53 protein-coding genes, 1 tRNA gene and 1 riboswitch (1 of these 55 only partly in view) are annotated in these 57552 nt (G+C 58.9%); of the genes, 24 read left to right on the top strand and 30 right to left on the bottom strand.

Features of this window, described 5'->3' with window-relative positions:
• Window positions 1–627 carry the 5' portion of a Xaa-Pro dipeptidase gene (gene pepQ / locus BN1125_RS09940; protein ID WP_042012123.1) on the bottom strand. 696 nt of this gene lie to the left of the window's left edge, so 627 of the gene's 1323 nt are visible here — the first part of the coding sequence; its start codon is at window positions 625–627; its stop codon lies beyond the left edge, outside the window.
• 190 nt (window positions 628–817) lie between these two features.
• Here pepQ and BN1125_RS09935 point away from each other — a divergent pair, with 190 nt between their 5' ends.
• The 6 genes from BN1125_RS09935 to BN1125_RS09910 all read left to right on the top strand — a co-directional run bounded on the left by BN1125_RS09935 (window position 818) and on the right by BN1125_RS09910 (window position 10036).
• Window positions 818–2755 (top strand): acetoacetate--CoA ligase, encoded by a 1938-nt coding sequence (locus BN1125_RS09935; RefSeq protein ID WP_042012122.1) that lies wholly within the window; start codon window positions 818–820, stop codon window positions 2753–2755.
• Between the two features lie 204 nt (window positions 2756–2959).
• Window positions 2960–5107 (top strand): fatty acid oxidation complex subunit alpha FadB, encoded by a 2148-nt coding sequence (gene fadB / locus BN1125_RS09930; RefSeq protein ID WP_042012121.1) that lies wholly within the window; start codon window positions 2960–2962, stop codon window positions 5105–5107.
• A 21-nt stretch (window positions 5108–5128) separates the two neighbouring features.
• Window positions 5129–6292 carry an acetyl-CoA C-acyltransferase FadA gene (gene fadA, locus BN1125_RS09925; protein WP_042012120.1) on the top strand — a complete coding sequence of 388 codons (1164 nt, stop codon included), beginning with the start codon at window positions 5129–5131 and terminating at the stop codon, window positions 6290–6292.
• A gap of 277 nt (window positions 6293–6569) precedes the next feature.
• Window positions 6570–7292, top strand: coding sequence for a response regulator (locus tag BN1125_RS09920; protein WP_042012119.1), 723 nt, complete (start codon window positions 6570–6572; stop codon window positions 7290–7292).
• A gap of 55 nt (window positions 7293–7347) precedes the next feature.
• Window positions 7348–8790 (top strand): ATP-binding protein, encoded by a 1443-nt coding sequence (locus tag BN1125_RS09915; protein ID WP_042012118.1) that lies wholly within the window; start codon window positions 7348–7350, stop codon window positions 8788–8790.
• Between the two features lie 7 nt (window positions 8791–8797).
• Window positions 8798–10036: an ABC transporter substrate-binding protein gene (locus tag BN1125_RS09910; protein ID WP_042012117.1), complete on the top strand. Its 1239-nt coding sequence runs from the start codon at window positions 8798–8800 to the stop codon at window positions 10034–10036.
• Between the two features lie 76 nt (window positions 10037–10112).
• Here the strand turns inward: BN1125_RS09910 and BN1125_RS09905 are convergent, their stop codons facing one another.
• On the bottom strand, window positions 10113–10304 hold the full coding sequence (locus BN1125_RS09905; RefSeq protein WP_005339471.1) for a hypothetical protein: 192 nt from the start codon (window positions 10302–10304) through the stop codon (window positions 10113–10115).
• Window positions 10305–10583: 279 nt separating this feature from the next.
• Here BN1125_RS09905 and tusA point away from each other — a divergent pair, with 279 nt between their 5' ends.
• Entirely contained in the window at window positions 10584–10829 is a 246-nt protein-coding gene (gene tusA, locus BN1125_RS09900; protein WP_042012116.1) for a sulfurtransferase TusA, read from the top strand.
• 21 nt (window positions 10830–10850) lie between these two features.
• Complete coding sequence (locus BN1125_RS09895) at window positions 10851–11198, top strand: RidA family protein (RefSeq protein ID WP_042012114.1); 348 nt, start codon at window positions 10851–10853, stop codon at window positions 11196–11198.
• An 87-nt stretch (window positions 11199–11285) separates the two neighbouring features.
• On the opposite strand, the gene BN1125_RS09890 is transcribed toward BN1125_RS09895, so the two are convergent.
• Both BN1125_RS09890 and BN1125_RS09885 read right to left on the bottom strand, forming a co-directional pair.
• Window positions 11286–11942: an OmpA family lipoprotein gene (locus BN1125_RS09890; RefSeq protein WP_042012113.1), complete on the bottom strand. Its 657-nt coding sequence runs from the start codon at window positions 11940–11942 to the stop codon at window positions 11286–11288.
• Between the two features lie 129 nt (window positions 11943–12071).
• The gene (locus BN1125_RS09885; protein WP_042012112.1) at window positions 12072–12644 is read right to left on the bottom strand and encodes a DNA-3-methyladenine glycosylase I; all 573 of its coding nucleotides are present in this window, start codon (window positions 12642–12644) and stop codon (window positions 12072–12074) included.
• A 222-nt stretch (window positions 12645–12866) separates the two neighbouring features.
• On the opposite strand from BN1125_RS09885, the gene glyQ reads away from it, so the two are divergent.
• From glyQ to BN1125_RS09870, 3 genes are all read left to right on the top strand, one after another.
• On the top strand, window positions 12867–13817 hold the full coding sequence (glyQ, locus tag BN1125_RS09880) for a glycine--tRNA ligase subunit alpha (RefSeq protein WP_042012111.1): 951 nt from the start codon (window positions 12867–12869) through the stop codon (window positions 13815–13817).
• Between the two features lie 9 nt (window positions 13818–13826).
• Entirely contained in the window at window positions 13827–15896 is a 2070-nt protein-coding gene (gene glyS, locus BN1125_RS09875; protein WP_042012110.1) for a glycine--tRNA ligase subunit beta, read from the top strand.
• A gap of 188 nt (window positions 15897–16084) precedes the next feature.
• Window positions 16085–17578: an ATP-binding cassette domain-containing protein gene (locus BN1125_RS09870; RefSeq protein ID WP_042012109.1), complete on the top strand. Its 1494-nt coding sequence runs from the start codon at window positions 16085–16087 to the stop codon at window positions 17576–17578.
• Between the two features lie 381 nt (window positions 17579–17959).
• Here BN1125_RS09870 and BN1125_RS09865 read toward each other — a convergent pair whose 3' ends face one another.
• The 4 genes from BN1125_RS09865 to BN1125_RS09850 all read right to left on the bottom strand — a co-directional run bounded on the left by BN1125_RS09865 (window position 17960) and on the right by BN1125_RS09850 (window position 21010).
• Complete coding sequence (locus BN1125_RS09865; RefSeq protein WP_042012108.1) at window positions 17960–18295, bottom strand: copper-binding protein; 336 nt, start codon at window positions 18293–18295, stop codon at window positions 17960–17962.
• Between the two features lie 79 nt (window positions 18296–18374).
• Complete coding sequence (locus BN1125_RS19040; RefSeq protein ID WP_156993254.1) at window positions 18375–18530, bottom strand: cupredoxin domain-containing protein; 156 nt, start codon at window positions 18528–18530, stop codon at window positions 18375–18377.
• Window positions 18531–18834: 304 nt separating this feature from the next.
• Window positions 18835–19785 carry a transposase gene (locus tag BN1125_RS09855; protein ID WP_042012107.1) on the bottom strand — a complete coding sequence of 317 codons (951 nt, stop codon included), beginning with the start codon at window positions 19783–19785 and terminating at the stop codon, window positions 18835–18837.
• A 220-nt stretch (window positions 19786–20005) separates the two neighbouring features.
• On the bottom strand, window positions 20006–21010 hold the full coding sequence (locus BN1125_RS09850; RefSeq protein WP_042012106.1) for a substrate-binding domain-containing protein: 1005 nt from the start codon (window positions 21008–21010) through the stop codon (window positions 20006–20008).
• A 434-nt stretch (window positions 21011–21444) separates the two neighbouring features.
• Between BN1125_RS09850 and BN1125_RS09845 the strand changes: the two genes are divergently transcribed.
• From BN1125_RS09845 to ubiK, 8 genes are all read left to right on the top strand, one after another.
• Window positions 21445–22566, top strand: a complete 1122-nt coding sequence (locus BN1125_RS09845) for a branched-chain amino acid ABC transporter substrate-binding protein (RefSeq protein WP_042012105.1) — start codon at window positions 21445–21447, stop codon at window positions 22564–22566.
• Window positions 22567–22632: 66 nt separating this feature from the next.
• A complete protein-coding gene (livH, locus tag BN1125_RS09840) occupies window positions 22633–23559 on the top strand; it encodes a high-affinity branched-chain amino acid ABC transporter permease LivH (RefSeq protein WP_042012104.1) in 927 nt (308 codons plus the stop codon).
• 55 nt (window positions 23560–23614) lie between these two features.
• Complete coding sequence (locus tag BN1125_RS09835) at window positions 23615–24883, top strand: high-affinity branched-chain amino acid ABC transporter permease LivM (protein ID WP_042012102.1); 1269 nt, start codon at window positions 23615–23617, stop codon at window positions 24881–24883.
• Window positions 24880–25653 carry a high-affinity branched-chain amino acid ABC transporter ATP-binding protein LivG gene (gene livG / locus BN1125_RS09830; protein ID WP_042012101.1) on the top strand — a complete coding sequence of 258 codons (774 nt, stop codon included), beginning with the start codon at window positions 24880–24882 and terminating at the stop codon, window positions 25651–25653. Before BN1125_RS09835 ends, livG begins: the two co-directional genes overlap by 4 nt.
• 19 nt (window positions 25654–25672) lie before the next feature.
• Window positions 25673–26374, top strand: a complete 702-nt coding sequence (locus BN1125_RS09825; RefSeq protein ID WP_042012099.1) for an ABC transporter ATP-binding protein — start codon at window positions 25673–25675, stop codon at window positions 26372–26374.
• A gap of 125 nt (window positions 26375–26499) precedes the next feature.
• Entirely contained in the window at window positions 26500–26823 is a 324-nt protein-coding gene (gene glpE / locus BN1125_RS09820) for a thiosulfate sulfurtransferase GlpE (RefSeq protein WP_042012098.1), read from the top strand.
• 29 nt (window positions 26824–26852) lie between these two features.
• Window positions 26853–27686: a rhomboid family intramembrane serine protease GlpG gene (gene glpG / locus BN1125_RS09815; protein WP_042012097.1), complete on the top strand. Its 834-nt coding sequence runs from the start codon at window positions 26853–26855 to the stop codon at window positions 27684–27686.
• Between the two features lie 141 nt (window positions 27687–27827).
• Entirely contained in the window at window positions 27828–28085 is a 258-nt protein-coding gene (ubiK, locus tag BN1125_RS09810) for a ubiquinone biosynthesis accessory factor UbiK (protein WP_042012096.1), read from the top strand.
• A 54-nt stretch (window positions 28086–28139) separates the two neighbouring features.
• Here ubiK and BN1125_RS09805 read toward each other — a convergent pair whose 3' ends face one another.
• From BN1125_RS09805 to trxA, 6 genes are all read right to left on the bottom strand, one after another.
• Window positions 28140–29153 carry a GGDEF domain-containing protein gene (locus BN1125_RS09805; RefSeq protein ID WP_042012095.1) on the bottom strand — a complete coding sequence of 338 codons (1014 nt, stop codon included), beginning with the start codon at window positions 29151–29153 and terminating at the stop codon, window positions 28140–28142.
• A 246-nt stretch (window positions 29154–29399) separates the two neighbouring features.
• Window positions 29400–30098, bottom strand: coding sequence for an NAD(P)H-flavin reductase (fre, locus tag BN1125_RS09800; RefSeq protein ID WP_042012094.1), 699 nt, complete (start codon window positions 30096–30098; stop codon window positions 29400–29402).
• Between the two features lie 155 nt (window positions 30099–30253).
• Complete coding sequence (gene ubiD / locus BN1125_RS09795) at window positions 30254–31723, bottom strand: 4-hydroxy-3-polyprenylbenzoate decarboxylase (protein WP_042012093.1); 1470 nt, start codon at window positions 31721–31723, stop codon at window positions 30254–30256.
• A gap of 33 nt (window positions 31724–31756) precedes the next feature.
• Window positions 31757–32749, bottom strand: coding sequence for a hypothetical protein (locus tag BN1125_RS09790; RefSeq protein WP_042012092.1), 993 nt, complete (start codon window positions 32747–32749; stop codon window positions 31757–31759).
• 108 nt (window positions 32750–32857) lie between these two features.
• The gene (rho, locus tag BN1125_RS09785) at window positions 32858–34123 is read right to left on the bottom strand and encodes a transcription termination factor Rho (protein ID WP_005342418.1); all 1266 of its coding nucleotides are present in this window, start codon (window positions 34121–34123) and stop codon (window positions 32858–32860) included.
• 204 nt (window positions 34124–34327) lie between these two features.
• Window positions 34328–34654: a thioredoxin TrxA gene (gene trxA / locus BN1125_RS09780; RefSeq protein WP_005339416.1), complete on the bottom strand. Its 327-nt coding sequence runs from the start codon at window positions 34652–34654 to the stop codon at window positions 34328–34330.
• 113 nt (window positions 34655–34767) lie between these two features.
• On the opposite strand from trxA, the gene rhlB reads away from it, so the two are divergent.
• From rhlB to BN1125_RS09760, 4 genes are all read left to right on the top strand, one after another.
• Window positions 34768–36054, top strand: coding sequence for an ATP-dependent RNA helicase RhlB (rhlB, locus tag BN1125_RS09775; RefSeq protein WP_042012091.1), 1287 nt, complete (start codon window positions 34768–34770; stop codon window positions 36052–36054).
• 12 nt (window positions 36055–36066) lie between these two features.
• A complete protein-coding gene (gene gppA / locus BN1125_RS09770) occupies window positions 36067–37557 on the top strand; it encodes a guanosine-5'-triphosphate,3'-diphosphate diphosphatase (RefSeq protein WP_042012089.1) in 1491 nt (496 codons plus the stop codon).
• Window positions 37558–37751: 194 nt separating this feature from the next.
• Window positions 37752–38744 (top strand): DUF4382 domain-containing protein, encoded by a 993-nt coding sequence (locus BN1125_RS09765; RefSeq protein ID WP_042012088.1) that lies wholly within the window; start codon window positions 37752–37754, stop codon window positions 38742–38744.
• A gap of 27 nt (window positions 38745–38771) precedes the next feature.
• The gene (locus BN1125_RS09760) at window positions 38772–39026 is read left to right on the top strand and encodes a Rho-binding antiterminator (RefSeq protein WP_042012086.1); all 255 of its coding nucleotides are present in this window, start codon (window positions 38772–38774) and stop codon (window positions 39024–39026) included.
• Window positions 39027–39095: 69 nt separating this feature from the next.
• On the opposite strand, the gene BN1125_RS09755 is transcribed toward BN1125_RS09760, so the two are convergent.
• From BN1125_RS09755 to prlC, 3 genes are all read right to left on the bottom strand, one after another.
• A complete protein-coding gene (locus tag BN1125_RS09755) occupies window positions 39096–39857 on the bottom strand; it encodes a class I SAM-dependent methyltransferase (RefSeq protein ID WP_425283633.1) in 762 nt (253 codons plus the stop codon).
• Between the two features lie 53 nt (window positions 39858–39910).
• Window positions 39911–42460 carry a putative bifunctional diguanylate cyclase/phosphodiesterase gene (locus tag BN1125_RS09750; RefSeq protein ID WP_042012085.1) on the bottom strand — a complete coding sequence of 850 codons (2550 nt, stop codon included), beginning with the start codon at window positions 42458–42460 and terminating at the stop codon, window positions 39911–39913.
• Between the two features lie 204 nt (window positions 42461–42664).
• Window positions 42665–44707 carry an oligopeptidase A gene (prlC, locus tag BN1125_RS09745; protein WP_042012083.1) on the bottom strand — a complete coding sequence of 681 codons (2043 nt, stop codon included), beginning with the start codon at window positions 44705–44707 and terminating at the stop codon, window positions 42665–42667.
• A 433-nt stretch (window positions 44708–45140) separates the two neighbouring features.
• Window positions 45141–45225: riboswitch (cyclic di-GMP riboswitch) on the top strand.
• 47 nt (window positions 45226–45272) lie between these two features.
• Between prlC and BN1125_RS09740 the strand changes: the two genes are divergently transcribed.
• Window positions 45273–47459, top strand: coding sequence for an immunoglobulin-like domain-containing protein (locus tag BN1125_RS09740; RefSeq protein ID WP_052446123.1), 2187 nt, complete (start codon window positions 45273–45275; stop codon window positions 47457–47459).
• A gap of 66 nt (window positions 47460–47525) precedes the next feature.
• On the opposite strand, the gene hemB is transcribed toward BN1125_RS09740, so the two are convergent.
• From hemB to BN1125_RS09675, 13 genes are all read right to left on the bottom strand, one after another.
• Window positions 47526–48542: a porphobilinogen synthase gene (gene hemB, locus BN1125_RS09735; protein ID WP_042012081.1), complete on the bottom strand. Its 1017-nt coding sequence runs from the start codon at window positions 48540–48542 to the stop codon at window positions 47526–47528.
• 3 nt (window positions 48543–48545) lie between these two features.
• Window positions 48546–49331: a TatD family hydrolase gene (locus tag BN1125_RS09730; RefSeq protein WP_042012079.1), complete on the bottom strand. Its 786-nt coding sequence runs from the start codon at window positions 49329–49331 to the stop codon at window positions 48546–48548.
• Window positions 49328–49570 carry a hypothetical protein gene (locus BN1125_RS09725; protein ID WP_042012077.1) on the bottom strand — a complete coding sequence of 81 codons (243 nt, stop codon included), beginning with the start codon at window positions 49568–49570 and terminating at the stop codon, window positions 49328–49330. The genes BN1125_RS09730 and BN1125_RS09725 overlap by 4 nt, the downstream gene beginning before the upstream one ends.
• 29 nt (window positions 49571–49599) lie before the next feature.
• A complete protein-coding gene (gene tatC / locus BN1125_RS09720) occupies window positions 49600–50355 on the bottom strand; it encodes a twin-arginine translocase subunit TatC (RefSeq protein WP_042012075.1) in 756 nt (251 codons plus the stop codon).
• A complete protein-coding gene (gene tatB, locus BN1125_RS09715) occupies window positions 50352–50819 on the bottom strand; it encodes a Sec-independent protein translocase protein TatB (RefSeq protein WP_042012073.1) in 468 nt (155 codons plus the stop codon). Before tatB ends, tatC begins: the two co-directional genes overlap by 4 nt.
• 3 nt (window positions 50820–50822) lie before the next feature.
• The gene (tatA, locus tag BN1125_RS09710; protein WP_042012071.1) at window positions 50823–51074 is read right to left on the bottom strand and encodes a Sec-independent protein translocase subunit TatA; all 252 of its coding nucleotides are present in this window, start codon (window positions 51072–51074) and stop codon (window positions 50823–50825) included.
• A 42-nt stretch (window positions 51075–51116) separates the two neighbouring features.
• The gene (gene ubiB / locus BN1125_RS09705) at window positions 51117–52757 is read right to left on the bottom strand and encodes a ubiquinone biosynthesis regulatory protein kinase UbiB (protein WP_042012070.1); all 1641 of its coding nucleotides are present in this window, start codon (window positions 52755–52757) and stop codon (window positions 51117–51119) included.
• Window positions 52757–53365 (bottom strand): ubiquinone biosynthesis accessory factor UbiJ, encoded by a 609-nt coding sequence (locus BN1125_RS09700; protein WP_042012069.1) that lies wholly within the window; start codon window positions 53363–53365, stop codon window positions 52757–52759. Before BN1125_RS09700 ends, ubiB begins: the two co-directional genes overlap by 1 nt.
• An 8-nt stretch (window positions 53366–53373) precedes the next feature.
• On the bottom strand, window positions 53374–54126 hold the full coding sequence (gene ubiE, locus BN1125_RS09695; protein WP_005342396.1) for a bifunctional demethylmenaquinone methyltransferase/2-methoxy-6-polyprenyl-1,4-benzoquinol methylase UbiE: 753 nt from the start codon (window positions 54124–54126) through the stop codon (window positions 53374–53376).
• Between the two features lie 65 nt (window positions 54127–54191).
• The gene (crcB, locus tag BN1125_RS09690) at window positions 54192–54569 is read right to left on the bottom strand and encodes a fluoride efflux transporter CrcB (protein WP_005339378.1); all 378 of its coding nucleotides are present in this window, start codon (window positions 54567–54569) and stop codon (window positions 54192–54194) included.
• 95 nt (window positions 54570–54664) lie between these two features.
• Entirely contained in the window at window positions 54665–55930 is a 1266-nt protein-coding gene (locus BN1125_RS09685) for a cytosine deaminase (protein WP_042012067.1), read from the bottom strand.
• Window positions 55924–57168 carry a cytosine permease gene (gene codB, locus BN1125_RS09680; RefSeq protein ID WP_042012065.1) on the bottom strand — a complete coding sequence of 415 codons (1245 nt, stop codon included), beginning with the start codon at window positions 57166–57168 and terminating at the stop codon, window positions 55924–55926. Before codB ends, BN1125_RS09685 begins: the two co-directional genes overlap by 7 nt.
• A gap of 252 nt (window positions 57169–57420) precedes the next feature.
• Window positions 57421–57496, bottom strand: a tRNA-Thr gene (locus tag BN1125_RS09675).
• Window positions 57497–57552: the final 56 nt, after the last annotated feature.

Below are 57552 nucleotides of genomic sequence, written 5' to 3'. Positions count from 1 at the left end.
CTCATTGGTCCCCTGCCCGACCGCCTTTATATAGGCCAGATTGATCTCGAACTCGCTCGCCCCCGCCATAAAGGAGTCCTTGGCGGCGATATGGCCACGCACCCCGATCCGGTTCGCCTCGCGTAGACACTCCAGCTCGTAGGGGGTCTTGTAGGCGCGGTGATAGTGCAGGTAGTTGAGCACCGCCTCGGGATTGGGCTGGGTCAGCCCCAGCAGATCGGCCACCTCCAGATGACCGCCCAGATAGGCCCACTCCTGCTTGTTGGCAGGCAGATGTTCGGCCACCTGCTCCGGTCGGGTCAAGAAACGGATATCGAAGAAGTCGACCCAGAAGGCATGGGGCAGATCTGCCGCCTTGTGCCAGAAATCGACCGGACGGTAGAACAGCAATACCGGTTTGTTCACCCCGTCCACCAGCAGCCAGCAGTGGGGGTTGTCCAGCACCGGCAACCAGGCCTTGAAGTGCGGGTTTACCTTGAACGGGTAATCCTGATCATCAAGGAAGATGCGGTGGGTCTGGCCGGAGTGGATGGCCAGTCCGCTGAGACCCTGTTGTTGCAGAATATCGCGGGTGCGCTGCTGCAAGGTCTCGAGGTGCTGGGCAAAAAGTTGGCTGTAGCTGCTCATAGCGTCCTGCTCCGAGGTGAATGTGATAGCAGCATAACACCAAGCTCGGGGCGGCTCGACCCGTCAAACTGCCGCTTCGTGAGGTAACGCATGCGTTACAACCTGTTTGTTATCAACACAAAACCAATTGTTAACAAACCAAAAACAATTCAATACACTGCCGGTAGATACATGAAGTCAGGGATTACGCATGGACAACCTCTGCCTGTGGCAACCTGATCCGCTCGGGATGCAGCAATCCAACCTCTACCGTTTTATGGAGGAGGTGAACCGTTTCCACGGTTTGCAGTTGCAGAATTATCCGCAGCTTTACCAATGGTCGGTGGAGAAGACCACCCGTTTCTGGCCGCTGGTATGGCAGCACTGCGGCGTCAAGGGCGAGCTCGGCAACATAGTGGCGGAGAACCGTCAGGATATGCAGCGCACCCGCTGGTTCCCCGACAGCCGCCTCAACTTTGCCGAAAACCTGCTGCGCCGCCAGGACGAGAGCCCGGCCATCATCTCCCGCATCGAAGAGGGCCCAAGCCACACCCTGAGCTGGCGTGAGCTGGGGGAGCAAGTGGCCCGGCTGGCCCAGTGGCTGCGCCATGAGGGGATTGGTCGTGGCGATGTGGTTGCCGCCTATCTGCCCAATATTCCGGAAACCGTGGTTGCCATGCTGGCAACCACCAGCCTCGGGGCGATCTGGACCTCCACCAGCCCCGACTTTGGCGAGGCCAGCGTGGTGGAGCGTTTCGGCCAGACCCGGCCGCGAGTGCTGTTTGCCGTAGACGGCTATCGCTACAACGGCAAAGCTATCGACATTCAGCAGAAGGTCGCCAGCGTGGTCAGCCAGTTAGGCAGCATAGAGCAGACGGTGATGATCCCCCTGCTCGGCAACCCGCTGCAACTTGGTCACGACTGGCAGCAACTGCTGGCGAGCCAGCACGGCGCCCAGCTTGTCTTCGAGCCGATGGCCTTCAATGACCCGCTCTATATCCTCTACTCCTCCGGCACCACCGGCAAACCCAAGTGCATCGTGCACGGCATCGGCGGCACCCTGCTGCAACATCTGAAAGAGCACCAGCTGCACTGCGACATCAAACCGGGGGAGCGGATCTTCTACTTCACCACCTGCGGCTGGATGATGTGGAACTGGCTGGTGAGCGCCCTCGCCTCCGGCGCCACCCTGGTGCTCTACGATGGCTCGCCGTTTTACCCGGATGGCAACGTGCTGTGGGATCTGGCCCGCGACGAGCAGGTCAGCTTGTTCGGCACCTCGGCCAAGTATCTCGATGCGTTGCACAAACAGGGTTATGCCCCTATCAAGACCCACGACTTGCCGCACTTGCGGCTGATCTGCAGCACCGGCTCAGTGCTGTCTCCGGAGGGTTTCGACTACGTCTACCAGCTGATAAAGCAGGATGTGCAGCTCAGCTCCATCTCCGGCGGCACCGATATCTGCTCCTGCTTCGTCATCGGCAACCCGCTCAGCCCGGTCTATCGTGGCGAGAGTCAGGGGCGCGGCCTTGGCCTCGCGGTGCAGGTGTTCAACGAAGCGGGCCAGCCGGTGCAGGGGGAGAAGGGCGAACTGGTCTGCACCAAGCCGTTCCCGGCCCAGCCCATCTACTTCTGGGGCGACGAGAACGGCGATAAGTACCACACCGCCTACTTCGAGCGGTTCGACAACATCTGGTGCCACGGCGACTGGATCGAGCTGACTCCGACCGGCGGCATTCTGTTTTACGGCCGCTCCGATGCCACCCTCAACCCGGGCGGCGTGCGGATCGGCACCAGCGAGATCTACCGCTATGTCGAACAACTCGACGAGGTGGAGGAGAGCATCGTCATCGGCCAGCAGTGGCAGCAGGACGAGCGGGTGGTACTGTTCGTCAAGCTCAATGCGGGCTGCAAGCTGGACGAGCCGCTGCGCGAGCGGATCCGCCAGCAGATACGCCAGCACTGCACAGCCCGCCATGTGCCCGCCCGTATCCTGCAGGTAGATGCCATCCCCCGTACCAAGTCAGGCAAGATAGTGGAGCTGGCGGTACGGGAAGTGGTGCACAACCGGCCGGTCAACAATACCCATGCCCTGGCCGATCCCGAGGTGCTGAACCAGTATCGCAACCGGCCGGAACTGGCCAGTTGATAACAAGCTCACAGCCATCCGAGGCGCTGCAAGGCGCCTCTCTTTTGCCCGTTTTGTGATGAAGAGCTTTTACTCGAGATCTGTTAAACAAATGTTTTAAATAGGTGTTGAAAATGTCTCCTTTTGGATCAATAGTGAGCCTCGCCCCCTGCTGGGGATAAAGGAGCAACACCCCCCACCGAGTGGGAACAAGGAGACACTCTCATGATCTACCAAGGCGAAACCCTGTCGGTCAGCTACCTCGAAAACGGCATTGCCGAACTGAGGTTTGATGCCCCGGGTTCAGTCAACAAGCTGGATCGCGCTACCCTGCTCTCCCTGAGCGAAGCGATCGCCGCATTACAGCAACAAGCCGATTTGAAGGGTCTGATCCTCACCTCCGGCAAAGACGCCTTTATCGTCGGTGCCGACATTACCGAATTCCTGGAACTGTTCGATCTGCCGCAAGACGATCTGCTCGGCTGGCTGAAAAAGGCCAACGACATCTTCAACGCCATCGAAGATCTGCCGGTGCCGACCCTCTCTGCCATCAAGGGCCACGCTCTGGGCGGCGGCTGCGAGACCATTCTCTCCACCGATTTCCGTCTGGCTGACACCAGCGCCAAAATCGGCCTGCCCGAGACCAAACTCGGCATCATGCCGGGCTTTGGCGGCACAGTCCGTCTGCCGCGAGTGATCGGTGCCGACAACGCATTGGAGTGGATCACCACCGGCAAGGATTACCGTGCCGATGACGCCCTCAAGGTGGGTGCCATCGATGCCGTAGTCGCCCCCGATGCGCTGCAGAGCGCTGCGGTGCAGATGATGAAAGACGCCATCGCGGGCAAGCTGGACTGGCAGAGCCGTCGCGCCGCCAAAAAAGCGCCGCTGCGCCTCTCCAAACTGGAAGCCATGATGAGCTTCACCACCGCCGCCGGCATGGTTGCCGCCGTGGCGGGCAAACACTATCCGGCGCCGATGACTGCGGTGAAAACCGTCGAAGCCGCCGCTGGCATGGGCCGTGACGAAGCACTGGTCGTTGAGGCACAGGGCTTTATCAAACTGGCCAAGACCGATGTCGCCAAGGCGCTGGTCGGTATCTTCCTCAACGATCAGCACATCAAGGCGCTGGCCAAGAAGGCTGCCAAGCAGGCAGCTAAGGCCACTAGCCACGCCGCCGTACTGGGTGCCGGCATCATGGGGGGCGGCATCGCCTACCAGTCTGCCAGCAAGGGCATTCCGGCGGTGATGAAGGATATCAACGAGAAGGCACTGGCACTTGGCATGGGCGAAGCCACCAAGCTGCTCAACGGCCAGCTCGAAAAGGGTCGCATCGACGGCATCAAGATGGGCCAGGTGCTCTCAGCCATCACCCCGACCCTCAGCTATGACAACGTCAAGCATGTGGATCTGGTGGTCGAAGCCGTGGTCGAGAATCCCAAGGTGAAGGCCGCCGTACTGGGCGAAGTGGAAGGGATCATTGGTGAAGACGCCGTGCTCGCCAGCAACACCTCCACCATTCCCATCTCCCTGCTGGCCAAGGGGCTGAAACGCCCGCAGAACTTCTGCGGCATGCACTTCTTCAACCCGGTGCACCGCATGCCACTGGTGGAGATCATCCGCGGCGAGCAGACCTCCGATGAAACCATCAACCGCGTGGTGGCCTATGCCGCCGCCATGGGCAAGTCCCCGGTCGTGGTCAACGACTGCCCCGGCTTCTTCGTCAACCGCGTGCTGTTCCCCTACTTCTTCGGCTTCAACAAGCTGGTTGCCGATGGTGCCGACTTCGCCGCCGTCGACAAGGTGATGGAGAAGGAGTTCGGCTGGCCCATGGGCCCCGCCTATCTGCTGGACGTGGTCGGCATCGACACAGGTCACCATGCCGGTGATGTGATGGCGCAGGGTTTCCCGGCACGCATGAGCAAGGAAGGTCGCACCGCCATCGACGTGATGTATGAGGTGAGCCGCTTCGGTCAGAAGAATGGCAAGGGTTTCTACTCTTACGAGCAGGACAAGAAGGGCAAGCCGAAGAAGGTGGCCGACGCCGCTGCTTATGAGCTGCTGGCCCCCATCGCCAAGCCGAAACAGGATTTCGACAAAGACGCCATCATCGCTCGCATGATGATCCCGATGATCAACGAGGTGGTGCTCTGTCTGGAAGAGGGCATTGTTGCCACCCCAGCCGAAGCCGACATTGCGCTGGTTTACGGTCTGGGCTTCCCTCCCTTCCGCGGCGGCGTGTTCCGCTATCTGGACACCATTGGTCTGGATCGCTATGTAGCAATGGCCGACCAGTATGCCGACTTGGGCCCGCTCTACCGCGTCAGCAACAAGCTGCGTGAGATGGCCGCCCAGGGCAACACCTTCTACTGATTGCGGAAAGGAGATCCATTCATGAAAGACGTAGTCATTGTCGACTGTATCCGGACCCCCATGGGCCGATCCAAGGGCGGCGCCTTCCGCAACGTGCGTGCAGAAGATCTGTCCGCGCACCTGATGAAATCCATCCTGCTGCGCAACCCCAACCTCGACCCGAACGAGATCGAAGATATCTACTGGGGCTGCGTACAGCAGACCCTGGAGCAGGGCTTCAACATCGCCCGCAACGCCGCGCTGCTGGCCGGCATTCCGAAGCAGGTGGGGGCGGTCACCGTCAACCGCCTGTGCGGCTCCAGCATGCAGGCGCTGCACGACGCGTCCCGCGCCATTCAGGTGGGTGATGGGGATATCTTTATCATCGGCGGCGTCGAGCACATGGGGCACGTGCCCATGAGCCACGGCGTGGACTTCCACCCCGGCATGGCGAAATCCGTGGCCAAAGCCTCCGGCATGATGGGACTGACTGCCGAGATGCTCGGCAAGCTGCACGGCATCAGCCGTCAACAGCAGGACGAGTTTGCCGCCCGCTCCCACCGCCGCTCCCACGCCGCCACCGTGGAAGGGCGCTTCGCCAAGGAGATCGTCGGGCTGGAAGGCCATGACGCCAGCGGCGCCCGCTTCTTCTACGACTACGACGAGGTGATCCGCCCGGAAACCACGGTCGAGACTCTGAGCCAGCTGCGCCCGGTGTTTGACCCGGTCAACGGTACCGTCACCGCCGGCAGCTCCTCGGCGCTGTCCGATGGCGCCGCCGCCATGCTGGTGATGAGTGCGGATCGCGCCAAGGCCCTCGGCCTCACCCCTCGCGCCAAGGTACGTGCCATGGCCATCGCCGGCTGTGACGCCGCCATCATGGGTTACGGCCCGGTGCCGGCCACCCAGAAGGCGCTCAAGCGGGCCGGTCTGACCGTCGGCGACATCGATCTGTTCGAGCTGAACGAGGCGTTTGCCGCCCAATCCCTGCCCTGCGTGAAGGATTTGGGTCTGCAGGATCTGGTGGACGAGAAGGTAAACCTCAACGGTGGCGCCATTGCGCTGGGCCACCCGCTCGGCTGCTCCGGTGCCCGCATCTCCACGACTCTCATCAATCTGATGGAGGAGAAAGATGCCACGCTAGGGGTTGCCACCATGTGTATCGGTCTGGGTCAGGGCATCGCCACCGTATTTGAAAGGGTGTGATAACCAACCGGATCGACGGGATGCACTACTGAGAGTACTCCCTTTTCGGGGCCAGTCTGACTGGCCCCTTTGCAAGCTGTGACGATCGCCACACGGAGTGATCGTCAGTGGTCAGAAGCTGTCTGTTGGCCGTCCCGTTTGGGTCGGCCTTTTTTCGTTTTAAACTCGGCAATGAATGGTTATTGCTCCAAACCTCACATTAGATGGGGGGCTTGCTTGCTTTTTGCTCCCCTGACAGGTTCAATCTGCACAAAAAAATGGGTGGATGCACATACATATGTCAATGAGCAAACAACTGCTGATCGTCGATGACGACCAAGAGATCCGCGAGCTGCTCAACGAATACCTGACCCGGGCGGGCTTTCAGGTATTGACGGCAGCGGAGGGCAACGAGATGCGCCAGCAACTCGCCCGGCACAGCCCGGACCTGATTATTCTGGACATCATGATGCCCGGCGAGGACGGTTTTACCCTCTGCCAGCAGATCCGTCGTGACTCCCAGGTGCCCATCATCATGCTGACCGCCGCCTCCGACGAAGCGGATCGGGTGATCGGCCTGGAACTGGGTGCCGACGACTATATCGCCAAGCCGTTCAGTCCCCGCGAACTGCAGGCCCGCATCAAGGCGCTGCTGCGTCGCGCCGAATTCCGCCAGCCGGAAAAAGAGAAAGAACCGAGCCGCCGGCTGCGTTTTGCTGAGTGGACCCTCGACACCCTGAGCCACCAGCTTACCCACGACGATGGCAGCCTGCTGGATCTCTCCGGTAGCGATGCCCTGCTGCTCGGCATGTTCCTGCAACAACCCGGCGTGGTGCTGGATCGGGATACCATTTCCGATGCCACCCGCGGCCGTGAAAGCCTGCCGATGGAGCGTGGCATCGACGTGCAGATCAGCCGGTTGCGCCAGAAACTGGGGGACAACGGCAAGAGCCCGCGTATCATCAAAACCATTCGCGGCAGCGGTTACATGCTGATCGCCGAGGTTCACGAGCTTCCATAACGAGTAGGTAGTCAGGTAGCAACCGCATGCTGATCGACAAAGAGTACGAACTGCCATGAGCCACAAGTGGTCCTGGGGGGGGCTGGTGCCCCGCTCCCTGCTGTCACGGATGATCCTGCTGCTGTTGCTGGCCATCCTGCTCTCCCAGACCATTCTGACCGGTATCTGGATGCAGCAGATCCAGAAACGGGAGCTGGAGGGGATGATCAGCACCACCCGCAACCTGGCGCTCTCCGCCGCCTCCACCGTCAACTTCTTCAAATCCCTGCCGCTGCAGTATCGCCATATCGCGCTGGACCAGTTGCGCAACATGGGGGGCAGCCGCTTCTTCGTCTCGCTCAACGAAGAGGAGATCCACATCAACGCCATCCCCGAGAGCGAGCGCAAGATGCTGGTGCTGCAGGAGGTGCAGGGGGTGCTGACCCGCAAGCTCTCCGACGCCATGGCAATCAAGGTGGATTTCTCGCGGCCAGAAGATCTCCACGTCTTCAATAACGACACCCTGCTGGCGGATCTGCCCTCCTCCTGGGCCCGCTATACCCTGTCGCTGGAGCCCATCAACCCGCCGGTGCTGGTCACCCAGATCGAGATCGAAAAGGGGGAGTGGCTCTATCTGGCGGCCCTGCTGCCCGCCCCCTACATGACCCTCGACGATACCGTGATGCCGAGCAATCAGGTGCGCTTCATCGCCCTGATGACGGTGTTCCTCTGCTTCTTCACCTTTATGCTGGTGCGCTGGCAGACCCGCCCGCTGCGCCGCCTGGCCAAGGCCGCCGTCAATCTGGGGATGGATATCGACCAGCCTTCCCTCAAGGAGGAGGGCGCGTCGGAAATCGTGGCGGCCACCCGCGCCTTCAACATCATGCAGCACCGCATCCGCCGTTATATTGACGACAGAGAGCGGCTGTTCAGCTCCATCTCCCACGACCTCAAGACCCCCATCACCCGGCTGCGGCTGCGGGTCGAGCTGCTCGACGACGAGGTGCAGATCGGCAAGTTCAACAAGGATCTCGACGAGCTGGAGCTGATGGTGAAGGGGGCGCTGCAGACGGTGAAAGAGACCGACATCCACGAGAACATCGAGCAGATCGACATCAACGCCGTGCTGGAGCAGATGGCGGAGTCGATGAACCTGCACGACGAGCGCCTGACTATCGAAGGCCACTGCAAGTGGCCCTATCGCGGCAAGCTGCTGGCACTGAAGCGCTGCATCGGCAATCTGGTGGATAACGGCATCAAGTACGGCCAGCGCGTGCGCATCATCATCATGGATGACGAGGAGATGCTGATCCTCTTCATCATGGACGAGGGCCCCGGCCTGCCGGACGATCAGTTCGAGCGCATCTTCGAGCCCTACTACCGGCTCAGTACCGATCAGGCCGGAACCGGCCTCGGCCTTGGCATCGCCCGCAACATCGCCCATGCCCACGGCGGCGATCTGGTGCTGGAAAATCGCCCGCAAGGTGGCCTGCAAGCCACGCTCTCCCTACCAAGGTAGTTTTTGTATGAAGTGGTATCCATTGACCCTGCTTGCCCTGCTCTGTGGTTCCGCCTGCGCCTCCCAGGTGGAGGTGCTGCACTGGTGGACCTCCGGCGGCGAGGCCAAGGCGGTGGAAGTGCTCAAGTCCGAATGGATCGACCAGGGCAATGAGTGGAATGACTTTGCGGTGCAGGGCGGCGGCGGCAAGAGTGCCATGACAGTGCTGAAGAGCCGGGCGCTGGCGGCCAATCCACCGGAGGCGGCCCACCTCAAGGGCTATGAACTCAAGGAGTGGGCCGGACTCGGCTTTTTGCGCGATCTCAGCCCGATGGCCGATCACCTCAGCTGGTACAATCAGATGCCCCCCATGGTACGGGCCACCCTCAGCCAGAATGGCGCCCTGATGGCGGTGCCCACCGGCATCCACCGGGTCAACTGGCTATGGCTCAACCGCAAGATTTTCGCCAAGTATCAGCTAACCCCGCCCACCGACTGGGCCCAGTTTGTCACCCTCGCCGACCAGCTAAAAAAACGGGGCATCACGCCGCTCGCCATCGGCAACGAGCCCTGGCAGCTGTCGGTACTGTTTGAGACGGTGGCCCTCGGCGAGGGGGGCAAGGTGTTCTATCGCAAGGCGTTTCTCGAACAGGACAGCGCCACCCTGACCGGCCCAGACATGGTGCGGGTACTGACCCGCTTCCAGCAGCTGCGCGCCTATGTACCGCAAAAATACGCCGGTCTGAAGTGGCATCAGGCCACCAACTTGCTGGAGAGCGGTGGTGCCGCCATGCAGCTGATGGGGGACTGGGTGAAGGGGGAGCTGAGCGCGGGGAACTATCGGCCGGGTGAGGATATCGCCTGCCTGCCTAGCCCGGGCAGTACAGGGTTATTCAGCTACAACCTTGACTCCATCGCCATGTTCAAACAGCGGGCTCCGGCCCAGTTGCAGGCGCAGGGCGATCTGGCCCAACTGCTGATGACGCCGCAATTCCAGCAGGAGTTCAACCGGGTGAAGGGGTCGATCCCGGCGCTGACCAACCCTGATATGAGCAAGTTTGACCGCTGCGCCATCCGCTCCTATCAGGATTTCCTGCTGGCGGAAAAGCAGGACAACCTGCTGCCCAGCATGGCGGAGGGGATGGCGACGCCGACCAATATGCGGCAGGCGATCATGGATGTGCTGAGCAACTTCTTCAACGACCCCAAGGCCAACCCCGAACAAACAGCCCTGCATCTGGAGCGAGCCATGCGCTCGACCCGCTGATCCGGGCACATTGCCAAACGGCAGAAATGACAAAGGCGGAATAGCTCCGCCTTATGTTGTTGAATCGTCATCCGATTCAGGATTGATCGTTTTCGTCCTCATCCTCGTCATAGTAATCGCTGAGCTCGATCCAGAGCCCCAATCCGACCATCACCATGGAGCCGAACCAGGTACCGGTATTCCCGATCGGGCTGCCCATCACTATCATGGCGAAAGACAAGAACCCCATGCCTGCGTAGGCCTGTAATCTGCCGTAGGAAACCTGCATATTCACCTCCTTGTTGAATATGGTGCAATTTTTATATTACTCGTCCGGTGCACACTGGATAGGGTTAAATAACATTTTGGTTACATATGCTGGTTGGCAGGGCGATTATTTGATTATTTTTTAGCCCTGAGTATCATTGGCAGCCGAATAGGTTGAAGGTTGATAATAGATGAGTGATTTATTCTGCGGCGCAACTCATGAATTGGACGCAATCGGGCTTCGTTGCCCGGAACCCGTGACGATAGCTCGCAAGAAAGTGCGGCTGAAGGTTGATTATTAATGAGTAATTTATTCTGCAATGCGACCCATGAGTTGGACGCAATCGGGCTTCGTTGCCCGGAACCCGTAATGATGGTTCGCAAGAAAGTGCGGCTGATGGCGGATGGCGAGACCCTGCTGGTCAGCGCCGACGACCCTTCAACCACCCGCGACATCCCCAGTTTCTGCCGCTTTATGGATCACACCCTGATCGCCAGCGAGACAGAGCAGGCCCCTTACCGCTATCTTATCCGCAAGGGTCAATAAGCCCCAGTACCGGAGCAATCCATGACAACCATTACCCGAATCGGCACCACCCAGCGTTGGTCAGATGTGGTCATCCACAATGGCACCCTCTATGTGGTAGAAGTCCCTGTCAGTGAAGAGGCGGATATCCACCAGCAGACCCGCGAAGTGCTGACCAGCCTGCAGCGCCTGCTGGAAGCCCATGGCTCCGGCGTCGACAAGATCCTGATGGCCAATATCTATCTCAAAGATATTCAGGAGATCGCCGCCTTCAACGAGCAGTGGGATGCCTGGATCCCGGCTGGCACCGCACCCGTGCGCGCCTGCGTACAAGCCCGCCTCGCCCACGAGGGCTACAAGGTCGAAGTACAGCTGACTGCAGCTGTCTAAGCTTTTCCCGGCTTGAGCTTGAGCTTGGGATAGCAAAAGGCCCCGCCATCGCTGGCGGGGCCTTTTCGTTGCCGAAACCTGAACGACTTAGGCGGTCGGGGTCAGGGTAATGGTGACGCGGCGGTTCTGCGCCTTGCCTTCGGCCGTGCTGTTGGTGGCAATCGGCTGATCCGGGCCCACGCCGGTGGTGGAGATGCGGCTACCTGCTACGCCCTGACCAATCAGCTGGGCGGCAACGGCATCGGCGCGATCGCGGGAGAGCTTCATGTTCAGCTCGCGGGAACCTGTGCTGTCGGTGTGACCAACCACGTTCAGGCGAGTCTTGTCGAACTCGGCAACCACCATGGCCACGCCGGAGAGGGTGTTGGCACCGGCCGCTTTCAGCTGGGAGCTGGAGCTGTCGAAAGTGACATTGTTCGGCATGTTAAGGATCAGCTGATCGCCGTTGCGGGTCACGCTGACACCGGTACCCTGCAGCTTCTCGCGCAGCTTGGCTTCCTGCACATCCATGTAGTAGCCGATACCGCCACCCAGCGCCGCGCCGGCCGCAACGCCGGTCAGGATGCCCTTCTTGCGGTCACCCTTGCTGGAGGAGAGCGCACCTACGGCCGCGCCGGCAGCGGCGCCAGCCAGCGCCCCCCAAGCAGCCTTGCCCGTCTGCTGTTCGCCAGTGTAAGGATTGGTAGTACAGCCGCTCAGGGCAACGGTCAGTGCCAGAGCAGGCACCAGGATCTTGGCTCGCATGAAAAAACCTCTGTGAAAACAATCCGGCACCATGCCGGGGGCCGGATTGTAACGCGCTGGCACGCCATTGTCTGACGCAAGTCAGAATCGACGGCGAGAGTGATGTTTTTTTGGGCGATCTGCGGGCTGTCAGCGCGGCAACTGACACTCGGCGTGGCAAGGACAGCTGACCAGATGATCGTTCACCATCCCCACCGCCTGCATAAAGGCGTAACAGATGGTGCTACCAACGAAATTGAAGCCGAGCTTCTTGAGCGCCTTTGCCATGGCATCCGACTCCGGCGACGTTGCCGGAATATCGCCGTTGCCCTGACGCTGGTTGACGATGGGGGCGCCGCCGACAAAGCCCCACAGGTAGTCGGCGAAGTCGATCCCCTGCTCCTGCAACGCCAGATAGGCGCGGGCATTTCTGATGATCGACTGCACCTTGAGCCGGTTGCGGATAATGCCGCTGTCCTGCATCAATCTCTCTACATCCTGCTCGTCGAACTGCACAATGCGGTGCGGATCGAAGTCGGCATAGGCGCGGTAGTAGCTCTCGGTGCGCTTCAGGATGGTGATCCACGACAGCCCCGCCTGCTGGCCGTCGAGGCAGAGCTTGGCAAACAGCTCGCGCGAGTCATAGACCGGCCTGCCCCACTGTTTGTCATGGTATTCAATGTATTCCGGGTCTTTGGTCACCCAGGCGCAGCGCAGTTCCATTTCCTCTCCCTCGTTATTTCAGCGGTTTGCCCGACCCTGCCCACTCGGCTGGCGGCATCGCTCACATCCTGTACCGGACATCCCGCCCGACCAGCCAGGGCGCAGTGCCATCCCGTGAATCCGCTGCAATTTCGCCTATTATCCGACCATGCCAGACGGTATACTCCCTCGGTTCACATTCAGCAAATCTTGCTCTGATTTTCACTTCGCGCGAAAAAAATTATGCAAAAATTCGATGTCAAAACCTTTCAGGGCCTGATCCTGCAGCTGCAGGACTATTGGTCCCGCCAGGGCTGTACCATCATTCAGCCGCTGGATATGGAAGTGGGTGCCGGTACTTCCCACCCCATGACCTGTCTGCGTGCCCTGGGCCCGGAGCCCATCGCCTGCGCCTACGTGCAACCGTCCCGCCGTCCGACCGACGGCCGCTACGGTGAAAACCCGAACCGCCTGCAGCACTACTACCAGTTCCAGGTGATCATCAAGCCCTCCCCCGACAACATTCAGGAACTCTATCTGGGCTCCCTGAGAGAGCTGGGTATGGATCCCGAGATCCACGACATCCGCTTCGTGGAAGACAACTGGGAAAACCCGACGCTGGGTGCCTGGGGTCTGGGTTGGGAAGTGTGGCTCAACGGCATGGAAGTGACCCAGTTCACCTACTTCCAGCAGGTTGGCGGCCTCGAGTGCAAGCCGGTCACCGGTGAGATCACCTACGGTCTTGAGCGTCTGGCCATGTATATTCAGGGCGTGGACAGCGTCTACGATCTGGTCTGGTCTGACGGCCCGCTGGGCAAGACCACCTACGGCGACGTGTTCCACCAGAACGAAGTGGAGCAATCCACCTACAACTTCGAACACGCCGATGTGGAGTTCCTGTTCCACTGCTTCGAGCAGTACGAGAAGGAAGCCCAGAACCTGCTGGCACTGGAAAAACCGCTGCCGCTGCCTGCCTACGAGCGCATCCTCAAAGCCGCTCACTCCTTCAACCTGCTGGATGCCCGCAAGGCCATCTCGGTCACCGAGCGTCAGCGCTACATCCTGCGCATTCGCACCCTGACCAAGGCGGTGGCGGAAGCCTACTACGCCTCCCGCGAAGCGCTGGGCTTCCCCATGTGCCAGCGCAGCGACGAAGAGCGCCAGCGTCGTGGTAGCAACGAGCAGCAAGGTTAAGGAACGGACATGGCACAACATACATTTCTGGTAGAGATCGGTACTGCTGAGCTGCCGCCCAAAGCCCTGCGCTCCCTGGCCGAAGCCTTTGCCGACAACTTCAAAGCCGAACTAACCAAGGCCGATCTGGCCTTTGGCGACGTCGAGTGGTTTGCTTCACCGCGCCGTCTGGCACTCAAGGTGAGCGAGCTGGCTGGCGAACAGCCGAGCAAGAGCGTCGAGAAGCGCGGCCCGGCCGTAGCGCAGGCGTTCGATGCCGAAGGCAAGCCGACCAAGGCTGCCGAAGGCTGGGCCCGTGGTAACGGCATCACCGTTGAGCAGGCCGAGCGTCTGGTCACCGACAAGGGCGAGTGGCTGGTTCACACCGCCAAGGTCGAAGGCCGTCCGGCCAAAGAGTTGCTGGGTGAACTGGTCGCCTCTGCGCTGGCCAAGCTGCCGATCCCGAAAATGATGCGCTGGGGCGACAAGACAATCCAGTTCGTGCGTCCGGTCTTCACCGTGACCCTGCTGCTGGATGGGGATCTGGTGCCTGCTCACATTCTGGGTATCGACTCTGCCCGCACCATTCGCGGCCACCGCTTTATGGGCGAGCCCGAGTTCACCATCGACAACGCCAGCCAGTACCCGCAGATCCTGCAGGAGCGCGGCATGGTGGTTGCCGACTTCATGGCGCGCAAGGCCAAGATCAAGGCTGACGCCGAAGCGGCCGCAGCCGCCTTCGGTGGCGTGGCCGATATGGACGACGCCCTGCTGGAAGAAGTGACCGCACTGGTCGAGTGGCCGGTGGTGCTGACCGCCAACTTCGAAGAGAAGTTCCTGGCCGTTCCGGCCGAAGCGCTGGTTCACACCATGAAGGGTGACCAGAAGTACTTCCCGGTCTACGACAAGAACGGCAAGCTGCTGCCGAAGTTCATCTTCGTCACCAACATCGAGTCCAAAGACCCGAGCCAGATCATCAGCGGCAACGAGAAGGTGGTGCGCCCCCGCCTCTCTGACGCCGAGTTCTTCTTCAAGACCGACCTCAAGCAGACCCTGGCCTCCCGCCTGCCGCGCCTTGAAACCGTGCTGTTCCAGCAACAGCTGGGCACCGTCAAGGCCAAGGTCGAGCGCATCGAGACCGTCGCCGGCTTTATCGCCGAGCGTATCGGCGCCGATGTCACTCAGGCCAAGCGTGCCGGTCTGCTCTCCAAGTGTGACCTGATGACCAACATGGTCGGCGAGTTCACCGACACCCAGGGTGTCATGGGGATGCACTACGCCCGTCACGATGGCGAAGACGAAGCGGTTGCCGTGGCCCTCAACGAGCAGTACATGCCGCGCTTCGCCGGCGATGCCCTGCCGTCCGGTCTGGTTGCCTGCGCCGTCGCGCTGGCCGACAAGTTCGACACCCTGGCCGGTATCTTCGGCATCGGCATGCTGCCGAAGGGTGACAAGGACCCGTTCGCCCTGCGTCGCGCCGCCATCGGTGCCCTGCGCATCATGACCGAGAAGCAGCTGGATCTGGATCTGGTTGAACTGGTTGAAGAAGCGGTACGCGTCTACGGCGACAAGCTGACCAACAACACCGTTGTCACCGACGTGGTCGACTTTATGCTGGGCCGCTTCCGCGCCGCCTATCAGGACGAAGGCATAGGTGCCGATGTGGTGCTGGCCGTACTGGCCCGCCGCCCGACCCGTCCGCTCGACTTCGATCGTCGCGTCAAGGCCGTCAGCCACTTCCGCACGCTGGATGCCGCACTGGCACTGGCTGCCGCCAACAAGCGCGTGAGCAACATTCTGGCCAAGGTTGAAGGCGAGTTGCCGACTGCCGTCAAACCGGAACTGCTGGTCGATGCCGCCGAGAAGGCGCTGGCCACCCAGGTTGCCGAACTGCAAGCCGAACTGGCCCCGCTGTTCGCTGCCGGTGACTATCAGGCTGCCCTCACCCGTCTGGCCGCCCTGCGCGAGCCGGTCGATACCTTCTTCAACGAGGTGATGGTGATGGCCGACGACGAAGCCCTCAAGGCCAACCGTCTGGCGCTGCTGAACAACCTGCGCAACCTGTTCCTGCAAGTCGCGGATATCTCCCTGCTGCAGTGATTCTGGTTGAGTCAGTGATATTAAAAACGGCGCCGTAAGGCGCCGTTTTTTTTCAGCTTTTTCAAATTAATTGAAACTTGTAAAGACACCAAATTTTTATAGCCTTCAAGCTATTTTTCATTGAAAATAATGCCTATCTGCACCATTTTATATAATTTTCCAAAAATTTAACTATACGAGCTAAGTCCATGGCCATAAGCAATCAAAAATTAAAATCAATAAAATTCACCAAGCTAAAAAACTTAATTAGCCTAGATATTGATTTTAATGGTTCTCCAGTCACCGCAATTCTTGGCCCTAATGGTAATGGGAAATCCACAATATTGCATGCCATTGCATGTGTTTATCAGCCAGTAACCAATGGCGAAAATCACAAATTCAGCGAGTTTTTCCTTCCCAACACTGATGCCCTCTGGAATGACTCCAACTTAGAAATAACCCATTCATTTCGAGATGGGAGAGAAGTACATGATAATATAATGACCATTTATGAAAAGATGGCTCGTTGGACACCAATATATGCTCGCAGACCAAAAAGAGAGGTTTATTATATTGGTATAGATAAATGCGTGCCAATGATTGAACTTGAGAAAAAACAAGCAAAAATAAATTATGAAACTAACGCAATGGAAGAGGATGTATTTAATACTATCCTCCAAAAGGCCTCATATATTTTAAACAAACGATATCTAAAATATAATATACATACTGCGTCTGGGAAAGACTTTATGGGCGTTGAGGTTGAAGGACTAAAATACTCCGCTTTAAGTATGAGCGCTGGAGAACAAAAAGTATTTCATATATTAGAGAAAGTATATAACGCTCCAAAATACTCAATGATACTTATCGATGAGTTAGACCTTCTTTTACATGATATTGCAATGCTATCACTGATAAAAACAATTCATTCCAGAGCTATCGATAAGGAATTGCAGATCGTTTTTACAACACATAGAGAATCCGTTATTAATCTATCCCCAACCATTAATATTCGGCATATTTTTTCGACACCAACAAAAACTTTTTGTTTTAATGAAACGAAGCCTGACGCGATAAATAGGCTAACAGGGAATCAACCAAAACCAGTTGAGATTTTTGTCGAAGATGACTTGTCTGCCGCGATCATCCGTAAACTGGCTTCACAATTAAAAGGAATGCGGTTTATTTCAATTCAGCGATTTGGTGCTGCAATAAATAGTTTTACTGCAGTCGCAGGACTACTATTCAGTAACCAAAACATAGACAATGCTTTATTTGTTTTGGATGGTGATATTTACTCATCCCATGAAGAAAAAATGGATAAATTAGATCGGGTTATTACAGGCACAGACGAACTATCCCGTGACTACAAAGCCAGCGCAATGCAAGTAATAAAACAATATAATTTACCAAGAAATGTAAAACCGGAACCATTCCTTCATCAAGCCATATCTAACATTCTCACCCAATTAAATGATGAACAACAGGAAATCGTTGATGCTGCCAAAGACATTGTTGCAGTGGATGAAAGTCATAAATATATTGATGACATCATAAATCGCCTAGGCTTAGAGCGAAGTGTAGGGTTAAGCAAGATAATAGATTTAGTGTCTACTACAGATATATGGGAAGACTATACAAGAGATATAAGGACATGGTTAGAAGAAAAAATAATTCCATTGCTTGAGCAGCCTGCAAATTAACAACAAAATCTGGGACACCCACCTTTTTGACAACGGCATAGCTGGCTACGTGGCTTGATACATCACTGCCGAGGAAGTTGTCATGACCATTGTCCGTTCACACCCGCTCAGTTTCGCCAATACGCCTTACCATCATGAGGCCAAGACGCAGGCGGCGTTTTTCAAGATAGCTGTCAGGCGTAATCGGACATTCACGTAAATAGATATCGTCCCATCACGGCCACCCTCACTCCCCATCTGCGCGCCGCTGCGCCGACTTACACGCACAAAAAACCTCCCCTGTCAGGGGAGGTCTCATTAACTCAGCGCCATGGCAGCGAACTGGCCATGAGCTGAGCTGCGCACCGACCCCTTGTGCTCGGGCTCGGTGTTGGGGCCGCCTCAGCGATTAAGGCTCATGACCACCAGCGCCCCGTCATGCTGCTCGGCAAAAAACTCGATGGCATCCCCGCTCTTGAGCCCCTCCAGCAGCGCCGGATCGACCACCTTGAAGACCATGGTCATGGCTGGCATCCCAAGGTTGGCTATCGCCTCGTGGCGGATCCCCACCTTGCCGGCCTCCTTATCAACTTTGGTGACGACCCCCTTGGTCATCACTTGTGCGCCAAAGGTTGACTCCTCCGGATGGTGGCTCTCGTGACTATCGTGTTCATTGGCCAGGGCCGGCATGGCCAGTCCCAGGGTGCCGGCCAACAACAGGGTCAATGCAGATTTCATTCGCTTCTCCTCATCAGATTGCTCGCGCAGGACATCATTTGCGCGAGCAGTTAAGTCATTCACTACCATCACGATCCTGCTATGGACCCCCTTCTGGCGTTTCCTCCACTACCCGGATCTGACCCACCATGCCCGCTTCCATATGGCCGGTCAGCAGACAGAAAAAATCGTTCTGGCCCGCCTTGGGGAAGTGCCACACCAGCTCACTGCTGGCGCCAAGTACCAAGTTTACCATGCTCGGATCATCATGCTCCATCTCCGGTTATTGCCGCATCATCTCGGCATGCTCGCGCAGACGGGTCACTTTCCCTGCCGATTCAGGGACACCTGCCGATTCCGGACGATTCAGGGACACCCACCTTTCTACACAAGCCATAGCATGTCGCCTGCCTCAGATGTGACTGACTCTTGGTTGGGGCGCCTAAGCAGAAGAGATCAATTGGTGGTGTGCTGGCCTGGACCATCTCTTTTCCAGGCCATGCCGCACCAGGCAGCAGGGCAGCCATTTGTGTTTGATAGCAGAAACGGGGACTAACAACTCACAAAGACGGTCGATGACATCGCTGCTGGCCACAGTGCTGGGCAAACAGTTGGCAATGCTCTCTGTCGCCTACCACTCTGATGCCGGGTCGCCGAAACAGCGTCACCTGTCGCAGCCACTGCTCAGCATCCAGACCGAGCCGTTGCAGAATGGGCGCAAGTTGAGCCGGGATATAGCCTCGCTTGTCGGCTCTGATGGATCTTCCTGTCCAGTCCACCAGCATCAGATAATCAGCAAAAGCATAAGGTAACCCATCGGAATACCCTCGACTGGTGAATGGCAGCAACAATGGTGGTAATGATGCTGTGGATTGGTCATCATCGAGGCGCTGCTTGATGCTGGTGTAGTCACTCTCTTCAGGTCTGTCGGTCAACGCCGCCCTTATCGGGTTGAGGTCAACATATGCCATGCAGGCCAGCAGGGCGGATTCGGTGAGCAGGGCCTGACTTTTGAAACGCCCTTCCCAAAAATGCCCCTTGCAACCATCTTCCTGATTGGCCTGACGAGCCAAATTTTCATTGAGCAAGCGCACAAACCAGCTGATGGAGTACAACCGCTCCCGCCATTGGGCTATCAACTGTTTCACCACTGCCAGTTCAGGTTCAATCAGGGATTCCCCCTGATACCAGCGTCTAACCAGCAGTGGCCACTGGAACAACGCGGCCCAGCGCTCTGCAACCTCCCGATCACTCCAGTCGGCGGCAATGTCAGGCTCAACTTTGAGCACCAAATGATAGTGATTACTCATCACCGCATAGGCACAAACACCGATGGCAAACAGCCGCGACAGCTGGCCAAGCTTGTCGACCACCCACTGCCGCCTGTGCTCGTAATTTTGACCTGAATGGACATCTTCTCCGCACAAGAAGGCCCGCCGCACGCAGCGACTGACCACATGGTAGTAGGGTGTATCTTGCAGACTGATTTGACGGGAACGGGGGATGGTCATGGCAACCTCCTGCGACTTTCTTTCAGTAAAGAACAGAGGTAACGAGCTGTCAAAAAGGTGGGTGTCCCGTGATTTGCCGGTGTCCCGTGATTTGCCATCCCGTGATTTGCCACGAGATTTAAGGCCAACAAAGCCTACTGGCCAAAACTGAAATAAACCGCCCATAAACAAAAACCCCCTCGTGACAGAGGGGGTTTTTCGTTTTGGCAACGGGTGCGGATTAACGCAACGGTTTGACCGAGCGACGGACGATCAGCTCGGGCTGTACCGTCATCGATTCCACTTCCAGCTCCTTGTTGCGGATCCGGCTGACCAGATGCTGCACCGCCAGCTGGCCCAGTTCGGCCTTCGGGTGACGGATGGTGGTGAGCGGCGGGCTGGAGAAGCGCGCCATCTCCACATCGTCATAGCCGATGATGGAGATATCGTCCGGCACCTTGACTCCGGCTTCCCAGGCAGCGCAAATCGCGCCGATCGCCATGGGGTCATCGAAGGCAAAGACCGCAGTCGGACGAGGCTGCAGGGCCAGGATGCGTTGCATGGCATCGAAGCCGCTCTGGCTCTCGTAGTCCCCTTCAAAGACCTGTTCATCTTTGAGGGTCAGACCGTGCTCGCCCAGCGCATCACGTACCCCGTCCAGTCGCTGCTGGGTAGTCGGCTTGGCGAGGTGGCCCGTAATGCAGACGATGTCGCGGTGCCCCAGCTCCAGCAGATGGCGTACGGCCATGCGGGCGCCGATGCGGGCGTTGTCGTTGATCACGTTGGCGAAATCGCACTCCGTGCCCCAATCCAGCACCACCTGCGGCACGTTTTTGTGGATGCGCAGCATGTCGCGCAACGGGGTGTCGATATCGGTCCCCAATACCAGCAGGCCATCCACCCGCTTCTCCATCAGCATTCTCAGGTAATGCTGTTGGCGAGGCGGCTGGTTTTCGGTGTTGCAGAGGATCAGGCTGTAGCCCTGTTCGAAGCAGTACGCTTCAACCCCTTGCACCACTTCTGCGAAGAAGGGGTTTACGCTGGTGGTGACCAGCATACCAATGGTCTTGGTCGAATTTATTTTAAGACTGCGCGCTACCGAGTTGGGCGCGTAGTTGAGTTCGGCCACCGCCTCAAGCACTTTCTGGGTCGCGTCTTCGCTGACCCTCCGAGTGTGGTTGAGCACATGTGAGACGGTGGAGATGGATACGCCTGCGCGCGAGGCGACATCCTTGATAGTGGCCATCTCAGTCTCCTGACTGTCAAAGGCGGAACATTAGCAGATTTCCCGAATAAAGGCTTGGTTTTAACGAGAGCTGCCAGTGAATTGTCAACGCTGGCTAATCTAGGTGGTCATTTCTATTTGCGCAAACGAAATTTGGTCAAAATGAGAGCGGACACAGAATGAAATATCGCCAGCTTTTTACTCTGGCTTTCTGCCAATCAACCCTGTGTTGTTAATATGTTAACCAAACAAAACAGAATTAAACACCAAAATAAAAAATATGGCAGGTTATTTGCTCTAAAAAATAGCCACCCCCCCCATCCGGTTAGTATCTTTAACATCTTGTTATTGCACGGTGAGGAATGATAGAACCTTATCTATCGCCGGGCTGGCGGGACACAGGCTCGGAATGACGTGCATAAAATGAAACATTTCACTGATTAAGGGACGAATCAATGCATAACTTCAGCAAAATGGCAGTCAGGGCAGCGGTTTCTTTGGCTCTGTTTGGATCGGTCTCCATCGCCCACGCGGCAGACACCATCAAGATCGGTATCGCTGGCCCCCTGACCGGCCCGGTCGCCCAGTACGGGGACATGCAGTTCACCGGTGGCAAGATGGCGGTCGAGCAGATCAACAAGGCAGGCGGCATCAATGGCAAGCAGATCGAAGCGGTCGTCTATGACGATGCCTGCGATCCCAAACAGGCGGTGGCCGTTGCCAACAAGGTGGTGAATGACGGCGTCAAGTTCGTGGTCGGCCACCTCTGCTCCGACAATACCCTGCCCGCCTCCGACATCTATGAAGACGAGGGGATCCTGATGATTACCCCCGCCTCCACCAACCCAAAAATCACCGAGCGCGGTTACCAGCTGACCCTGCGCACCATAGGTCTGGATAGCGATCAGGGCCCGACTGCCGCCAAATACATCATCGAGCAGGTCAAACCCCAGCGTGTGGCCGTCATCCACGACAAGAAGCAGTACGGTGAAGGGATCGCCTCCAGCGTCAAAGCTGCGCTCGACAAGGCTGGCGTGAAAGTGGTGGCCTTTGAAGGGATCACCGCCGGTGACAAGGACTTCTCCGCCCTGATCGCCAAGCTGCAGAAAGGGAACGTCGATTTCGTCTACTACGGCGGCTACCACCCGGAGCTGGGTCTGATCCTGCGTCAGGCTGGCGAGAAGGGGCTGAAAGCCAAGTTCATGGGCCCGGAAGGGGTGGGTAACAAGGATATCTCCGCCATCGGTGGCCCGGCGTCTGAAGGCCTGCTGGTGACCCTGCCGAACAAGTATGATCTGGTTCCTGCCAACGCCCCGCTGGTTGAAGCCTTCAAAGCCAAGGGTCAGGACTCCTCCGGCCCGTTCGTGTGGACCACCTATGCCGCGGTGCAGAGCCTGGCAGCGGGTATTGCCAAGGCGGGTGAAGATGACCCGGCCGCCGTTGCCACCGCTATCAAAGCGGCACCGATCGATACTGTAATGGGTCCGCTCACATGGGCACCGAACGGAGATCTTAAAGGCTTCGAGTTCGGCGTGTTCCAGTGGCACGCTGACGGTACTTCCAGCCAAGTCAAGTAATCTGCCGATAGGGGGTGAGGATACTCACCCCTTCCTCTCTTTGCGGGCAAGTACAGGGAACGCAGTATGTCCGAACACCTCCTTTATCTGGTTCAGCAACTGCTGAACGGATTAACCATAGGCAGCACCTATGCGTTGATCGCCATCGGCTACACCATGGTCTATGGCATCATCGGCATGATCAACTTCGCCCACGGCGAGGTTTACATGATCGGCTCCTATGTCGCCTTCATGGTGATGGCGGGGCTCATGATGATGGGCATCGACAGCACCTTTCTACTGCTGGGGGGCGCCTTCCTGGTCAGTATCGTCATCACCGGCACCTATGGCTGGAGTATCGAGCGGGTCGCCTATCGGCCGCTGCGGGGCGGCAACCGGCTGATCCCCCTCATCTCCGCCATCGGCATGTCGATCTTCTTGCAGAATATGATGCGGATGGCTCAGGGCTCGCGGGATATCGCCATGCCCACCCTGATCTCCGGTGGCTGGACCCTGGGAGGTGAGGAGGGTTTTCAGGCCAGCCTCTCCTATATGCAGCTGATCATCTTCGTGGTGACCTTTATCACCATGCTGGCGCTGACCCAGTTCATCAACCGCTCCCGCATGGGCCGCGCCTGCCGTGCCTGTTCGGAGGATATCAAGATGGCCAACCTGCTGGGGATCGACACCCACGTGGTCATCTCCATCACCTTCGTGCTGGGGGCCGCGCTGGCCGCCGTGGCCGGGGTGCTGCTCGGCATGTATTACGGCGTCATCAACCCCTATCTCGGCTTTATGGCCGGGCTGAAGGCCTTCACCGCAGCGGTATTGGGCGGTATCGGCAGCATTCCGGGTGCCGTGTTGGGTGGTCTGCTGCTCGGTGTGGTGGAAGCGCTGACCGCCGGTTATCTCAGCACCGAGTATAAGGATGTGATGGCCTTCGTGCTGCTGATCGGGGTGTTGTTATTTATGCCAACCGGCATTCTGGGTCGCCCGGAGGTCGAGAAAGTATGAAACAGCTATTTTCCCGCCCCCAAGTCATTCACCCGCAAAATTCGGAGGTGAAGGCATGAAAAATCAATTTATCCACGCCTGTATCGCCAGCCTGGTGCTGCTGGTGCTCTCCTTCTGGTTGCTCGGCTTCCAGCTGGAGACCGATGGCTCGCGCCTGCTGGTGGTGAGCCGCCTCGATGTGTCGCTGGCCTGGCTGCTGGGCGGCGCCACCCTGGTGTTCTGGTTCCAGATGCTGCGCGGCCAGATTGCCAAGCTGTTTCAGGCCTCCATCAGCGGCTTCTCGGTCGGCTTCACCAAGCTGGTGCTGCCGAGCCCGGAAGAGGCGCCCAAGCTCTATAACCTCACCGCCGTGCTGGTGCTGCTGTTTGCGGTGAGCTGGCCCTTTATGGCCTCTCGCGGCGCCATCGATCTGGCCACCCTCACCCTGATCTACATCATGCTGGGGTTGGGGCTGAACGTGGTGGTCGGCCTCGCCGGTCTGCTCGATCTCGGCTATGTCGGCTTCTATGCGGTCGGTGCTTACAGCTATGCCCTGCTCAACACCTATTTCGGGCTGAGCTTCTGGGAGTGCCTGCCCATCGCGGGCGGAATGGCCGCCCTGTTTGGCTTCTTGCTCGGTTTTCCGGTGCTGCGGCTGCGGGGGGATTATCTGGCCATCGTCACCCTGGGCTTTGGCGAGATCATCCGCATCCTGCTCAACAACATGACCACCCTGACCGGCGGCCCGAACGGCATCTCCGGCATCCCCAAGCCGACCCTGGCGGGGCTGGAGTTCAACCGCACCGTCAAGGATGGCGGCTTTGATACCTTTCACAACTTCTTTGGCATTACCTACAACGCCAACCACAAGGTGATCTTCCTCTACCTGATGGCACTGGTGCTGGTGGTCGTGACCCTGTTTGTCATCAACCGGCTGCTGCGCATGCCGCTGGGTCGCGCCTGGGAAGCGCTGCGGGAAGACGAGATCGCCTGCAAGTCGCTGGGGCTCAACCCCACCATCATCAAGCTGACCGCCTTCACCATAGGCGCTACCTTCGCGGGCTTTGCCGGCAGCTTCTTTGCCTCGCGCCAGGGCTTTATCAGCCCGGAATCCTTCGTCTTTATCGAGTCGGCCATCGTGCTCGCCATCGTGGTGCTGGGTGGCATGGGTTCCCAGATCGGGGTGGTGCTGGCGGCCATCGTGATGACGGTGCTGCCGGAGCTGGCACGCGAGTTCAACGAGTACCGCATGCTGATGTTCGGCCTCTTGATGGTGTTCATGATGATCTGGCGGCCACAAGGATTGCTGCCGATGACCCGTCCGCATCTGGAGTTGAAGAAATGAGCACTCATCAGAAGTTAATGGAAGTTTCTGATCTGTCGATGCGCTTCGGGGGCCTGCTGGCAGTCAACGGGGTCAAGCTGGATATCGACAAGGGCGAGGTGATCTCCATCATCGGCCCCAACGGCGCCGGCAAGACCACCATCTTCAACTGTCTGACCGGCTTCTACTGTCCGAGCGGCGGCACTATCCGCTACAAGGGCGAGGAGATCCAGGGGCTGCCCGGCCACCTTATCGCCCGCAAGGGCATCGTGCGCACCTTCCAGCATGTGCGGCTGTTCAAGGAGATGACGGTAGTGGAGAACCTGCTGGTTGCCCAGCATCAGCACCTCAACACCAGCTTTATCGCCGGTCTGTTCAAGACCCCGGCCTTTCGCCGCGCCGAGCAGGAGGGGCTGGAGCGGGCCGCCTTCTGGCTGGATAAAGTGGGACTCAAGGATCTCGCCAACCGCAGCGCGGGCAATCTGGCCTATGGCCAGCAGCGCCGTCTCGAAATAGCCCGCTGCATGGCGACCCGCCCCGAGCTGCTGATGCTCGATGAGCCCGCTGCCGGTCTCAACCCGAAAGAGACTGACGAGCTGGACGAGCTCATCAGCAATCTGCGGGACGAGTTTGGCGTCTCGGTGCTGCTGATCGAACACGATATGAAGCTGGTGATGGGCATCTCGGACCGTATCTTCGTGGTCAGTCAGGGCACCCCGCTGGCCCACGGCAAACCGGACGAGATCCGCAACAACCCGGCAGTGATCAAGGCCTATCTGGGCGAATCGTAGGCATGGATTAGGAGTCACGATGTTAGAACTTCGCAACGTATCGACCCACTACGGCAAGATTCAGGCGCTGCACGACGTCAGCGTCGAGGTGAAAGAGGGGGAGATCGTCACCCTGATCGGCGCCAATGGCGCCGGCAAGACCACCTTGTTGATGACCCTGTGCGGCGAACCCAAGCCCAGCAGCGGCAGCATCTGGTTCGAAGGGGAGCAGATAAGCGACCTCACCACCGCCCGCATCATGCGCAAGGATATCGCCGTGGTGCCGGAGGGGCGCCGCATCTTCGCCCGCCTGACGGTGGAGGAGAACCTGCTGATGGGCGCCTTCTTCGTCGACAAGGCCGAGCAGCACGGCCTGCTGGATCAGGTATTTACCCTGTTCCCGCGCCTGCATGAACGGCTGGCGCAGCGAGCAGGCACCATGTCCGGCGGCGAGCAGCAGATGCTGGCCATCGGCCGCGCCCTGATGAGCAAGCCGCGCCTGCTGCTGCTGGATGAACCCTCGCTGGGGCTGGCCCCCATCGTCATCCAGCAGATCTTCGACACCATAGAGCAGCTGCGCCAGAAGGGGATGACCATCTTCCTGGTGGAGCAGAACGCCAACCAGGCGCTCAAGCTGGCCGACCGCGGCTATGTGCTGGAGAACGGCCACGTGGTGCTGCAAGACACGGGGGCCGCCCTGCTGGCCAACCCGGCGGTACGGCAAGCCTATCTCGGTGGCTGACAAGCGCGCCAGCGCTCACCCGTCACCACAAGGGAGCCGCTGGCTCCCTTATCTTTTGTGGGGTTAGTTTGCGCCCCGGCTTGCGGTACACTGGCCGGTAATCAACCTATTCGCAGGACATCCCGATGGACCAGTTTGCCCATATCAATGCCCATGATGCCCACCAGAAACTGAGCGCGGGTGAAGCCCGTCTGGTGGATATTCGCGACCCGCAATCCTTTGAAGCGGCCCACGCGGTCGGCGCCTTCCACCTCACCAATGGCACCCTGGTGCACTTTATGAACGAGGTCGATTTCGATACCCCGGTCATCGTCATCTGCTATCACGGCAACAGCAGTCAGGGGGCGGCCCAATACCTGCTGCAACAGGGCTATGACGAGGTCTACAGCCTGGATGGCGGCTTCGAGGCGTGGCGCAGGGAGTTCCCGATCCAGGCGGGCGAGGCATGACGAGGGCAGACCATTCAACGACAAGCGGTATGATCCAGCTGCTGGTGCTCGATAACGCCCGCATGGCGCAGGCGCTGGTGGACTATCTGGCGACCCTGGGCATCTCCTGCGAGCTGACCCAGTCCGAGCTGGGGGTTACCATCTGGCTGGCTAACGAACAGCGCTTGGCCCAGGCCCAGCTGGAGGTGAAGCGCTTTCTGGCCGAGCCGGGCCACCCCCGCTACATGGAGGCCTCCTGGCAATCAGGCAGCGCCGATGCCCGCATCGACTACAGCAAGGGGATGACGGATCCCATCACCGATTTCCTTCATCAGGCGGGGCCACTGACGCTGGTGGTCATCATCGCCTGTCTCGCCATCTACGGCATCGATGCCATCGGCCTGCCCATCTACGATGAACTGGCATTCCACCCGACGCTGGCCCAGTTCACCGACTGGCAGGCGTGGCGCTATTTCACCCCAGCCCTGATCCACTTCTCGGTGCTCCATCTGGTGTTCAACTTGCTGTGGTGGTGGTATCTCGGGGGCCAGATCGAACAGCGCCTTGGCAGCGGCAAGCTGCTGATCCTGCTGCTGGTGGGCGCTGCCCTGCCCAATATCGCCGAGTTTTTTGCCAGCGGCCCGCTGTTTGGTGGCCTCTCCGGCGTGGTCTATGCCCTGCTCGGCTACTGCTGGCTGCGCAGCAAGCTGCAACCCGCCTGCGGCCTCACTCTGCCACCGGCGCTGATGGGTTTTATGCTGTTCTGGCTGGTGCTCGGCTTCTTCGACATGCTCGGCACCCGCACCGCTAACATCGCCCACCTGACCGGCCTGCTGGTCGGCCTGCTGCAAGGCTGGCTGGATCGCCACCACCAGCCGGCCTGATTTTTCCGCTATCGCAGAAACAACAACGCCGCCCCGAAGGGCGGCGTTTGCTTGCTAGCACAAATGGTAAAAAGCCGCCGCGATCTCGGCAAAGCGAGGGAATTGTCGGTAGAATGTCCGCCAACGCTTAAGGAGGACATCATGATCGACCCGAAGAAACTGGAAGAGATCGCCAAGCAGGTGCATAACTCCCTGCCGCCCGGCATTCGCAGCATGGGTGAAGAGGCCGAGAAGAAGATGCGTCAGGTACTGCAAGCCCAGCTGGGCAAGCTGGATCTGGTCAGCCGCGAAGAGTTCGACGTGCAGACCAAGGTACTGCTGCGTACCCGTGAAAAACTGGCTGCCCTCGAGAGCAAGCTGGCTCAGCTCGAACAGCAGCTCGGCGCCAAAGGCCAATAACGAAAACCCCAGCTGAGCTGGGGTTTTTGCTTTGTATTGAACCTGTAAAAAGCATCACACCTGAAGCAGATGCCAGGCTCGCTTGCCGCGTGCCTTGGCTTTATACATGGCCCTGTCGGCCACCTCCAGCGCCTGCCGGAAGGTCAATGGCTCCTCCTCCCACAGGGCGATGCCGATGCTCAGCCCCACCCGTTGCGGGCAACCGGGTTTGGGCACATAGCCGTTCATCCGGCAGATCAGGGCATCGGCCAATCGTGCCAGAGCAGGGATCGACACATCACGATGCAGATAAACAACAAACTCGTCCCCGCCGTAACGGCCGCACAGGGCTGAGCCCGGCATGATGAGACGCAGCCAGTCCGCCATCTGCTGCAGTACCTGATCACCACAGGCGTGTCCCAACTGGTCATTGATCCCCTTGAAATCATCCAGATCAATAAAGCACAGCGCTCCTGTCTCTTGCGGCGGCTGCAGAGCAAACGCCTTGCCAAATCCCTGCCGGTTGAGCAGGCCGGTGAGCGCATCGCAGTTGGCACGCTCCGCCAGTCGCTGCTCATAGGCTTTGCGCTGGGTGATATCGATATGGGAGCCCATGATCCGCAGCGGCTTGCCATCGCCATCCCGCTCCACGACGCGGCCCCGATCCCACAGCCAGGTGATCTCTCCGGCCGGACTGACGGTGCGATATTCGGCTTCATAGAAGGGGGTTTTCCCCTCAAGGTGGGCAAAGTAGCTGCCCATGGCATGGGCGCGATCGTCGGGATGGAGCTTGGCGCGCCAGAGCTCAAAACTGGGAGCCATATCGCCAACCTGAAAGCTCTGCAGATTGAAGACCCGCAGCTCGCCGGTGGGAATAGTGCCCTGCCAGAGACAGATGCCGGTGCCATCGAGGGCGGCATTGAGCTTCTCCTGCAACAGGCCGTTTTCATGCTGCAAAGCGGCGATCTCTGCCTGCAAACGGGCCATTTCACCGCCATGAGGGGACGGGATCAGCGTTGCGACCCGCTCGACAGAGCCGGTCTCTCCCCTGTAATCCTCCGCAGATGCCCTGCCCTCTTCACTCAACACTGCGCCTCCTTGTGCTTGTGCTTGTGCTTGTGCTTGTGCTTGTGCTTGTGCTTGTGCTTGTGCTTGTGCTGACGCTATAGAATTCCCTACAAAGATGCCACCTGCCAGGTCCGATTAGTAGCCATTCATAGCCAAAAGATCGAAAAATCATGGGATAAAGCCGTGATAATCCGATCATTAGGCGCGATGAACTAAACAAAAGCCCCCGGCAAAACCGGGGGCTGCTTCATCCATACGGAGATCCCGTCAGATAAACTCGTAGGCATCGCCGAAGATGCGCTCCGGTTCGGCGCCGAGGATCTTGAACTCCTCCCGCGCCGCGCCCGCCATCTCGAAGCGACCGGCGACATAGATGTCGTAGTCGTGGAGGCTGACGAAGTCATCCATGATCGCCTTGTGCACCAGTCCGCTCTTGCCGGTCCAGTCAGCCTCCGGCTCCTGCACCACCGGGATGAAGGTGAGCGGCGCATAGTCACGCTCCCACTGCTGCATCTGCTCCTGTTCGTAGAGCCAGTGAGCCTGACGTACGCCCCAGTAGAAGAACACCGGACGCTTGCTGCCCGTGTCGATCAGATACTCCAGAATGGAGCGGGCGTAAGAGAAGCCGGTGCCGCCCGCCATCAGGATCAGCGGCCGGGGGGATTCATCGCGCAGGAAGGCCTTGCCCGCCGCCAGTTCAATCTCGATCTCCCCCTGCTCACGCATCCGAGCCAACACCTGACCGGCGTAGGCGTTCTCCGGGGTGGCGCCGATCTGCAGCTCCAGCACGCCAGGACGGGTCGGCGAGTTGGCGATGGAGAAGGGGCGCTTGTCCGAATCGCTCATCACCACCAGCAGATATTGGCCCGGCTTGAAACTGACCTCTTGCAGCGGCGTCAGGGCCACATGCCAGATGGTGTCGACATATTCGCGCAGTTCCTCTACGCGGCACTTGATACGTTGCATTCTTGTCCTTGTAACGGGCTCGCTCGGCCCGCTTCGCTCATTGTTTCACTATGGAGTGACGACCAGCAGCCCTGGCCCCGTCAGTCGAGAATACTCAAATCAGTGCGGATCGCATCATTTTTTGCGGCAAATACGGCAAAGTAGCCATCTTTGACTCATCCGAGAATATTGAGCTCATCCCAGATGGCATCGACCTTCTGCTTCACCGCCTCGTCCTGCACGATGGGCTGACCCCACTCCCGATTGGTCTCGCCCGGCCACTTGTTGGTGGCATCCAGCCCCATCTTGGAGCCGAGGCCGGAGACTGGTGAGGCGAAGTCCAGATAGTCGATCGGCGTATGCTCGATCAAGGTGGTGTCCCTTGCCGGGTCCATCCGGGTGGTGATGGCCCAGATCACATCCTTCCAGTCGCGGGCGTTGACGTCGTCATCACACACCACCACGAATTTGGTGTACATAAACTGGCGCAGGAAGGACCAGACCCCCAGCATCACCCGCTTGGCGTGGCCCGGGTAGCGCTTCTTGATGGTGACCACCGCCATCCGGTAGGAGCACCCCTCCGGCGGCAGATAGAAGTCCACGATCTCGGGGAACTGCTTCTGCAGCAGCGGCACGAATACCTCGTTCAGTGCCAGACCCAGCACCGCTGGCTCATCGGGCGGACGGCCGGTGTAGGTGCTGTGATAGATGGCATCGCGCCGCTTGGTGATGTGGGTGATGGTGAAGACCGGGAATTCGTCCACCTCGTTGTAGTAACCGGTGTGATCGCCATAGGGCCCTTCGGGGGCCAGTTCGCCCGGCTCCAGATAACCTTCCAGCACGATCTCGGCGCTGGCGGGCACCTCCAGATCGCAACTGATAGCCTTCACCACCTCGGTACGGCTGCCGCGCAGCAGACCGGCAAAGGCATATTCGGAGAGGGTATCCGGCACCGGCGTCACTGCACCGAGGATGGTCGCCGGATCGGCGCCCAACGCCACCGCCACCGGGAAACGCTCGCCCGGATGGGCCTCCTGCCACTCGCGAAAATCGATGGCGCCACCGCGATGATCGAGCCAGCGCATGATCAGCTTGTTCTTGCCGATCTTCTGCTGGCGATAGATACCGAGGTTCTGGCGCTTCTTGTAGGGGCCGCGGGTGATGGTGAGGCCCCAGGTCACCAGCGGCGCCACATCGCCGGGCCAGCAGTGCTGGATCGGGATCTGGTCGAGATCTACCGCATCTCCCTCCTGCACCACCTGCTGGCAGGGGGCGGACGAGAGACGCTTGGTCGGCATGTTGAGTACCTGCTTGAAGATCGGCAGCTTCTCCATCAGCTCCTTGAATCCCTTGGGCGGCTCGGGCTCCTTTAGATAGGAGAGCCAGACCCCGACCTGACGCAGGGCACCCACATCGGGCTGGCCCATGCCCATGGCAACCCGATCAGGGGTGCCGAACAGGTTGGTCAGCACCGGCATGGTGTAGCCTTTGGGATTTTCGAACAGCAGAGCCGGGCCACCCGCACGCAGGGTGCGGTCGCTGATCTCGGTCATCTCCAGATAGGGGTCTATCTCGCGGGTGATCCGCTTGAGTTGCCCGTTTTGTTCCAGCTGCGCGATGAAATCACGCAAATCCTTGTATTTCATGCAAGTTCCCAACCGGGTTCAGGAGGTCAGGCATTATAACCCTGGCTGCCCATCGGGTGTACCCGAATCGGGCTGCAGACTCGGTGCAATGGGGGGCATGTCACGCTGGCCGAGGTGTCGGGCCAGCGCAGAGAGCAGCTGGGGCTCGTCCACCTCCATCAACAGACCGGCCACCAGCGCCCCGTATTGGCGGTTGGAGAGCTCGGCCAGCAGATATTTCTGGGCCTGTGGCGGCAAGGGTGAGAGGGCACTCAGCTGACGCAAGGCAGCCCCTTTCAACCCCTCATTGCCACTGGCGGCAATCAGCAGATCGCTGGCCGTACTGCCGTGATGGAAGCGGTTGATGGTGGAGAGTGCGCGCAGTGCATCCTGATCTGCCGGCCGCCGCCATAACATGCCATAGAGCGCCGGTTCGCCGGTGCGCTGCAACAGATGGAACAACAGGTGATTGTCGGGCAGATAGATATTCTGGCTGGCCAGCGCTTGCGCCTCCCGCATCCAGATCGCTTGTGGCAAGGTATCGAGGGCCAGCAACAGGGCTTGCTGCTGCATGGCAATATCGGGGTTACTGCTGTAATAGAGGGACTTTAGCTGGAAGCTGCCCTGGGCAAGCTGCTGCCGATATCGCTGCTCCAGTGACTGCAGTTGCCACTCCCCCAGCAACTGACGGGCGCGTGCGGAAAAATCGTAGACAGGTTGCTGCACCAGAAAACCGTCTACCTGCTGCTCCATGAGCCACTCGGGGGCCTTATCGGCCTGAGCCTCGACCCACTGTTGCAACGCGGGGGACGCTAGCGCGTTAACCGGAATATCCCGCAGCAACTGCAGCAACAGGAACTCCTGCCGCTCACGGCTCAGGGTCGCCAGCAGAGAGTCGATGGCGGCAAATTGCCCCTGCTGCAGACGGCTCGCCAGATAGTGCCGGTGCGTCTGCAATGTCTCGGCTGTCACCGCGGCCGGTGCGCTCTGCGCATGGACTGGCATTGCACTCAGCAACCCCAGCAATAACCAGAAAAGAGGCTTCATGACGTCTCCATCCATGTGACACCGGGATCTCATACTACTAGGGCGACCGGAAAACAGATAAACAAAAACCGCGACCTGGGCCGCGGTTTCGTCATTCTGTGACCGGACTTACTTCTGCTGGCGCCGCATGGCGTCGAAGAACTCGTCGTTGGTCTTGGTCATCGCCAGCTTGTCGATGAGGAACTCGATGCCGTCGATCTCGCCCATCGGATGGACAATCTTGCGCAGGATCCACATCTTCTGCAGCTCGTCGCCGGTGGTCAGCAACTCTTCCTTGCGGGTGCCGGAGCGGGTGATGTCGATGGCCGGGTAGACACGCTTCTCGGCAATCTTGCGCGAGAGGTGCAGTTCCATGTTGCCGGTACCCTTGAACTCTTCGTAGATAACCTCGTCCATCTTGGAGCCGGTATCGATCAATGCGGTCGCGATGATGGTCAGGCTGCCGCCCTCTTCCACATTACGCGCGGCGCCGAAGAAGCGCTTGGGACGGTGCAGGGCGTTAGCATCCACACCACCGGTCAGTACCTTGCCGGATGACGGGATGACGGTGTTGTAGGCACGTGCCAGACGGGTGATGGAGTCCAGCAGGATCACCACGTCTTTCTTGTGCTCGACCAGGCGCTTGGCCTTCTCGATCACCATCTCGGCGACCTGAACGTGACGGGAAGCAGGCTCGTCGAAGGTGGAAGCGATCACTTCACCCTTCACCATGCGCTGCATCTCGGTCACTTCTTCCGGACGCTCGTCGATCAGCAGAACGATCAGTTCACAGTCCGGGTGGTTGTAGGCGATGCTCTGGGCGATGTTCTGCAGCAGCATGGTCTTACCGGCCTTGGGCGGTGCCACGATCAGGCCACGCTGACCTTTACCGATGGGGGAAGCCAGGTCCAGTACACGGGCGGTGATGTCTTCGGTAGAACCGTTGCCCCGCTCCATACGCAGACGCTCGTTGGCGTGCAAGGGGGTCAGGTTTTCAAACAGGATCTTGTTGCGGGAGTTTTCCGGACGGTCGTAGTTGACCTCATTGACCTTGAGCAGCGCGAAGTAGCGCTCACCCTCTTTCGGTGGCCGGATCTTGCCGGAGATGGTATCGCCGGTACGCAGGTTGAAGCGGCGGATCTGGCTCGGGGAGACATAGATATCGTCAGGGCCTGCCAGATAGGAGCCGTCTGCACTGCGCAGGAAGCCGAAACCGTCGGTCAGGATTTCCAGCACACCGTCGCCAAAGATATCTTCACCACCCTTGGCGTGCGCCTTGAGGATGGCAAAAATGATATCTTTCTTGTGCGCCCGAGCCAGATTTTCCAACCCCATGGATTCGCCAAGCTTGACCAGCTCGGACACAGGAGTGTTCTTTAATTCAGTCAGATTCATAGTGGTGAAAGTCTGTAAGCAAGGATTGAAATGAGGAGACAGTCTGCTGTATTGATGCTGTTCGGATTTGATTGCCAGGCTGTGGTTAGCAAAGAGTCAGGCAAAAAGGTTAGCAAACGAGCGATAAATTAGCACCAATCGGGATGAGCGTCTAGGTGATAAAACAGAAGGAGCGCATTATTGCAATACGCTCCTCTTCGATTATTACAGGTTGCCGTCCAGAAACTCTTTCAGCTGAGTCTTGGACAGAGCACCGACCTTGGTCGCTGCCACTTCGCCATTCTTGAACAGCAAGAGGGTCGGGATACCACGAATGCCGTACTTGGGCGGAGTATCAGAGTTATGGTCGATGTTCAGTTTGGCTACGGTCACGCGACCTTCGTACTCTTGGGCAACTTCTTCCAGGATCGGGGCAATCATCTTGCACGGACCACACCACTCGGCCCAGAAGTCGACCAGAACGGCGCCATCGGCTTTGATTACATCTGCCTCGAAGCTGGCATCGCTCAGCTGAACAATCTTGTCACTCATCTCCAACTCCAGTCAGTAATTAAGGCTTTATTGACATATCAACAAAGGCAATAGTTGCCCTATTTGAAATGATCCTGTTTATTATTGCAAGCCTAACCTGATAACCTACCGCCATGAGCAAAACACACTTAACGACCGAAAAATTCGCCCAAATGGGCCTCGAACCCGAAGTTCTGGCTGGTCTGGAATCAAAGGGATTTCACTATTGCACGCCCATCCAGGCACTCTCTCTGCCACTGCTGGTAGAGGGCCATGACCTCGCTGGACAGGCCCAGACCGGCACCGGCAAGACGATCGCCTTCCTGGCCGCGACATTCAACTATTTGCTGACTCACCCGCTGACCAAGCCCCGTCTGGTTAACCAACCCAGAGCCATTATCATGGCGCCCACTCGGGAACTGGCAGTACAGATCTATAACGATGCCGACAGCATCGCGGCCTCTACCGGTCTGAAACTCGGCCTCGCCTACGGTGGTGAAGGTTACGACAAGCAGCTGGCCGTGCTGGAACAGGGCGTCGACATCCTGATCGGCACCACGGGCCGCATCATCGACTATTTCAAGTCCAAGGTGATCGACCTGAGCAACATTCAGGTCGTGGTATTGGACGAAGCGGATCGCATGTTCGATCTGGGCTTCATCAAGGACATCCGTTTCCTGTTCCGCCGCATGCCGCCAGCTACCGAGCGTCTGAGCATGCTGTTCTCCGCCACCCTCTCCCTGCGGGTGCAGGAGCTTGCCTACGAACACATGAACCACCCGGAACATGTGCAGGTCGAGCCGGAGCAGATGACCGGCGTGCGGATCAAGGAGGAGCTGTTCTACCCCTCCAATGAAGACAAGATGTTGCTGCTGCTCTCCCTGATGGAAGAGGAGTGGCCGGAAAAAGCGATCGTCTTCGCCAACACCAAGCATGTCTGCGAAGACGTGCATGCCTGGCTGGAAAACGACGGCCATCGCGTCGGTCTGCTGACCGGTGACGTGCCGCAGAAGAAGCGGATGAAGATCCTCGAGGACTTCACCAAGGGGTCGCTGGACATCCTGGTCGCCACCGACGTGGCCGCCCGTGGTCTGCACATCCCCGACGTGACCCATGTCTTCAACTACGACCTGCCCGACGACGCCGAAGACTATGTACACCGTATCGGTCGTACCGGTCGTGCTGGCAAGAGCGGCAACTCCATCAGCCTGGCCTGTGAAGACTATGCCTTCAACCTGCCAGCCATCGAGGAGTACATCCACCACGCCATTCCGGTCAGCAAGTATAACCGCGAAGCGCTGCTGGATGATGTCACCCCGCCGAAGCGTGTCTATCGCAATCGCCAGCCGGTGAACCGCAACATGCGCGATCGCCAGGGTGGCAACAGCAACAACCGTCGTCGTCCGCCGCGCAAGAGCTAAGGACAGGCCCAGTTGCACAACTCGCCTCTCTATGCCGCCATCGACCTCGGCTCCAACAGCTTTCATATGCTGGTGGTGCGCGAGGTCGCCGGTGCACTGCGCACCGTTGCCAAGGTCAAACGCAAGGTGCGCCTCGCTGCCGGGCTCGATCCGGAATTTCGTCTCAGCCGTGCCGCCATGGAGCGGGGTTGGGACTGTTTGCGCCTCTTCTCCGAGCAGCTGCAGGACATTCCGGCCGACAATATCCGGGTGGTGGGCACCGCAACCTTGCGGCTTGCCACCAACGTCGACGAGTTCCTCAGCGAAGCGGAACGGGTGCTCAACCACAGCATCGAGATCATCTCGGGCGAGGAAGAGGCCAAGACCATCTATGAAGGGGTCTCCTGGACCTCTGCCGGGGAAGGCAACCGGCTGGTGATCGACATCGGCGGTGCCAGTACCGAACTGGTGATCGGCGAACATAGCGAAGCAAAACTGCTCAACAGCCTGCACATGGGCTGCGTCACCTGGCTGAACAATCACTTCGGTGATGGCGAGCTCTCCGAAGCCCGTTTCGAGCAGGCGATTGCTGCCGCCAAGGCGGTGCTGGAGAAGGTGGCGGAAGATTACCGCGCCCTCGGCTGGCGCACCTGCGTCGGTGCCTCCGGCACGGTACAGGCACTGCAAGAGATCATGCTGGCGCAAGGAAAGAGCGAACGGGTCACCCTGCCGAAGTTGCAGGAACTGATGGGTCAAGCCATCGCCTGCGGCAAGCTGGATCAGCTACAACTGGAAGGGCTGACTGCCGAGCGGCTGACCGTGTTCCCCTCCGGCCTCGCCATCCTGATCGCCATCTTCGAAACCCTGAATATCGAGAGCATGACGCTGGCCGGCGGCGCCCTGCGCGAGGGGCTTATCTACGGCCTGCTCGGCAACAACCACGACTGTGACGCCCGGGATCGTACCGCCGACAGCCTGATCAGCCGTAACCAGCTGGACAAGGAACACGCCGAGCGGGTACGCGATACCGCCGTCGAGGCGTTCAACCAGCTGCAACCGGTCTGGCGACTCTCCAAACGCTACGGTCGCCCAATCCTGCGCTACGCTGCCCTGCTACACGAGATCGGCCTCTGTATCGAGTACAAGAAGGCGCCGCAACACGCCGCCTACATCATCGACAACATCGACATGCCGGGCTTCACTCCTGCGCAGAAGAAGCTGCTGTCGGCCCTGCTGTTCAACCAGCGGGACGAATTCAAGCTGGAACCGCTGGAAAAACAGGGTGCCGTCACCGCCCGTCAGGCAATCCGGCTGGCCCGTATCCTGCGCATCGCGCTGATCCTCTGCATGCGCCGCACCCAGGGCACTGTGCCCAGCTTCACGCTGGAGGCGGATGAGGATGCCCTCACCCTGACCCTGCCCAAAGGGTGGCTCGAAGAGCACTACCTGCGTGCCAGCGAGCTGCGCTTTGAAGTGGATCGCCAGCAAAAGATGGGCTGGCCCACCCGCTTGCTGGAAGCCTGATTGGGCCCCGCCCAATCAGTGCCCCGGCGTTCCGACAATCTGTTTCGCAGCCAGCACAGGCGCGTCTCGGGCCAGCCCCTTGATTTTATTGGGCTGACTAGCTGATCCCGCCCTTGCGTCTGTGCTCTGCCCCCCCTCATGACCAACGTTCGACTAGAGTTGTGTTGTCTTCACAACCAACCGGAATGGACGCCATGAAGCCTTTGACCCTGATAACCCTGACTGCCCTTCTGACCGCCTGCGGTGGCAGCAGTGACGGCGACGACAGTAGCCAGCCACAACAGGCCCAACTCTCGCTGGCCTTCTCCGACGCCCCGGTGGACGCCGTCAGCAAGGTCTGCATCGCCGTCTCCAACATCAGCATTCATCCCGTTGCCGGCACCGAGCAGAGCTGGACCACCGCCAGTTTTCTCACCTCAACCCAGGACGATGGCTGCACCCCGAGCGGCGAAACCATCCCGATCGACAGTGCGGGCCGGCCCCTGTTCACCTACATCGATCTGCTGAGTTATCAGGGCTCCAGCAGTCGCCCTCTGCTGGCCAGCCAGAGCGTGGTACCCGGCAACTACAGCCAGATGCGGCTGCGGGTACTGGACGGGCGGGAGGTCAGCAACCAGTTTCTGGATGGCACCCCCTACTCCTACGTCAAGCAGGATGACGGCGTGATCAAGCCGCTGGAGGTGCCCAGCAGCGAGCTCAAGCTGGACGCTTTCACCATCGCCGCCAACGGCCTCAGTGCCTTCACCACCGAGTTCGATCTGCGCCAGGCTATGGTGCTGCCGGGCCACGAGCAGTACTACAAGCTCAAACCAAGAGGTGTACGGCTGGTGAACAACACGCAGGTCGCCACCGTCAAGGGGACGGTCGCGGCCGGGCTGTGCGGTGGTCAGCTGACCGACAAGGCGTTCGTCTACTTCTATGACGAGCTGCGCCCGGTAGGCGACGACGCCTATCCTGACATGGCGGACAGCGACAACGGCTTCTACGCCAGCGCCCCCGTGCTGCCGCAGACAGGAGGCGGCTTTGGCTACGAGTTGGGATTTGTTAACCTCGGCAACTACGACATGGTGCTGGTCTGCAACGGCGACGAGGATGATCCGGCAGTGGCCAACGATCCGCTGCAACAGGAGCAGATACAGAAGGCCCAGACAGTGGTGGCGCCGACCACCAGCATCAACTTCCAGTAACAGGGGACAAGGGGGGCTATGGCTACTATGAGCAGATACCAGCCCATCAGTTGCGATCTCTACGACTGGCTGGAGATCGCCGCCTGCTGGCAGTTGCCGGTCACCCTCACCGTTCGGAATGGCCGCCAGTGGGTGGACCGGATCCGCACCCTCGAAGCCTGTGAAGGGGTCGAGTATCTGCTGCTGCACAGTGGCGAACGGCTCAGTCTGGCGGAACTGGCGATCCTGCGCCTGAGTTGGCAAGGGGAAGACAAGCTGATCCGCTTTGCGCCAAGCATCTGAATATATTACAAAAAAGAGGGCCAACATGACGTTGGCCCTCTTTTTTACATCCCCAACGCCTGGCGGATGTTAACCCACCGCCAGTGCCGCCATCACATAGACATCAAAGCGGTTGCTCTTGGTCTCGATGGCCATGCTGGGCTTCTGCTCGTTGAGCCAACCCGCGTAGTCGGGGCGCTTCACCACCACCCGCTTCTCAGCCATCTTGAGCGCAGCAGGCAGCAGAGCGTCGGCATCGAGATCCGGGCCCACCAGCGACTGGAACACCCGCATCTCTTTTTTCACCAGCGCCGACTTCTGCTTGTGAGGGAACATGGGGTCCAGGTAGATCACCTCGGGCCGCTCGGCCAACCCGAGCAGGCTCTCCACCGCAGGGCCATGCAGCAGTTGCATCCGCTCGCTGACCCAGGGGCCAATCTCGGGATCCTGCGCCGCCCGCGTCAGCCCGTCCTGCAGCAGGGCTGCTACAACGGGGCTGCGCTCGATCAGGGTCACCTTGCAACCGAGAGAGGCGAGCACGAAAGCATCGCGTCCCAGCCCGGCGGTGGCATCCACCACGGTCGGTGTCGCCCCCGCTTTCAATCCCACCGCCTTGGCGATGGACTGGCCACGACCGCCGCCAAACTTGCGGCGATGGGCCACCGCCCCTGCCACGAAGTCCACATAGACGGCACCCAGCTTGGGCTCATCCAGCTTGCGCAGTTCGAGTCGCTCTTCAGTCAGTACCAACGCAAAAGGAGCCGGAAACGCTACGTCGGCAAGACGTAAACGCAGGGCGTCGAGCTCACCATCACGGGCGGGAACTTCACTGAAAACCTGAATATGGGGCATAGGGGCAGACTCATGGCTCGTACAGAAGCGGCCATGATAACAGAAGCGGCGGATCAGCTCACAACAGAGAGGTTCATCCCCTGACGGTTGAGGTCGAGGTAATCGGTCAGATCGTCATAGGCCAGCGGACGGCTCAGCAGGTAACCCTGGGTGAAGGCACACCCCTTCTGGCAGAGGAAGTTGAGCTGCTCGCGGGTCTCCACGCCTTCGATCACCACCTGCATACCGAGGTTGTGCACGATGTTGATGATGCCGTCGAGCAGCAGCCGATCCTGCTCGTTGAAGGGGATATGGCGCACGAAAGATCGATCAATCTTGACCAGGTCCACCGGGAAGGTGCGCAGATAGTTGAGGGCCGAGTAGCCGGTACCGAAATCGTCGATGGCCAGCTTGCAACCCGCCTCGCGAAGGGCCTCAATCCGCACCCTGTGCTGATCACTGCTCTCCATCAGCAGAGATTCGGTGATTTCGATGACGATGTCGGCAGGATCGAGCCCGAAGTGCTGGATCACCTTGAGCCACTCGCTCGCCTCGGGATCGATGGTCTGGAACTCCATGGTGGAGCGGTTGATCGACATCTGCAGATCCGGGAAACCGGACTGCTTTAGCCGCGCCAGATCCCGGCACGACTGCCACAGCACCAGCGAGCCCAGCCCCTGGATCAGTCCGGCCTCTTCCGCCAGCGGGATGAACTCGGCTGGCGAGACCTGTCCCCACTGGGGATGATACCAACGCACCAGCGCCTCCAGCTTGGCGACCTGGCCACTGCGGTTATCCCAGATTGGCTGGTAAGCCATGGTCAGCTGCTCGTGCTTGATCGCCTCCGCCAAATCCTGCTGCATCTGGTGGCGCTGGCGCACCTCTTCTCGCATGGAGGAGCAGTAGGTACCGATCAGCCGCCCCTGACGCTTGGCGGCAAACAGCGCCTGTTCGGCATTGCGCAGCAGCTCGTCGCTCTCGCTGCCATCGACCGGACATAGTGTCATCCCTATGGTCGCGGTGACATAAAGATGCTGATTGGCCAGCATGAAAGGACGAGCAAAGCTGCCGATCACCTGCTTGGCAAACACCTCAGCCTGACGGCGGGTGACGATACCGGGCACCAGAAAGGCAAACTCGTCGCCACCGATGCGAGCAACCAGATCTTCGGTGCGCACCCGGCTCACCAGTCGATCCGAGACCTCTCGCAGCAAGGCATCACCCGCATGGTGATCCATGCTGTTGTTGACCGCCTTGAAGTTGTTGAGATCGAGCACCATCAGGGCGAAACGCTCGCCCCGCTCGCAGAAGCGGGTGAGGCAGCGGCCAAACAGCCAGCGGTTGGGCAGGCTGGTGAGGTTGTCATAGTTGGCTTGGGTCGCGATCTTCTGCTCGGCCACCTTGGTTTGGGAAAGATCGCTGAAAATGGCGATATATTGCTGAATCTTGCCCTCTTCGCGCAGAGTGCTGATCATCAGCTGCTGCGGGTAGAGCTTGCCGTTCTTGCGCTTGTTCCACACCTCGCCACGCCATACCCCCACCCGCTCCAGCGCGTGGTACATGTCGGCATAGAAGGTCTGATCGTGCAGCCCGGATTTGAGCATGCAGGGACGCTGCCCCCGCACCTCATCACCGCTGTAGCCGGTGATCTGCTCGAACGCCGGATTGACCGAGATGATGCGGCTGTCAGCATCGCACACCAGAATCGCTTCGGAGAGATTGTCATAGACCCGGTGGGAGAGCTTGAGCTGCTCCGCATGGCGCTTGAGGGGATCGATATTCTCCAGCAGCACCATCAGGTGATCCGGCTGCTGCTGATCATCGCGGATCAGGGTGACCGTCACCCGCCCCCACAAGATCTCGCCCCCCTTGCAGAAGTAACGCTTCTCCTGGGTGAAACTGCTGCGCTCGCCACGCCGGATCTCTTCATAGCACGCGAGGCTGCGCTGCCAATCCTCGGGGTGATTGATGTCAGAGACGGAGCGGTGCAACAACTCGTCGAGAGGATAACCCAGCATCTTCTCGATGGCCGGGTTGGCCCAGAGAATACGGCCGGCGAGATCGAGCTTGCCGATACCTACAGGGGCCTGAAACAGCACACTTTGCAGCACATGGGGGACATCCGGCGCCGGTTTTGGCAGCTGTCGCTGCAACATCAACGCCAGTTCACGACCGGCCAGCGGCCCCAGCAACCTGAGCAACCCCATCACCTTGTCCATATTGGCCTGTGGCTGACGGTAGAACAGGGAGCAGATACCTATGGTCTCGCCATCCGCATCCTTGAGGGCAATCCCCGCATAGGCCTGAGCTTGCCACGCCTCGGCGCGCGGCATTGCGGGGAACAGTTGCAGCAGACGATCGCTGAACCAGGCCTCTCCCTCCTGCCAGGTAATGGCATCAGGGGTGTCAGTCAGGGGCAGCGTCAGGGTATCGGGGTCAAAGGAGGGGGGGTAGGCAGCCTGAACCGTCAAATGGGAAGCATTTGATTCCCTGCTGGCGATCAGGACGACATCAGCCATCACAGCAGCGGCGATTTCACTCACAAAGGTATCTAAATATCCCTGGCCGCTCGAATGAGCCAGACTGGAGATGATTTGATAGACGGAATCGAGTGCTCGCCTCATGGCAAGTGGCTTTCTCTCCTTGAAGGTTAGAACACGACTCTACTGAAGAGCCGTGGGCTGTGCAAATATGCAATCAGCAAGATATTAAAAAGCCTTGAAAAAAGGGACCAAAAGGTCCCTTTTTATCGCAGAAATCACGCCTTAATCCCACTATGGTTCAAAAATGTATCTACTTGAGGCTCAGAGCGGTCGCGGCCATCAGCCTCATGCGGCAATCCCGCTGTGGCGCAGTAGGGCATCCACCTTGGGCTCCCGACCACGGAAGGCCCGGAACAGCTCCATCGGCTCTTTCGAGCCCCCCTTCTCCAGAATATGCTTGAGGAAGGATTGGCCGGTGACCGGGTTGAAGATCCCCTCCTCCTCAAAGCGGGAGAAGGCATCGGCCGAGAGCACCTCGGCCCACTTGTAGCTGTAATAGCCCGCCGCATAGCCGCCCGCGAAGATGTGGGAGAAGCTGTGCTGGAAGCGGTTGAACGCCGGTGGCACCATCACGGCCACCTGACTGCGCACCTCGTCCAGCAGCGCCGGGAGCTGCGCCGGATTGGCCGGGTCAAACTCCTGATGGAGACGGAAGTCGAACAGGGCGAACTCCAGTTGGCGCAGCATCTGCATCGCCGCCTGGAAGTTGCGGGCAGTCAGCATCTTCTCCAGCAGGTCGGCAGGCAGTGGCTCGCCGGTCTCGTAATGGCCAGAGATAAAGGCCAGCGCCTCTGACTCCCAGCACCAGTTCTCGAGGAACTGGCTCGGCAGCTCGACCGCATCCCAGGCCACGCCGTTGATACCGGCCACGCCAGCCACGTCGATGCGGGTCAGCATGTGGTGAATGCCGTGGCCGAACTCGTGGAACAGGGTGACCACTTCGTTGTGGGTGAACAGTGCAGGCTTGCCATCCACCGGGCCGTTGAAGTTACAGGTCAGGTAGGCCACCGGCTTTTGTAGTGAACCATCCTGACGGTAGCGACGACCCAGGCAGACATCCATCCAGGCGCCACCCTGCTTGTGTTCGCGGGCATAGAGGTCGAGGTAGAAGCTGCCACGCAGCTCGTCGTCGGCATCGAAGATGTCGTAGAAACGCACGTCCGGGTGCCAGGTGTCGATACCAAGGCGCTCGCGTATCTTCATGCCGAACACCCGCTTCACCACTTCGAACAGCCCTTTCACCACCTTGCTGGCGGGGAAGTAGGGGCGCAACTGCTCGTCGGAGATGGAAAACTTGTGCTGCTTGAGCTTCTCGGCGTAATAGGCGAGATCCCAGGCGGCCAGCTCACTCTGACCATGCTGCTCGGCAGCGAAGACGCGGATCTCCCCCAGCTCGGCTTTGCCTTGTGGCAGGGATTTGGCAGCCAGATCGGTGAGGAAGCTCACCACCTGTTCACTCTTGTCCGCCATCTTGGTCGCCAGCGACAGCTCGGCATAGTTGGCAAAACCCAGCAGCTGGGCCAGTTCGCGGCGCAGTGTGAGCAGCTCGGTCATGATGGCGGAGTTGTCCCACTTGCCCGCGTTGGGGCCCTGATCGGAGGCGCGGGTGGTAAAGGCTTCATACATTTCGGCGCGCAGTGCGCGATTGTCTGCGTACATCATCACCGGCAGGTAGGAGGGAATATCCAGCGTGAACAGCCACCCCTCCTTGCTCTTGAGCCCAGCCATCTGACGGGCTGCAGCGCGCACACTGTCGGGAAGACCGGCCAATTCGGACTCATCAGCCACCAGCTTGTGCCAGCCCTGGGTAGCATCCAGCACGTTGTTGCTGAAGCGGGAGGCTAGCTCGGAAAGGCGGGCCTGAATCTCACCGTAACGCTGTTGCGCCTCGGCAGGCAGACCGATACCTGACAGACGAAAATCGCGCAGGGTGTTCTGGATCTCCTTGCGCTGGGCATCGTCCAGACGCGGGAAGTCATCGCTCTGGGAGAGGGTCAGATAAGCCTGATAGAGCCCTTCATGCTGGCCGACATAGGTCTGGAATTCGGAGAGCAGCGGCAGGCAGACATCGTGGGCCTCACGCAGTGCCTCGCTGTTGAGTACGGCGTTGAGGTGGCTGACCGGTGACCAGATCCGTGACAGACGGTCATTGACCTCTTCCAGCGGGGCGATCAGGCTATCCCAGGTATGGGGATCACGCTGGGCCAGCACATCGCTGATCTTCTGCTTGCAGTCAGCAATCGCCTGAATCACGGCAGCTTGTACCTGATCGGGCTTGATCTGGCTGAAAGGGGGCAGAGAATCCATTGTCAGCAAAGGGTTATTCATCCCGGTTACCTCTTGTTTGGTCTTGAACAGACCGCTTTAGCAGCTCTGTATGGGTTTCTAACATGTGGCCAAGCCACACAATAATCAAGCGGGAATCCGCCGTAGCCCTGCACTTTTCCAGCCATTTCAACTCGGCTCCCTGCCGTTGCCGCAGTTTTGCCATCCACAGCCAGTAACAGGATGAATCTGTGAACTTTTTTGGCTCTTACCGGTACTTTCAAGGGACAACAAGTAGCCTTTTACCGGCGTCATGGCTGCCTGCCTGGTACCGGAATGGTCAATCAGGGGTCCTAAAAAATGTAGATGGCGTAACAAATTATCAATACTTTCATATAATTAGAGTAAACACTCCTGTTGATTAATTTGTTTTCAGGCATTTATCATAAGCAGTCTGCCATACAGGTCACTTGATTCTCTGTGCTGCACGGAAATCGGTTGAAAAAGGCAATGTGGCTCGAAAGGCCACCACGCAAAGCCACCGGTCTAAGGGATTTTCCTATGACAGCGGGGCTGCCCCCGAAGCCCATCCCTTGATGGGCCTATTTTTGCAATGTACGGAGCAATAATGAACAAGTTCAAACTCTCTCTGCTGGGCTGCCTGATCGGCGCCACCAGCCCCATACTGCATGCCGCCAGCGCTGGCCAGAACATTGTCAACCCGCAATCTGGTGTGGTGGTCGGTTACTGGCACAACTGGTGTGACGGTGCAGGCTACAAGGGCGGCATCTCTCCCTGCGTCAAACTGGATCAGGTCAACCCGCAATACAACGTGGTCAATGTCTCCTTCATGAAGGTCTATGGCAGCAACCCGATCCCGACCTTCAATCTCGACCCGGCTGTAGGCCTGAGCGAAAGCCAGTTCATCGAGCAGATCGCCGAGCTGAACCGTCAGGGCCGCGCCGTGTTGCTGGCACTGGGTGGCGCCGATGCACACATCGAGTTGCGCACCGGTCAGGAGCAGGCCTTCGCCGACGAGATCATCCGTCAGGTTGAAACCTATGGCTTCGACGGGCTGGATATTGATCTGGAGCAGGCCGCCATCACCGCCGCCAACAACCAGACCGTAATCCCGGCAGCCCTGCGCATCGTCAAGGATCACTATCGTGCCCAGGGGAAAAACTTCCTCATCACCATGGCACCCGAGTTCCCCTATCTAACCCAGAACGGGGCCTACATCCCCTATATCCGCAATCTGGAAGGCTACTACGACTGGATCAATCCCCAGTTCTACAACCAGGGCGGCGATGGCATCTATATCGATGGCATCGGCTGGATTGCCCAGAACAACGATGCCTTGAAAGAGGAGTTCATCTATTACATGGCTGACTCCCTGAGCAATGGCACTCGCGGCTTCTACAAAATCCCGCACGACAAACTGGTATTCGGCCTGCCCAGCAACATCGATGGCGCCGCCACCGGTTACGTCAAAGAGCCCCAGAAATTATTTAACGCCTTCAACAAACTCAAGAGTGAAGGCCAGCCACTACGCGGGGTGATGACTTGGTCGATCAACTGGGATATGGGGCGCAATGCCGCAGGTCAGGCTTATTCCGAAAGCTTCATTAAAACCTATGGCCCCTTTATCCACGGTCAAGATATCACTCCACCTCCAGCCAATGGCAAACCCACGATCAGCGGCATCAAAGACACACGGGTGAAATTTGGCAGTGCATTCAACCCGCTTGATGGCGTGACCGCCCACGATGCGGAAGATGGTGATATCACCGATCGCATCGAAGTGGAAGGTGACGTTGATACTCATAAGCTGGGTCTGCAACCCCTGACTTACCGCGTCACTGACAGCGATGACAACATCACCGAGCAAGTACGCACCATTGATGTGTACAACATGAAACCGGTACTGCATGGTGTAGAGAACGTCAGCATCACGCTGGGCAGCACTTTCGACCCGCTTGCGGGGGTCTCTGCGAGCGATGAAGAAGATGGCGACCTCACCGCATCCATCACGGTCAGCGGCAATGTCGATACCGGCCGAGTCGGCAGCTACTCCCTGCAATACAGTGTCACCGATGGCGCAGGGCAGACCATCAGCCAGGGGCGCACAGTTAAAGTCACCGATGGCAACACCTGCAGCAGCGAATGGAATGCCACCAACGTATATAATGGCGGCGATGAGGTTGACCACAATGGCAAGCGCTGGCGCGCAGGCTGGTGGACTCGCGGCGAGGAGCCGGGCACCACGGGTGAATGGGGTGTATGGCGAGTCATTGGTGATAGCGACTGCGGTGGCAGCAATCCACCTCCGCTGCCCAACCCTGATTTTACTGTCACTGGACTGGCAGACAGCTATCCGATTACTCAGGGCAACGTCACCATTAACTTCAATATCAATACCAATGCCCTGATGGCCATGCAGGCAGAGCTCAAGCAAGGCGATCGCGTCATCGGTAGCAGCTCTGCGTCGATCAATGGAAGTGGCAATATGCTGCTGTCTGGCACCAACGCAACTGCGGGTAACTATCAACTGGTCATCACCGGTAAAGCGGAAGGGGCAAATGCCACCACCCAAACTTACCCGCTCAGCTTGACTGAAGAGAACAATCCGGGTGAGCCGGGTGAGTACCCTGCTTATGTCCCGGGAACGTCTTATAAGGCGGGTGAGCGAGTCTCTAACGCAGGTGGCAACTACGAGTGCAAGCCGTACCCCTACACCGGCTGGTGTGGTGGTGCTGCATGGGCTTATGCGCCTGGTCAGGGCACCGCTTGGAGTGATGCCTGGATCAAGCTGTAATTGATCGGTCATCACTAAAGAGGGGAGCCATTGGCTCCCCTCTTGTTTATCAGCCTGCCACGCCCCTCAACGGGCGTCATCCCGCAACCATTGCGCCACCCGTTTGGCGAAGTAGGTCAGAATACCGTCCGCTCCGGCCCGCTTGAAGCAGAGCAGGGACTCCATGATGGTCTCCTTCTCCTTCAACCAGCCGTTCTGGATCGCCGCCATGTGCATGGCATACTCGCCGCTCACCTGATAGGCGAAGGTCGGCACGCCAAACTGATCCTTCACCTGACGCACGACATCCAGATAGGGCATGCCGGGTTTGACCATGACCATGTCCGCCCCTTCCTGAATATCCAGCGCCACCTCATGCAGGGCTTCGTTGCCGTTGGCCGGATCCATCTGGTAGGTAGCCTTGTTGCTCTTGCCGAGGTTGCCGGCAGAGCCAACCGCATCACGGAATGGGCCGTAGTAGCAGGAAGCGTACTTGGCGGAGTAGGCCATGATCTGGGTGTTGATGAAGCCGTTCTCTTCCAGCGCAGCGCGGATGGCGCCGATGCGGCCATCCATCATGTCGGACGGCGCGACTATATCGACTCCGGCCTCGGCGTGGGAGAGCGCCTGCTTGATCAGGATTTCGGTGGTGATGTCGTTCAGCACATAGCCTTCGTCATCGATGATGCCGTCCTGACCGTGGGTGGTGAACGGATCGAGCGCCACGTCGGTGATCACCCCGATCTCCGGGAAGTGGGCCTTGAGGGCACGCACGGTACGCTGGGCCAGCCCGTTCGGGTTGTAGGCCTCTTCCGCCATCAGGCTCTTGCTCTCCAGCGGGGTGACCGGGAACAGGGCGATGGCGGGCACACCCAGTTCCACCAGCTCGGCAGCCTCGATCAGCAGCAGATCGATGGAGAGACGCTCCACCCCCGGCATGGAGGGAACGGCTTCCCGACGGTTCTCCCCTTCCAGCACGAACACCGGATAGATGAGATCGTTGACGGTCAGTACGTTCTCGCGCACCAGACGACGGCTGAAATCATGTTTGCGCAGACGGCGCAGGCGGCGGCCCGGAAAGGCGCCCGGAAGAGTTGTAGCCATGAATCACTCCTGGAGAGGAAGTTGGAAGAACGCGGCGGAGGTGGCCCGGGTATGGGCCAGCAAGGCCTCGGGCGCTTCACCACGACAGGACGCCACCACCTGGGCGATGTGCGGCAAAAAAGCAGGTTCGTTGCGTTTCGGGCGCGGTTTCAGATCCCGCGGCACCAGATAGGGGGCATCGGTCTCGATCATCAGCCGACCAGCCGGAATACGGGCCACCTGCTCACGCAACAGCTGGCCGCGGCGCTCGTCACAGAGCCAGCCGGTCACCCCAATATGCAGCCCCAGCGCCAGACACTCGTCCAGCTCCTCGTCGGAACCGGTGAAGCAATGCAGCACAGCTCCCGGCAGCTTCGGCAACCAGGGGCGGAGGATCTCGATAAAACGGGCGTGCGCATCGCGGCAGTGGAGAAACACCGGCATCCCGAGCTCGGCAGCCAGTGCCAGCTGGGCGTCGAATACCGCATCCTGCACCGGACGGGGGGAGAAATCGCGGTTGTAGTCGAGGCCGCACTCGCCGATGGCCACCACCTGCGGCTGCGCCGCCAGCTCGCGCAGGGCGGGCAGGGTCGCCTCATCGACACTCTTGGCATCGTGAGGATGTACACCGGCAGTGGAGAAGCAGTAGCCCGGCCAGCGGGCGGCCAACTCGGCACTCTCGCGGCTGCCAGCCAGATCGGTACCAGTCAGGATCAGTGCTTCCACTCCGGCGGCGCGGGCACGGGCCACCAGCTCAGGCTGTTCACCGGCGAACTGGCTGCTGGTCAGGTTTAAACCGATATCGATCATGCCAACTCCCAAATCCCTTTGGGAGTCAGGTTTTTATCCTTAATTTGCTTGGATTTTCTTAATTCAGTCGCAGCCCAGCGCATGTCATATTGCCATGTGAAGAACAGTTCTCCGGCGCCTTTCAATTCTTGCTCTTTATGTGTCCATATCCATTCAGCAACACTAACAATTCGAGCTCTACCACCGCGATCTGCTAGCGCAGTAAGCACCCATTCTTGTAAATCCGTTTTCGTAACCATGTATCGACTCTATCAAATTAAGAGGAGCCTCAGCTCCCCTCTTCCGGTTGTTCCTGTTGCTCCTCATCCTCTTTCTTCACGTAGAAACGGGCGAAGAACAGACCCAGCTCCCACAGCGCCCACATCGGGATCGCCAGCAGGGTCTGGGAGAAGACATCGGGCGGCGTCAGCAGCATACCGACCACGAAAACACCGACCAATACGTAGGGGCGTTTTTCCCGCAGACTCTGGGGAGTGGTTACCCCGGTCCAGCAGAGCAGTATGGTGGCCACCGGAATTTCGAACGCTACCCCGAACGCGAAGAACAGGGTCAGTACGAAGTCCAGATAACTGGCAATGTCGGTCGCCACCGTCACCCCTGCGGGTGCGGTGCTGGTGAAAAAACCGAACACCAGCGGAAACACCACATAGTAGGCAAACGCCATCCCCGCATAGAACAACACGGCGCTGGAAGCAACCAGCGGCATGATGAGCCGCCGTTCGTGCTGGTACAGACCGGGGGCGATAAAGGCCCATGCCTGATAGAGCAGATAGGGGATCGCCACGAAGAAGGAGACCACCAGGGTCAGCTTGATCGGCGTGATGAAGGGGGTCGCCACATCCGTCGCTATCATGCTGGTGCCTTCCGGCAACTGGCTGAGCAGCGGCTGGGCTATAAAGTCGTAAATGTTGTTGGAGAAGTAGATAAGCGCGATGAACACCAGCAGGATGGCGATCAAGGCACGCATCAATCGGCTTCTCAGCTCCACCAGATGACTGATGAGGGGTTGCTCGGCCTGACTCATGACTTAACCTCCCCTTTCACTGCTGACTCGCTGACCGACACCGGCTCGCTCTTCCGCTGACTGTTGACCGGCGGCACGTCGCGTCCCAGCGGCTGCACCGCAGGCTCCGGCTGCGTGGCTGGTTCAGCCTGGACGACCGGCTCGGCCTGCGGCGGACGGATCTCGTTCTCCACCTGATAGGGGCGATTGACCGATTGGGCCGCCGCCTTGAGCTGTTCGATGGACTCCTGCAGCTCGGGGCTCAGGTTGCTCATCTGCAACTGTTCCGCCTTCTTCAGGTCGTTGTGCAGCTCTTGCAACTTGAGCTCCTGCTCCAGCTCGGACTTGACCGAGTTCGCGGTCGAACGAATGAGGCGGATCCAGTGGGTAGCCGTGCGGATGGCAACCGGCAGCCGCTCTGGCCCCAGCACCACCAGTGCGACCACACCGATAACGACCAGCTCCCAAAAACCGATATCGAACATGGCTTAGGCCTGATCTTTATCTTTCTGCTTGGCGGTCTCAGCGCTCTGAGTGGCCGCTTCGTTCAGCTGTTTCGGGGGAAACTCGGCATCTTTCAGCTCGGTTTTGGCATCGCTCGGCTCGTCGGAGAGGGCTTTCTTGAACCCCTTGACCGCCGCGCCCAGATCACCGCCAATCCCGCGCAGTTTCTTGGTACCGAACAACAGCACGACGATGACTGCGATGATCAACAATTGCCAAATACTGATACCACCCATGATTTTCTCTCCAGAACAGGCGCCTGACGGCGCGGTTGTTGATTAATTGGAACGGGTTCGCAACCAGCCAACCAGCCAGCAAAGGGCTGCACCGGCGAGACTGGCTTGTCCCCACTCAATGTATTGTTTTTGGGTCAGCAAGAATACACCCGCCAATAGCAGGCTGGCTCCAACCCCTAAGAGGTAGCGGGCCTGCCCCTGCCGATGGCTGTGACGGCGGAACTCGGCAAACATCTGGTCGAAATGACGCTGCTGATGACGGGTCTGGCGCAGGGTCTCATAGACCAACTCCGGCAGCTCAGGCAGCTTCTCGGCCCAGAATGGCGCCTTCTCCTTGATGGCGTTCAATACCGACTTGGGCCCCACCTGCTCATGCATCCAGTTTTCGAGAAACGGCTTGGCGGTCTGCCACAAATCGAGCTGCGGGTAGAGCTGACGCCCCAACCCTTCCACATAGAGCAGGGTCTTTTGCAGCAGCACCAGTTGCGGCTGCACCGTCATATGGAAGCGGCGCGCGGTGTTGAACAGGTTGAGCAGCACGTGACCGAACGAAATCTCCGAGAGCGGCTTCTCGAAGATGGGCTCCAGCACGGTGCGGATAGCGAACTCGAACTCGTCCACCTTGGTGTCTGCCGGTACCCAGCCAGACTCCACATGCAACTCCGCTACACGGCGATAGTCACGGTTGAAGAAGGCGAGGAAGTTCTCCGCCAGATAGCGTTTATCTTCCCGATTGAGGGTACCAACGATGCCGCAGTCGATGCCGATCCAGAGCGGGTTTTCCGGGTGTTCGTAAGAGACGAAGATGTTGCCCGGGTGCATGTCGGCGTGGAAGAAGCTGTCGCGGAACACCTGGGTGAAGAAGACCTCTACCCCGCGCTCGGCCAGCAGCTTCATGTTGGTGCCGTTGGCCTCCAGCGCGGCGATGTCGGAGACCGGAATACCGTAGATGCGCTCCATCACCAGCACCTGCTCGCGGCAGAGGTCGGTAATGATTTCAGGCACATAGAGCGCCTCGGAGCCGGTGAAATTGCGCCGTAGCTGGATGGCGTTGGCCGCCTCCCGCATCAGGTTCAGTTCGTCGAGTATGGTCTTGCGATACTCCTCCACCACCTCGATGGGTCGCAGCCGCGCGCTCTGGGGCGCAAAGCGGGCCACCAGACGGGCCAGCGTCTGCATCAGCCGCAGATCTGCCTCGATGACATGTTCAATGTCGGGTCGGATCACCTTGATAACGATCTCGCGGCCATTCTCTTTCAGCCGTGCGGTGTGCACCTGGGCGATGGAGGCGGACGCCAGCGGCGTCTCGTCAAAGTCATCAAACAGGGTTTCGATGGGGCAACCCAGGCTCTGCTCGATCTGCTGGCGCGCCGCCTGACCACAGAAGGGGGGCACCCTGTCCTGCAACAGGGCCAGCTCTTCGGCGATATCCGGCGGCAGCAGATCGCGGCGGGTCGAGAGCATCTGGCCAAACTTGATGAAGATGGGGCCAAGGGCCTCGAAGGCGAGACGGATGCGGGCACCGCGGCTGAGATCCGGTTGCTTGTTCTTGAGCCAGAACAGGGAGCAACGGGCCAGACGACCCGGCCAGGGTTGATAGCGGGCGGGCACCAGTTCGTCGATGCCCTGCTCCAGCAGGATGGTGATGATGCGATAGAGGCGTTTGAACTCCTTCGGGGTCATCAGGTCACCTGCTGTTCGAAGCGGGCCAGCCGCAGTTCGACGGCCTTGAGCTGCTGGGTCAGCACCTCGACGTCATCGTTGAAACTCGCCACTTCCAGCGGGCCGGGGGCGAGGCGGGCCTCTTCGGTCAGATATTCCGCCAGCTGGCTGCGGGTGCGGCACAGCTCGCGGCCGACCAGGCGACGCGCCTGACGGGCACCGCTGAACAGGGTGTGGGCCAGCACGTCGCCGGTATAGCGCGACAGCTCCTCCTCCCAGTCGATATCCAGCTCACCCAGCAGCACGCTGAATGCCTGTACCAGCTGGGGATCACCGCTCAGATCCAGCTTCTCCTCGCGGATATAGCGGGTCAGGGCGGAAGGGTCTTTCAGCAGACCGAGGGCGGTCAGGGAGAGACTGAGCACCGCATCGGCCTCCCCTTCATGCAGGGCCAGCACATCCAGCCGACGCTCGGAGAAGACAAACCAGAGCGGCTTGAGTTCACGCAGCTCCAGCTTGAGCACCTTGCCCACCAGTTTGCGCAGCCGCTCCGGGCTCTGTTTGTCCAGCGCCAGCAACTGGTTGAGGCTGGTTTCGATCACCGCGGTGACCATGGCATCCATCGGCATAGGCAACCTTAAAACTTGTAACCGCGGTGCAGGGCAACCACACCCTGAGTCAGATTGAAGTACTCCACCTGCTCGAAACCGACATTTTCCATCATGCCAGCCAAGGTCTGCTGATCCGGGTGCATGCGGATGGACTCTGCCAGATATTTGTAGCTTTCACTGTCGTTCGCAACGATTTCGCCCATTTTCGGCAGCAGTTTGAAGGAGTAGAGGTCATAGAGCTTGGCGATCACTTCACTGACCGGCTTGGAGAACTCCAGCACCAGCAGACGGCCACCCGGCTTGAGCACCCGGAACATGGAGGCGAGCGCCTTGTCCTTGTCGGTGACGTTGCGCAGGCCGAAGCCGATGGTAATCACGTCGAAGTGGTTATCCGGGAAGGGGAGCGCCTCGGCGTTGGCCTGCACGTAGGAGACGTTGTTGGCGACCCCCAGATTGCGCAGCTTGTCGCGGCCCACTTTCAGCATGGAGTCGTTGATATCCGCCAGCACCACCTGACCGGTCTCGCCGACGATGCGGGAGAACTTGGCGGTCAAGTCACCGGTACCACCGGCCAGATCCAGCACCTTCTGGCCCTTGCGCACACCGGAACAGTCGATGGTGAAGCGCTTCCACAGGCGGTGGATGCCGAACGACATCAGATCGTTCATCAGATCATACTTGGCTGCCACCGAATGGAAGACACCTGCTACCAGAGTTTCCTTCTCGGTCGCAGCCACGGTTTTAAAGCCAAAATGCGTTGTCGTTGCTTGTTCTGACATCCCTTAAACACCCATAGAGCAAAGAATGGCCGCCAGTTTACCAGAGCCACTGGCGTCCGGACACCTTAAACCCGGCTCGCAACCAACTGCATGCCCAGCACCACCATGGCCAGACAGAGGAAGAGATTGAGACCGATATTGAGCAGCGCTTTCAGATAGGCCCCATGCTGGGCCAGCACCACCGTATCGAGGGCAAAGGAAGAGAAAGTAGTCAGGGCTCCAAGGATCCCTACCATCAGCAGCGGCTTCATCGGGTGTTCTACCACATGACCGTGACTGATGAGGGCGAACGCCACCCCCATGATAAAAGAGCCCACCACGTTGACCACCAGAGTCCCGTAAGGAAAGTGGCGCCCCAGCAGCAAGGCCATCAGTTCGGCAATCCCAAAACGAAGGCAGGCGCCGATGGCGCCCCCTGCAGCAACATAGAACCAGGTTTGCATGGTGTCACTCCCTCAGGGTCAGGCCGCCATTATGTCGCAATGGCGGCCCTTGTGCCCAGAGGCGGAACTAATCGACATCCAGCCTGATTGAAATCTCAGCGGCGAAAATCGATGGGCTCTGGCTGACCCAGCACGATTTCGGTCTGGGCCGGGCGGGTCTGTGCAATCACCTTGCCGTGGCGGATCGAGTAACGCACCGGCACCTGACGACGCACCGCATCAAAGCCATTGTCGGCAGGCAGGATCAGCAAGTTGGCCGGTTTGCCCACCTCGATGCCATAACGATCCTGCACGTTCAGGGTGCGGGCGCTGTGGCTGCTGATCAGCTTCAGACCATCGTTGATCTGCTCGTAACCCATGATCTGGCAGACATGGAGCCCCATGTGCAGCACCTGCAACATGTTGGCGGTGCCCATGGGATACCAGGGATCGAACACGTCATCGTGACCGAAGCAGACGTTGATGTTCGCCTCCAGCATCTCCTTCACTCGGGTAATACCGCGGCGTTTGGGATAGGTATCGAAGCGCCCCTGCAGGTGAATGTTCACCAGCGGATTGGCCACGAAGTTGATATCCGCCATCTTGAGCAGCCGGAACAGGCGGGAAGCATAAGCGCCGTTGTAGGAGTGCATGGCGGTGGTATGGCTGGCCGTTACCCGGTAGCCGATACCGCGCTCGTAGGCCAGGGTCGCCAGCGTCTCGATAAAGCGGGACTGCTCGTCATCGATCTCGTCACAGTGCACATCAACCAGAACCTGATACTTCTCGGCAAGATCGAAGATGTAGTGCAGACTTTCTACCCCATATTCCCGGGTAAATTCGAAATGGGGGATCGCGCCAATCACGTCTGCCCCCAGCTTGAGCGCCTCCTCCAGCAGTGCCTTGCCGCTGGGGTAGGAGAGGATCCCCTCCTGCGGGAAGGCAACGATCTGCAGCTCGACCCACTCCTTCATCTCCTCCCGCACTTCCAGCATCGCCTTGAGCGCGACCAGATTGGGATCGGAGACATCAACGTGAGTACGCACAAACTGGATGCCGTTGGCGATCTGCCACTTCAGTGTCTGGATGGCGCGCTGTTTCACATCTTCATGGGTCAGCAGCGCCTTGCGCTCGGCCCAGCGCTCGATCCCCTCGAACAGGGTGCCGGAGAGGTTCCAGCTCGGCTCACCCGCCGTCTGGGTGGTATCGAGGTGAATGTGGGGTTCGATAAAGGGGGCGATAGCCAGACCGCCCCCTCCGTCCAGCACCCGACCGGCGACGGCATGCTCGTCATGGGGTTCGATGGCGGTGATGACCCCATCCTGACAGCGGATCTGCCACAACCCTTCCCGATCGGCCAAACGAATATGTTGAATCAGCATTTGTTAGCTTCCTGTACCAGAACCGGCCGCTGGGTGAGGCGAACCAGAATGAAATAGGTGAAGGCGGCGCCCAATACCGCGTTGAGTGGCACTATGCCCGGTAGCCACTTGCCGACAGCCACCCCGACTGCCGTGGCGACCAGCGCCTGCCAGCGCACCGTCTCGAACTGCTGATCGGCAAACTGACGGTAACGCTCACGATTGAGCAGGAAATCCATGATGATAATGCCACCGATCGGCGGAATTGCCGTACTCAAAAAGGCCAGCCAGCCGACAAAGTTGTTGTAAAGCCAGAGGGCGCAAGCGGTACCGATGAGGCCGTTGATCACGCTGAGGGGCTTGCTCTTGAGACCGGTAATATTGGCAAAACCAAGGCCGGAGGCGTAGAGGGCGTTGTCGTTGGTGGTCCAGATATTGAGACCCAGCACCAGAATGGCGGGGATCAACAGCCCCTGCATCAGCATCACTTCCGAGATATCGGCCTGCCCGGTCACCGCCGCACCGGCTGCGCCGAAGACGAACATTAGCGTGTTGCCCAAAAAAAATGCCACCATGGTAATCATGACGGCGCCCCAGGGTTTGCGACCAAAGCGGACAAAGTCGGCGGTCAGGGTTCCTGCACTGATAAAGGAGCCAACCACCATGGTCAGCGCCGTGGTGAACTCGATAGGATTGCTTGGTTGCACCTGCTGCAACGCCGCCATGCCACCGGTCGAGGTCACCGCCAGCCAGACCGAGTAGCCGCCAAGCAGTGCAATGGCCGGTACGGCCACAAAGCTCAACACCATCAAAGCTGAGATGCCGAAGTAGACGGTCACCGTCATCAACATGCCCGAAATGGCGATCAGCCAGTTCACATCTATGCCGGTCGCCTTCTGCACCGGCAGGGCAAACATCGCCACGCCCACGCCGAACCAGCCGACCTGAGTGCCGCCCAGCAGCAGCGAAGGCAGCCAGGAACCTTTCGCCCCAAAGGAGTAACGAGCCAGCAGATGGGTAGAGAGACCGGTTGAGGCACCGATATAACCGAGACAAGCGGTGTAGATCCCCAGCAGCAAGTTGCCGATCAGTACCGCCTTGATGAAGTCATCGAACACCAGCCCGGTGCCCAGCGCACCACCAGTCCACATGCTGGCAGAGAAGAAGGTCAGGCCTAGCATCACCAGCATCAGCGACAGCACACCTTTGCGCCCTTTGGCGGGTACCGCCCCCAAACAGTATTCGTTATCCTGCGCCATGCTCTCTCTCCACGTAATAGGCAAAACGCGCCGGATTTTACATGTAAAACGTTTTACGTCAATCAATCATGGTTAAATCTCTGGATAAAACCATAAATAGCAGTCAAATGAGTAACACTTAGGAACTTAAATCAGCAGAAAAACAGCGCAGGCTACAAGCAGAAAAAGTATTGGAAGTAAGGAATATGAGGGAATGTTTGAAAAGTGATGGATGCAAAAAAGCCTCCCTTTTCAGGGAGGCTTTCTATTTAATGGTGCTGATACCCAGAATCGAACTGGGGACCTCATCCTTACCAAGGATGCGCTCTACCGACTGAGCCATATCAGCACACTAACCGGTAAAGACCACGCTGGGCGTAATCTTGAAATTGGGTGCCTGGCAGT

This window comes from Aeromonas fluvialis (assembly GCF_000819885.1).
Taxonomy (GTDB): domain Bacteria; phylum Pseudomonadota; class Gammaproteobacteria; order Enterobacterales; family Aeromonadaceae; genus Aeromonas; species Aeromonas fluvialis.
The sequence above is the reverse complement of the archived record's forward strand: the minus strand, read 5'-3'. Positions and strand labels throughout refer to the sequence as shown.

Coding starts and splice junctions, on each gene's coding strand:
- trxA (WP_005339416.1), bottom strand. CDS start 34,654: ATGAGTGACAAGATTGTTCAGCTGAGCGATGCCAGCTTCGAGGCAGAT.
- rho (WP_005342418.1), bottom strand. CDS start 34,123: ATGAATCTGACTGAATTAAAGAACACTCCTGTGTCCGAGCTGGTCAAG.
- BN1125_RS09835 (WP_042012102.1), top strand. CDS start 23,615: ATGAAAAATCAATTTATCCACGCCTGTATCGCCAGCCTGGTGCTGCTG.
- BN1125_RS09910 (WP_042012117.1), top strand. CDS start 8,798: ATGAAGTGGTATCCATTGACCCTGCTTGCCCTGCTCTGTGGTTCCGCC.
- BN1125_RS09935 (WP_042012122.1), top strand. CDS start 818: ATGGACAACCTCTGCCTGTGGCAACCTGATCCGCTCGGGATGCAGCAA.
- BN1125_RS09730 (WP_042012079.1), bottom strand. CDS start 49,331: ATGATCGATATCGGTTTAAACCTGACCAGCAGCCAGTTCGCCGGTGAA.
- BN1125_RS09760 (WP_042012086.1), top strand. CDS start 38,772: ATGAGCAGATACCAGCCCATCAGTTGCGATCTCTACGACTGGCTGGAG.
- glpE (WP_042012098.1), top strand. CDS start 26,500: ATGGACCAGTTTGCCCATATCAATGCCCATGATGCCCACCAGAAACTG.
- crcB (WP_005339378.1), bottom strand. CDS start 54,569: ATGCAAACCTGGTTCTATGTTGCTGCAGGGGGCGCCATCGGCGCCTGC.
- ubiB (WP_042012070.1), bottom strand. CDS start 52,757: ATGACCCCGAAGGAGTTCAAACGCCTCTATCGCATCATCACCATCCTG.
- BN1125_RS09765 (WP_042012088.1), top strand. CDS start 37,752: ATGAAGCCTTTGACCCTGATAACCCTGACTGCCCTTCTGACCGCCTGC.
- livG (WP_042012101.1), top strand. CDS start 24,880: ATGAGCACTCATCAGAAGTTAATGGAAGTTTCTGATCTGTCGATGCGC.
- BN1125_RS09825 (WP_042012099.1), top strand. CDS start 25,673: ATGTTAGAACTTCGCAACGTATCGACCCACTACGGCAAGATTCAGGCG.
- glpG (WP_042012097.1), top strand. CDS start 26,853: ATGATCCAGCTGCTGGTGCTCGATAACGCCCGCATGGCGCAGGCGCTG.
- BN1125_RS09850 (WP_042012106.1), bottom strand. CDS start 21,010: ATGGCCACTATCAAGGATGTCGCCTCGCGCGCAGGCGTATCCATCTCC.
- BN1125_RS09870 (WP_042012109.1), top strand. CDS start 16,085: ATGGCCATAAGCAATCAAAAATTAAAATCAATAAAATTCACCAAGCTA.
- BN1125_RS19040 (WP_156993254.1), bottom strand. CDS start 18,530: ATGGTAAACTTGGTACTTGGCGCCAGCAGTGAGCTGGTGTGGCACTTC.
- BN1125_RS09890 (WP_042012113.1), bottom strand. CDS start 11,942: ATGCGAGCCAAGATCCTGGTGCCTGCTCTGGCACTGACCGTTGCCCTG.
- BN1125_RS09790 (WP_042012092.1), bottom strand. CDS start 32,749: ATGAAGCCTCTTTTCTGGTTATTGCTGGGGTTGCTGAGTGCAATGCCA.
- glyQ (WP_042012111.1), top strand. CDS start 12,867: ATGCAAAAATTCGATGTCAAAACCTTTCAGGGCCTGATCCTGCAGCTG.
- fadA (WP_042012120.1), top strand. CDS start 5,129: ATGAAAGACGTAGTCATTGTCGACTGTATCCGGACCCCCATGGGCCGA.
- ubiK (WP_042012096.1), top strand. CDS start 27,828: ATGATCGACCCGAAGAAACTGGAAGAGATCGCCAAGCAGGTGCATAAC.
- BN1125_RS09725 (WP_042012077.1), bottom strand. CDS start 49,570: ATGGTTACGAAAACGGATTTACAAGAATGGGTGCTTACTGCGCTAGCA.
- livH (WP_042012104.1), top strand. CDS start 22,633: ATGTCCGAACACCTCCTTTATCTGGTTCAGCAACTGCTGAACGGATTA.
- hemB (WP_042012081.1), bottom strand. CDS start 48,542: ATGGCTACAACTCTTCCGGGCGCCTTTCCGGGCCGCCGCCTGCGCCGT.
- BN1125_RS09885 (WP_042012112.1), bottom strand. CDS start 12,644: ATGGAACTGCGCTGCGCCTGGGTGACCAAAGACCCGGAATACATTGAA.
- BN1125_RS09905 (WP_005339471.1), bottom strand. CDS start 10,304: ATGCAGGTTTCCTACGGCAGATTACAGGCCTACGCAGGCATGGGGTTC.
- tusA (WP_042012116.1), top strand. CDS start 10,584: ATGAGTAATTTATTCTGCAATGCGACCCATGAGTTGGACGCAATCGGG.
- codB (WP_042012065.1), bottom strand. CDS start 57,168: ATGGCGCAGGATAACGAATACTGTTTGGGGGCGGTACCCGCCAAAGGG.
- BN1125_RS09855 (WP_042012107.1), bottom strand. CDS start 19,785: ATGACCATCCCCCGTTCCCGTCAAATCAGTCTGCAAGATACACCCTAC.
- rhlB (WP_042012091.1), top strand. CDS start 34,768: ATGAGCAAAACACACTTAACGACCGAAAAATTCGCCCAAATGGGCCTC.
- BN1125_RS09740 (WP_052446123.1), top strand. CDS start 45,273: ATGAACAAGTTCAAACTCTCTCTGCTGGGCTGCCTGATCGGCGCCACC.
- BN1125_RS09700 (WP_042012069.1), bottom strand. CDS start 53,365: ATGCCGATGGATGCCATGGTCACCGCGGTGATCGAAACCAGCCTCAAC.
- fre (WP_042012094.1), bottom strand. CDS start 30,098: ATGCAACGTATCAAGTGCCGCGTAGAGGAACTGCGCGAATATGTCGAC.
- tatC (WP_042012075.1), bottom strand. CDS start 50,355: ATGAGTCAGGCCGAGCAACCCCTCATCAGTCATCTGGTGGAGCTGAGA.
- prlC (WP_042012083.1), bottom strand. CDS start 44,707: ATGAATAACCCTTTGCTGACAATGGATTCTCTGCCCCCTTTCAGCCAG.
- BN1125_RS09865 (WP_042012108.1), bottom strand. CDS start 18,295: ATGAAATCTGCATTGACCCTGTTGTTGGCCGGCACCCTGGGACTGGCC.
- BN1125_RS09920 (WP_042012119.1), top strand. CDS start 6,570: ATGTCAATGAGCAAACAACTGCTGATCGTCGATGACGACCAAGAGATC.
- tatA (WP_042012071.1), bottom strand. CDS start 51,074: ATGGGTGGTATCAGTATTTGGCAATTGTTGATCATCGCAGTCATCGTC.
- BN1125_RS09685 (WP_042012067.1), bottom strand. CDS start 55,930: ATGCTGATTCAACATATTCGTTTGGCCGATCGGGAAGGGTTGTGGCAG.
- BN1125_RS09915 (WP_042012118.1), top strand. CDS start 7,348: ATGAGCCACAAGTGGTCCTGGGGGGGGCTGGTGCCCCGCTCCCTGCTG.
- BN1125_RS09895 (WP_042012114.1), top strand. CDS start 10,851: ATGACAACCATTACCCGAATCGGCACCACCCAGCGTTGGTCAGATGTG.
- glyS (WP_042012110.1), top strand. CDS start 13,827: ATGGCACAACATACATTTCTGGTAGAGATCGGTACTGCTGAGCTGCCG.
- BN1125_RS09750 (WP_042012085.1), bottom strand. CDS start 42,460: ATGAGGCGAGCACTCGATTCCGTCTATCAAATCATCTCCAGTCTGGCT.
- ubiD (WP_042012093.1), bottom strand. CDS start 31,723: ATGAAATACAAGGATTTGCGTGATTTCATCGCGCAGCTGGAACAAAAC.
- BN1125_RS09845 (WP_042012105.1), top strand. CDS start 21,445: ATGCATAACTTCAGCAAAATGGCAGTCAGGGCAGCGGTTTCTTTGGCT.
- tatB (WP_042012073.1), bottom strand. CDS start 50,819: ATGTTCGATATCGGTTTTTGGGAGCTGGTCGTTATCGGTGTGGTCGCA.
- ubiE (WP_005342396.1), bottom strand. CDS start 54,126: ATGTCAGAACAAGCAACGACAACGCATTTTGGCTTTAAAACCGTGGCT.
- BN1125_RS09755 (WP_425283633.1), bottom strand. CDS start 39,857: ATGCCCCATATTCAGGTTTTCAGTGAAGTTCCCGCCCGTGATGGTGAG.
- fadB (WP_042012121.1), top strand. CDS start 2,960: ATGATCTACCAAGGCGAAACCCTGTCGGTCAGCTACCTCGAAAACGGC.